This window comes from Rhizobium sp. Root482 (assembly GCF_001426565.1).
In the GTDB taxonomy this organism is placed as follows: Bacteria; Pseudomonadota; Alphaproteobacteria; order Rhizobiales; family Rhizobiaceae; genus Pararhizobium.
In genome coordinates, this window is the sequence record NZ_LMFA01000012.1 from 340,749 (window position 1) to 395,286 (window position 54,538).

General features: G+C 63.8%; 59 protein-coding genes. 21 read left to right on the forward strand and 38 right to left on the reverse strand.

The genetic code is table 11. From position 1 onward, the window contains the following. Positions 1-114: 114 nt before the first annotated feature. The 11 genes from ASD31_RS09600 to ASD31_RS09650 form a co-directional block, all read right to left on the reverse strand. Positions 115-1,509, reverse strand: a complete 1,395-nt coding sequence (locus ASD31_RS09600; protein ID WP_056332239.1) for an ATP-binding protein — start codon at positions 1,507-1,509, stop codon at positions 115-117. Between the two features lie 113 nt (positions 1,510-1,622). Next, positions 1,623-2,309: a response regulator transcription factor gene (locus ASD31_RS09605; RefSeq protein ID WP_056332241.1), complete on the reverse strand. Its 687-nt coding sequence runs from the start codon at positions 2,307-2,309 to the stop codon at positions 1,623-1,625. A 127-nt stretch (positions 2,310-2,436) separates the two neighbouring features. Beyond that, positions 2,437-2,688: a hypothetical protein gene (locus ASD31_RS09610; RefSeq protein WP_056332243.1), complete on the reverse strand. Its 252-nt coding sequence runs from the start codon at positions 2,686-2,688 to the stop codon at positions 2,437-2,439. Beyond that, positions 2,621-3,142 carry a head-tail connector protein gene (locus ASD31_RS09615; protein ID WP_082520494.1) on the reverse strand — a complete coding sequence of 174 codons (522 nt, stop codon included), beginning with the start codon at positions 3,140-3,142 and terminating at the stop codon, positions 2,621-2,623. Before ASD31_RS09615 ends, ASD31_RS09610 begins: the two co-directional genes overlap by 68 nt. Before the next feature lie 132 nt (positions 3,143-3,274). Further along, positions 3,275-4,525, reverse strand: coding sequence for a phage major capsid protein (locus tag ASD31_RS09620; protein ID WP_056333163.1), 1,251 nt, complete (start codon positions 4,523-4,525; stop codon positions 3,275-3,277). Between the two features lie 34 nt (positions 4,526-4,559). Further along, positions 4,560-5,117 (reverse strand): HK97 family phage prohead protease, encoded by a 558-nt coding sequence (locus ASD31_RS09625; RefSeq protein WP_156392575.1) that lies wholly within the window; start codon positions 5,115-5,117, stop codon positions 4,560-4,562. A gap of 199 nt (positions 5,118-5,316) precedes the next feature. Further along, positions 5,317-5,649, reverse strand: a complete 333-nt coding sequence (locus ASD31_RS09630) for a DUF6107 family protein (protein WP_056332245.1) — start codon at positions 5,647-5,649, stop codon at positions 5,317-5,319. A 229-nt stretch (positions 5,650-5,878) separates the two neighbouring features. After that, on the reverse strand, positions 5,879-6,187 hold the full coding sequence (locus tag ASD31_RS09635; RefSeq protein WP_056332246.1) for a type II toxin-antitoxin system RelE/ParE family toxin: 309 nt from the start codon (positions 6,185-6,187) through the stop codon (positions 5,879-5,881). After that, positions 6,187-6,447: a CopG family ribbon-helix-helix protein gene (locus ASD31_RS09640; protein WP_056332248.1), complete on the reverse strand. Its 261-nt coding sequence runs from the start codon at positions 6,445-6,447 to the stop codon at positions 6,187-6,189. Before ASD31_RS09640 ends, ASD31_RS09635 begins: the two co-directional genes overlap by 1 nt. 55 nt (positions 6,448-6,502) lie before the next feature. Continuing rightward, positions 6,503-7,654 carry a phage portal protein gene (locus tag ASD31_RS09645; RefSeq protein ID WP_056332250.1) on the reverse strand — a complete coding sequence of 384 codons (1,152 nt, stop codon included), beginning with the start codon at positions 7,652-7,654 and terminating at the stop codon, positions 6,503-6,505. 178 nt (positions 7,655-7,832) lie between these two features. After that, positions 7,833-8,483, reverse strand: a complete 651-nt coding sequence (locus ASD31_RS09650; RefSeq protein ID WP_056332252.1) for a hypothetical protein — start codon at positions 8,481-8,483, stop codon at positions 7,833-7,835. A 163-nt stretch (positions 8,484-8,646) separates the two neighbouring features. On the opposite strand from ASD31_RS09650, the gene ASD31_RS25905 reads away from it, so the two are divergent. Beyond that, on the forward strand, positions 8,647-8,796 hold the full coding sequence (locus tag ASD31_RS25905) for a hypothetical protein (RefSeq protein ID WP_156392576.1): 150 nt from the start codon (positions 8,647-8,649) through the stop codon (positions 8,794-8,796). A gap of 314 nt (positions 8,797-9,110) precedes the next feature. Here the strand turns inward: ASD31_RS25905 and ASD31_RS09655 are convergent, their stop codons facing one another. Both ASD31_RS09655 and ASD31_RS09660 read right to left on the reverse strand, forming a co-directional pair. Continuing rightward, complete coding sequence (locus ASD31_RS09655) at positions 9,111-10,676, reverse strand: DNA-packaging protein (protein WP_244483800.1); 1,566 nt, start codon at positions 10,674-10,676, stop codon at positions 9,111-9,113. A 22-nt stretch (positions 10,677-10,698) separates the two neighbouring features. Then, positions 10,699-11,466, reverse strand: coding sequence for a hypothetical protein (locus ASD31_RS09660; protein WP_156392577.1), 768 nt, complete (start codon positions 11,464-11,466; stop codon positions 10,699-10,701). 100 nt (positions 11,467-11,566) lie between these two features. On the opposite strand from ASD31_RS09660, the gene ASD31_RS09665 reads away from it, so the two are divergent. Next, entirely contained in the window at positions 11,567-11,917 is a 351-nt protein-coding gene (locus ASD31_RS09665; RefSeq protein WP_056332257.1) for an MmcQ/YjbR family DNA-binding protein, read from the forward strand. Between the two features lie 12 nt (positions 11,918-11,929). On the opposite strand, the gene ASD31_RS09670 is transcribed toward ASD31_RS09665, so the two are convergent. After that, on the reverse strand, positions 11,930-12,397 hold the full coding sequence (locus ASD31_RS09670; protein ID WP_056332259.1) for a YcgN family cysteine cluster protein: 468 nt from the start codon (positions 12,395-12,397) through the stop codon (positions 11,930-11,932). A gap of 147 nt (positions 12,398-12,544) precedes the next feature. Between ASD31_RS09670 and ASD31_RS09675 the strand changes: the two genes are divergently transcribed. From ASD31_RS09675 to ASD31_RS09685, 3 genes are all read left to right on the forward strand, one after another. After that, on the forward strand, positions 12,545-14,770 hold the full coding sequence (locus ASD31_RS09675; RefSeq protein WP_056332260.1) for a transglycosylase domain-containing protein: 2,226 nt from the start codon (positions 12,545-12,547) through the stop codon (positions 14,768-14,770). 362 nt (positions 14,771-15,132) lie between these two features. Further along, positions 15,133-15,720, forward strand: a complete 588-nt coding sequence (locus tag ASD31_RS09680; RefSeq protein ID WP_056332262.1) for a DUF1214 domain-containing protein — start codon at positions 15,133-15,135, stop codon at positions 15,718-15,720. Further along, complete coding sequence (locus tag ASD31_RS09685; protein ID WP_056332265.1) at positions 15,713-16,258, forward strand: hypothetical protein; 546 nt, start codon at positions 15,713-15,715, stop codon at positions 16,256-16,258. The genes ASD31_RS09680 and ASD31_RS09685 overlap by 8 nt, the downstream gene beginning before the upstream one ends. Positions 16,259-16,466: 208 nt before the next feature. Here the strand turns inward: ASD31_RS09685 and ASD31_RS09690 are convergent, their stop codons facing one another. Further along, positions 16,467-16,649, reverse strand: coding sequence for a hypothetical protein (locus ASD31_RS09690; protein WP_082520495.1), 183 nt, complete (start codon positions 16,647-16,649; stop codon positions 16,467-16,469). A gap of 385 nt (positions 16,650-17,034) precedes the next feature. After that, the gene (locus ASD31_RS09695; RefSeq protein ID WP_056332267.1) at positions 17,035-17,313 is read right to left on the reverse strand and encodes a hypothetical protein; all 279 of its coding nucleotides are present in this window, start codon (positions 17,311-17,313) and stop codon (positions 17,035-17,037) included. A gap of 302 nt (positions 17,314-17,615) precedes the next feature. Here ASD31_RS09695 and ASD31_RS09700 point away from each other — a divergent pair, with 302 nt between their 5' ends. The 3 genes from ASD31_RS09700 (at position 17,616) to ASD31_RS09710 (ending at position 20,154) form a co-directional block, all read left to right on the forward strand. Beyond that, positions 17,616-18,371, forward strand: a complete 756-nt coding sequence (locus ASD31_RS09700) for an SH3 domain-containing protein (RefSeq protein ID WP_056332269.1) — start codon at positions 17,616-17,618, stop codon at positions 18,369-18,371. 120 nt (positions 18,372-18,491) lie between these two features. Continuing rightward, positions 18,492-18,782 carry a hypothetical protein gene (locus ASD31_RS09705; RefSeq protein ID WP_056332270.1) on the forward strand — a complete coding sequence of 97 codons (291 nt, stop codon included), beginning with the start codon at positions 18,492-18,494 and terminating at the stop codon, positions 18,780-18,782. A 217-nt stretch (positions 18,783-18,999) separates the two neighbouring features. Beyond that, complete coding sequence (locus ASD31_RS09710) at positions 19,000-20,154, forward strand: DUF2336 domain-containing protein (protein WP_056332272.1); 1,155 nt, start codon at positions 19,000-19,002, stop codon at positions 20,152-20,154. 110 nt (positions 20,155-20,264) lie between these two features. On the opposite strand, the gene ASD31_RS09715 is transcribed toward ASD31_RS09710, so the two are convergent. The 4 genes from ASD31_RS09715 to ASD31_RS09730 form a co-directional block, all read right to left on the reverse strand. Continuing rightward, positions 20,265-20,603 (reverse strand): DUF1491 family protein, encoded by a 339-nt coding sequence (locus ASD31_RS09715; protein WP_056332274.1) that lies wholly within the window; start codon positions 20,601-20,603, stop codon positions 20,265-20,267. A 117-nt stretch (positions 20,604-20,720) separates the two neighbouring features. Beyond that, positions 20,721-22,169, reverse strand: coding sequence for a methyl-accepting chemotaxis protein (locus ASD31_RS09720; protein ID WP_056332276.1), 1,449 nt, complete (start codon positions 22,167-22,169; stop codon positions 20,721-20,723). A 155-nt stretch (positions 22,170-22,324) separates the two neighbouring features. Next, positions 22,325-23,284 (reverse strand): peptidoglycan-binding protein, encoded by a 960-nt coding sequence (locus ASD31_RS09725; protein WP_056333173.1) that lies wholly within the window; start codon positions 23,282-23,284, stop codon positions 22,325-22,327. Further along, complete coding sequence (locus ASD31_RS09730) at positions 23,256-24,848, reverse strand: sensor histidine kinase (RefSeq protein ID WP_056332277.1); 1,593 nt, start codon at positions 24,846-24,848, stop codon at positions 23,256-23,258. Before ASD31_RS09730 ends, ASD31_RS09725 begins: the two co-directional genes overlap by 29 nt. Before the next feature lie 585 nt (positions 24,849-25,433). Here ASD31_RS09730 and ASD31_RS09735 point away from each other — a divergent pair. Further along, complete coding sequence (locus ASD31_RS09735) at positions 25,434-25,889, forward strand: DUF5330 domain-containing protein (RefSeq protein ID WP_056332279.1); 456 nt, start codon at positions 25,434-25,436, stop codon at positions 25,887-25,889. 115 nt (positions 25,890-26,004) lie between these two features. Further along, entirely contained in the window at positions 26,005-26,427 is a 423-nt protein-coding gene (locus ASD31_RS09740) for a SufE family protein (RefSeq protein WP_056333176.1), read from the forward strand. Here ASD31_RS09740 and ASD31_RS09745 read toward each other — a convergent pair. From ASD31_RS09745 to ASD31_RS09790, 10 genes are all read right to left on the reverse strand, one after another. After that, on the reverse strand, positions 26,393-27,262 hold the full coding sequence (locus ASD31_RS09745) for a DUF6456 domain-containing protein (RefSeq protein WP_056332281.1): 870 nt from the start codon (positions 27,260-27,262) through the stop codon (positions 26,393-26,395). The two genes, ASD31_RS09740 and ASD31_RS09745, sit on opposite strands and share 35 nt — an antisense overlap. Continuing rightward, positions 27,255-27,728 carry a helix-turn-helix domain-containing protein gene (locus ASD31_RS26750; protein ID WP_244483802.1) on the reverse strand — a complete coding sequence of 158 codons (474 nt, stop codon included), beginning with the start codon at positions 27,726-27,728 and terminating at the stop codon, positions 27,255-27,257. The genes ASD31_RS09745 and ASD31_RS26750 overlap by 8 nt, the downstream gene beginning before the upstream one ends. A gap of 231 nt (positions 27,729-27,959) precedes the next feature. Next, entirely contained in the window at positions 27,960-28,391 is a 432-nt protein-coding gene (locus ASD31_RS09755; RefSeq protein ID WP_056332282.1) for a MucR family transcriptional regulator, read from the reverse strand. A gap of 442 nt (positions 28,392-28,833) precedes the next feature. Continuing rightward, positions 28,834-29,193, reverse strand: a complete 360-nt coding sequence (gene mnhG, locus ASD31_RS09760; RefSeq protein ID WP_056332284.1) for a monovalent cation/H(+) antiporter subunit G — start codon at positions 29,191-29,193, stop codon at positions 28,834-28,836. Beyond that, complete coding sequence (locus tag ASD31_RS09765) at positions 29,193-29,564, reverse strand: cation:proton antiporter (RefSeq protein WP_056332287.1); 372 nt, start codon at positions 29,562-29,564, stop codon at positions 29,193-29,195. Before ASD31_RS09765 ends, mnhG begins: the two co-directional genes overlap by 1 nt. Beyond that, the gene (locus tag ASD31_RS09770) at positions 29,561-30,037 is read right to left on the reverse strand and encodes a Na+/H+ antiporter subunit E (protein ID WP_056332289.1); all 477 of its coding nucleotides are present in this window, start codon (positions 30,035-30,037) and stop codon (positions 29,561-29,563) included. The genes ASD31_RS09765 and ASD31_RS09770 overlap by 4 nt, the downstream gene beginning before the upstream one ends. Further along, positions 30,034-31,626, reverse strand: coding sequence for a Na+/H+ antiporter subunit D (locus ASD31_RS09775; RefSeq protein ID WP_056332292.1), 1,593 nt, complete (start codon positions 31,624-31,626; stop codon positions 30,034-30,036). Before ASD31_RS09775 ends, ASD31_RS09770 begins: the two co-directional genes overlap by 4 nt. A gap of 3 nt (positions 31,627-31,629) precedes the next feature. After that, a complete protein-coding gene (locus ASD31_RS09780) occupies positions 31,630-32,007 on the reverse strand; it encodes a Na+/H+ antiporter subunit C (RefSeq protein WP_056332294.1) in 378 nt (125 codons plus the stop codon). Beyond that, positions 32,007-32,426, reverse strand: a complete 420-nt coding sequence (locus tag ASD31_RS09785; protein WP_056332296.1) for a Na(+)/H(+) antiporter subunit B — start codon at positions 32,424-32,426, stop codon at positions 32,007-32,009. Before ASD31_RS09785 ends, ASD31_RS09780 begins: the two co-directional genes overlap by 1 nt. Beyond that, positions 32,423-34,807, reverse strand: coding sequence for a putative monovalent cation/H+ antiporter subunit A (locus ASD31_RS09790; protein WP_056332297.1), 2,385 nt, complete (start codon positions 34,805-34,807; stop codon positions 32,423-32,425). Before ASD31_RS09790 ends, ASD31_RS09785 begins: the two co-directional genes overlap by 4 nt. Before the next feature lie 301 nt (positions 34,808-35,108). Between ASD31_RS09790 and msrB the strand changes: the two genes are divergently transcribed. Then, positions 35,109-35,552 carry a peptide-methionine (R)-S-oxide reductase MsrB gene (msrB, locus tag ASD31_RS09795; protein ID WP_056332300.1) on the forward strand — a complete coding sequence of 148 codons (444 nt, stop codon included), beginning with the start codon at positions 35,109-35,111 and terminating at the stop codon, positions 35,550-35,552. A 56-nt stretch (positions 35,553-35,608) separates the two neighbouring features. On the opposite strand, the gene ASD31_RS09800 is transcribed toward msrB, so the two are convergent. The 3 genes from ASD31_RS09800 to ASD31_RS09810 form a co-directional block, all read right to left on the reverse strand. After that, positions 35,609-35,839, reverse strand: a complete 231-nt coding sequence (locus ASD31_RS09800; RefSeq protein ID WP_056332302.1) for a hypothetical protein — start codon at positions 35,837-35,839, stop codon at positions 35,609-35,611. A gap of 216 nt (positions 35,840-36,055) precedes the next feature. Beyond that, on the reverse strand, positions 36,056-36,706 hold the full coding sequence (gene trhA / locus ASD31_RS09805) for a PAQR family membrane homeostasis protein TrhA (RefSeq protein WP_056332304.1): 651 nt from the start codon (positions 36,704-36,706) through the stop codon (positions 36,056-36,058). 207 nt (positions 36,707-36,913) lie between these two features. After that, entirely contained in the window at positions 36,914-37,336 is a 423-nt protein-coding gene (locus ASD31_RS09810; RefSeq protein ID WP_056332306.1) for a universal stress protein, read from the reverse strand. A 321-nt stretch (positions 37,337-37,657) separates the two neighbouring features. Between ASD31_RS09810 and ASD31_RS09815 the strand changes: the two genes are divergently transcribed. After that, on the forward strand, positions 37,658-38,521 hold the full coding sequence (locus tag ASD31_RS09815) for a VOC family protein (protein ID WP_056332308.1): 864 nt from the start codon (positions 37,658-37,660) through the stop codon (positions 38,519-38,521). A 24-nt stretch (positions 38,522-38,545) separates the two neighbouring features. Here ASD31_RS09815 and ASD31_RS09820 read toward each other — a convergent pair whose 3' ends face one another. After that, positions 38,546-39,787 carry a metallochaperone AztD gene (locus tag ASD31_RS09820; protein WP_056332310.1) on the reverse strand — a complete coding sequence of 414 codons (1,242 nt, stop codon included), beginning with the start codon at positions 39,785-39,787 and terminating at the stop codon, positions 38,546-38,548. 211 nt (positions 39,788-39,998) lie between these two features. After that, positions 39,999-40,370 carry a winged helix-turn-helix transcriptional regulator gene (locus tag ASD31_RS09825; protein WP_082520497.1) on the reverse strand — a complete coding sequence of 124 codons (372 nt, stop codon included), beginning with the start codon at positions 40,368-40,370 and terminating at the stop codon, positions 39,999-40,001. Between the two features lie 134 nt (positions 40,371-40,504). Between ASD31_RS09825 and gstA the strand changes: the two genes are divergently transcribed. From gstA to ASD31_RS09840, 3 genes are read left to right on the forward strand one after another with little or no spacing between them, the layout of a single operon-like run. Continuing rightward, a complete protein-coding gene (gene gstA, locus ASD31_RS09830) occupies positions 40,505-41,119 on the forward strand; it encodes a glutathione transferase GstA (protein WP_056332313.1) in 615 nt (204 codons plus the stop codon). Beyond that, positions 41,116-41,508: a nuclear transport factor 2 family protein gene (locus tag ASD31_RS09835; RefSeq protein WP_056332316.1), complete on the forward strand. Its 393-nt coding sequence runs from the start codon at positions 41,116-41,118 to the stop codon at positions 41,506-41,508. The genes gstA and ASD31_RS09835 overlap by 4 nt, the downstream gene beginning before the upstream one ends. A gap of 12 nt (positions 41,509-41,520) precedes the next feature. After that, entirely contained in the window at positions 41,521-41,736 is a 216-nt protein-coding gene (locus ASD31_RS09840) for a tautomerase family protein (protein WP_056332318.1), read from the forward strand. Positions 41,737-41,855: 119 nt separating this feature from the next. On the opposite strand, the gene ASD31_RS09845 is transcribed toward ASD31_RS09840, so the two are convergent. Further along, positions 41,856-43,778 carry a methyl-accepting chemotaxis protein gene (locus ASD31_RS09845; protein ID WP_056332319.1) on the reverse strand — a complete coding sequence of 641 codons (1,923 nt, stop codon included), beginning with the start codon at positions 43,776-43,778 and terminating at the stop codon, positions 41,856-41,858. A gap of 285 nt (positions 43,779-44,063) precedes the next feature. Here ASD31_RS09845 and ASD31_RS09850 point away from each other — a divergent pair, with 285 nt between their 5' ends. The 5 genes from ASD31_RS09850 (at position 44,064) to ASD31_RS09870 (ending at position 52,206) form a co-directional block, all read left to right on the forward strand. After that, positions 44,064-46,157 (forward strand): S9 family peptidase, encoded by a 2,094-nt coding sequence (locus tag ASD31_RS09850; RefSeq protein ID WP_056332322.1) that lies wholly within the window; start codon positions 44,064-44,066, stop codon positions 46,155-46,157. Positions 46,158-46,160: 3 nt separating this feature from the next. Continuing rightward, the gene (locus tag ASD31_RS09855) at positions 46,161-46,655 is read left to right on the forward strand and encodes a hypothetical protein (protein WP_056332324.1); all 495 of its coding nucleotides are present in this window, start codon (positions 46,161-46,163) and stop codon (positions 46,653-46,655) included. A 401-nt stretch (positions 46,656-47,056) separates the two neighbouring features. Then, positions 47,057-47,512, forward strand: coding sequence for a hypothetical protein (locus ASD31_RS09860; RefSeq protein WP_056332326.1), 456 nt, complete (start codon positions 47,057-47,059; stop codon positions 47,510-47,512). A 241-nt stretch (positions 47,513-47,753) separates the two neighbouring features. Next, the gene (locus ASD31_RS09865) at positions 47,754-49,250 is read left to right on the forward strand and encodes a protein adenylyltransferase SelO (protein ID WP_056332327.1); all 1,497 of its coding nucleotides are present in this window, start codon (positions 47,754-47,756) and stop codon (positions 49,248-49,250) included. A gap of 610 nt (positions 49,251-49,860) precedes the next feature. Next, positions 49,861-52,206 (forward strand): glucose/quinate/shikimate family membrane-bound PQQ-dependent dehydrogenase, encoded by a 2,346-nt coding sequence (locus ASD31_RS09870; RefSeq protein WP_056332329.1) that lies wholly within the window; start codon positions 49,861-49,863, stop codon positions 52,204-52,206. Between the two features lie 69 nt (positions 52,207-52,275). Here the strand turns inward: ASD31_RS09870 and bla are convergent, their stop codons facing one another. Next, entirely contained in the window at positions 52,276-53,160 is an 885-nt protein-coding gene (bla, locus tag ASD31_RS09875) for a class A beta-lactamase (protein ID WP_056332331.1), read from the reverse strand. 373 nt (positions 53,161-53,533) lie between these two features. Between bla and ASD31_RS09880 the strand changes: the two genes are divergently transcribed. Beyond that, positions 53,534-54,037, forward strand: coding sequence for a GNAT family N-acetyltransferase (locus ASD31_RS09880; protein ID WP_056332333.1), 504 nt, complete (start codon positions 53,534-53,536; stop codon positions 54,035-54,037). An 84-nt stretch (positions 54,038-54,121) separates the two neighbouring features. Here the strand turns inward: ASD31_RS09880 and ASD31_RS09885 are convergent, their stop codons facing one another. Next, positions 54,122-54,460, reverse strand: a complete 339-nt coding sequence (locus tag ASD31_RS09885; protein ID WP_056332335.1) for a type II toxin-antitoxin system HicB family antitoxin — start codon at positions 54,458-54,460, stop codon at positions 54,122-54,124. Between the last annotated feature and the right edge of the window lie 78 nt (positions 54,461-54,538).

The window sequence follows — 54,538 nt, forward strand, 5'->3', positions numbered from 1 at the left end:
TATCTTTTTACACTCCCGACAGGGGCAGGCAATACCGCAGTGCAAAAAGCCGGGCCGGCCGGCGATTTAGCCCGCGACCCTGTCAAAAAAGTCACGCTCGCCGAAGCGTTCCCATCAAGAGACAGCCGGCAGCAGGATCATTGCCGTCAATCCGCCCCGCGCATTGCGCGACAGTTCGAGCAAGCCCTGATATTCGCCGGCGATCTCGCTGACGATCGAAAGACCGAGCCCGGTGCCGGGCTTGCTTTCATCGAGCCGCCTGCCCCGCTTGACGGCAACGGCGATCTGCTCCGGCTCCAACCCCGGCCCGTCGTCGTCCACCTCGATCATGATCCAGTTGCGTCGCCCGGGATCCCTGCCCTGCATGCCCTCGGGGGCCACATGAGCGGTGACGTGAACCTCGTTTCTCGCATAGCGGGCCGCATTGTCGAGGAGGTTGCCGATCGTCTCCTCGACATCCTGCTGTTCCATGGCGAGAACCAGGCCGGGCGGCGATACGGTCAGGAGGAAAGTCTTGTCCGGATGCAGCCGGCGCATCACCCGCACCAGCCGCTCGAGCACCGGCTCCACTTCGGCGCGCGCCAGCACCGATTCGCGCTGGGCGGCAATGCGGGCCCGGTTGAGATAGGATTGCACCTGCATCTGCATCGCATCGGCCTGCGCCTTGACCAGGTCACCATGCGGCGCTTCCAGAACCCGTGCCTCATTGATCAGGACGGCGATCGGCGTCTTCAGCGAATGGGCGAGGTTGCCGACCTGCATGCGCGCCCGCTCGATGATCCGGCGGTTGCTGTCGATCAACGCGTTGACCTCGCTCGCCAGCGGCTGGATTTCGCGGGGAAATTCGCCGTCCAGCCGTTCGCTTTCGCCGCCGCGGATCTTTTCCAGCGACCGCCGCGCCTGGTCGAGGGGCCTGAGACCAAACAGGATGGCCAGCGCATTCATGCCGAGCCCGCCAAAACCGAAGATCGCCAGTGCCAGGTAGAGGTTGCGGTTGAAGTCGTTGATATCGGCCTCCAGTACGTCGCGGTTACCCGCAACCCGGAAGCGGGCCGTGTGCCCCTGGATGTCGAGCACCACCTCCGTTTCGGCGACTTCCACCTCGTTGTTGAAGGAATCGACCGTCGTGTAGAAGCGCTCGTAGCGAATGTCGAAGGGAACTTCGTCAATGCTGACGATCGGCAGCTTGCCGGAGCCGAGAGAGGTCGAGACCAGCGGCGGCGTATCGAATTCGCCGATCGGCTCGACGATCCAGTACCAGCCCGTCTGCGGCTGCGAGAACCGCAGGTCTCCCAGTTGCGGGCTTCCGGCCAGCACCGTCTCGTCATTGACGATAACGGAATTGATGACGTTGTAGAGCTGGGCGCGCAAAAGGTCCTGGAAGCCGCGCTCCGATCCCTGCCGATAGAGCGTCGAGATCACCACGCCGATCACCACCAGCGCCGCCACCGCCCAGATGGTGGAAACCAGAAGAACACGCGCCGTCAGCGATCGCGGGGCGAGTTTCATCCGCGCACCCCGTCAGAGCGCGGATGACCGGCCGCCGCCCAGCCATGGGCCGGCCGCACCGGCATCGATCGCAACATTTGTCCCGTGCCGGCTTCGCCCATGCCCGTCCCCGTTCAGGATTTCGCGTCCTTGTCCGCCGTGCCCGGCGCCTGCATGCGATATCCGAGCCCGCGCACGGTTTCGATCAGGTCGTTGCCGATCTTCTTGCGCAGCCGTCCGACAAAAACCTCGATCGTATTGGAATCGCGGTCGAAGTCCTGGTCGTACATATGCTCGACCAGTTCGGTGCGCGACACGACCTGGCCCATATGGTGCATCAGGTAGGAAAGCAGCCGGAATTCGTGGGAGGTCAATTTGAGCGGCACGCCGTCGACCATGGCCTTCGACCCCTTGGTATCGAGCCTGACAGGCCCGCAGACGATCTCGGAACTGGCATGACCGGCGGCGCGGCGGATGAGCGCGCGAATGCGCGCCAGCACTTCCTCGACATGGAAAGGTTTCGTCACATAATCGTCGGCGCCGGCGTCGATACCCGCCACCTTGTCGCTCCAGCGATCGCGCGCGGTCAGAATCAGCACCGGCATCACCTTGCCCGCCCCGCGCCATTTTTCGAGCACGGTCACCCCATCGATCACCGGCAGACCGATGTCCAGGATCACCGCGTCATAAGGTTCGCCCTCGCCGAGATAATGGCCTTCCTCGCCGTCGAAAGCCTGGTCGACGACATAACCTGCTTCCTTCAGCGTGTCCGTGAGCTGGCGGTTGAGATTGACATCGTCTTCGACGACCAGAATGCGCATCGGCAACCCTTCTTCCTTCGGCAGGATCCGTCCAGCCGGACAGACCGTCACGCGTCCGCGTGAGACTCATTGCATAGCCTATTCGGCCCGCACAAAGAACAGTTTCGCTCGGAATGTTGGCGGGCCGTCACATCGGCACCCGCACCGTCACCTTCTTGGGGCGGCCGCCATTGCCGGGAATGAGCACGGTCACGACGCATTTGCCGTCGGCAGTCGGCTGCGCCGAAAGCAGTTCGCCCCCGGTCTTGGCCACCACCTGGGCGGCGGCGGCACCACAGTCACCGTCGATGTTGACAACCAGTGATGGCACATCAATCACCGGCGGCGAGAATCCGGAGAGACCCGCTGCAAGCGTTGCTATGATCAAGGGTGAGGACATAAACGCACTTTCGACGTGGGAGGCAATGTCGTTTTAATAGACGATACAGTCTGAATGGCAAATGAATGTCTTCCCGCGTCATGGCCGCCGCCGCCGCCAGTGGCCTGAACGGCAGGATCAGCCGCGCCGGGCGCGCCTGCCCGTCGAGCACGAAACCGCTCGCATCCACATCCTCAGGCGTTCCGTCCTCGGCATAGACCGTCACCGCCTCGATCGCCTGCACCGGTCCCTTGGAAATCAGGATCGCCCGCGAACATGGCCAGTCGTCGAGATAGAGCCTGAAACGGCGGGTCAGCAGCGCCAGCCCCGTCTCCCGCTCCAGGTACTCGCGCACGCAGCGGATCAGGTCCGTCACCAGCGCGTCCTCGGCACTGTGGTCGATGCGCAGATGCGCCTTCGCCTCGGCAAGCGTCAGCGGCTCGCCGGTGGGCGGCGTCAGTTCGGTGATGGTCATGGAGATCTCCGTCGAATGGCTAGATATGGGCGGACGCGGAGGGAGGGAGCCCGCGTCCGCCCTCGTGCAGGCGGCAGGGAGAACCGCCGGCACGAACTCGACTCCCTTGAGAGAGGGCTGTCGGGGCCGTTTTCAAGATGCCGAAAATTTGATCAGCTTGATAGCCTCGAAATTTTGCACCCCGCCGCCCACCCGCTTGGTGGTGTAAAACAGCACATAGGGCTTGGCGGAATAGGGATCGCGCAGCACCCGCACCCCGGTTCGGTCGACGACCAGATAGCCGGCGGCGAAATTTCCGAACGCGATCGCCATGCTGTTTGCGGCAATATCCGGCATGTCCTCGGCCTCGGCGATCGGAAAGCCCATCAGCGACGCCTGCTGCCCGGCAACCGCCGGCGGCCGCCAGAGATAATTGCCGTCGGCATCCTTGAACTTGCGGATCTCGGCCTGCGTCTTGCGGTTCATCACGAAGCTTGCCGCCTGCCGGTGCCCGGCCTTCAGCGCATAGATCGCGTCGATCAGCGTGTCGGAAGGCCCGCTCGCCTTGAAGGCGCCACTGGCACCCGTGGCGATATAGCCGATATTGCCCCAGCTCCAGGCGCTTTCAGCCACATTGGTGTAGCTCAAAAATCCCTTCGGCTTGTTGGTCCCGTCGCCGGAAACAAAGGCCGTGCCTTCCTGCTCGCCAAAGGCGATGTCCACTTCGGACGCGATCCAGTTCTCGATATCGACCGCCGCATCGTCAAGCAGTGCCGCCGTTGCCGCCGGCATGGCATAGAGTTCCATGGTCGGGAAGGAAAGTTCGGCCAGCTGTGGCGTCGTCGTCTGCGGCCGCGCCGCCGTCTCCGCCACCCAGCCGGTCGCCATGCCCGAAAGCGCAAACGGCTTCTTCAGCACCGCACCGGAAACTTGGCGCACGCTCGCCATGGCCCGGATCGGCGAAACCACCGAAAGGCGCCGGCCGATCTCGCTGTCCGTCTCGTTCGGTACCAGATAGCCGCCATCGCTGGAGGAGCCGATCGAAAAGGCCTTGGCCTCCAGTTCGCGCAACGCCTGTTCGTCGCCCTTGCGGATATAGGCCTCGAAGGCGGCCTTGTGCTCCACCGTCTCCAGGCTCGCCTCGTCGCTTTTTCCCAGCGCCGGCCGCGCCTTCTTCAGCGCCATCTGGTCGATCAGCCGCTTCTGCTCGTCCATGGCGCGCGAGATGCGGTCCATCTTGTCGCGGGTCACCACGTCCGCCGTCAGCTTGCTCTCAAGCTCGCCCAGCCGCCGGTTATTGGTTTCCTTGAACGCCTCGAAGGCGCCCATGAAATCCTCGAAGGCGGCGGTCATCGTCTCCGGCACCGTCTTGATTTCGGGTGCCACGCTGTTCATGTCGGTCATCGGCATGTCCTTGTTTTCAGGGTTTTCAGAGTTGTCAGAGCTTCATCATCCGGGCCGCCCGCCGCATGCTGCGCACGAGCTCCGTTTCCTTGTCGCGGAAGAACCGCGCATGCTTGACGTTCGAAACCCGCGCCGATGGCAGCATCGGAAAGGTGACGATCGAGATTTCCCACAGATCGGCCTCGAGGATCCGGCGCACGCCGGTCTTGCCGTCGGTCCTTGCCTTGACGGTCTGGAAACCGATCGACAGCCCGTCGAGCGCACCGGCCTTCATCAGCATGTGCACCTCCCGGGCGCGCGCCACGCCGGGCGAAAGCAGGCCCTCGACATAGAGCCCGCGCGCATCCTCGCGAATGGTCTTCCAGGCCCCCAGAGGCTCGCCCGGATCATGCTGGAACAGCATGCGCACGCCGCCGGCACCGCGCCGCGCCAGCGATTGGGCAAAGGCGCCGGGCGCGATCGCATCCTTGCCGAGATCGACCTCGCCGAAGACGCTGGCATAGCCCGAAAACCGACCCTCCCCGGTCACGCCCGAAAGCGTCAGATTGGCAAACTTCTTCGTCCGCCAGACAGGCAAGCCGTCAGTCGTCATGGTGGTGCTCCAAATTGAGGGGGTAGGCAGTAGGCGGTAGGCAGTAGGCGGTAGGCGGTAGGGAGTAGTGAGTAGTGAGTAGTGAGTAGAAGCAGGTAATGAGGATCGTTGCGGCAACAGCGGCAACAGCGGTCGATATCCACGAGCAGCTGGTCACGCGACAATTGCTCCGCCACGGACCCTTGCTACGGCCTACTGCCTACTGCCTACTCACTCCGCTCTTCCCCCGCCCATACCGCTCCGCCACCCGCACCATCGCACCCAGCACCCACCAGGCCGAAAGGCTGGCGGCGGCGGAACCGGTCAGCATCACTTCGGCGCCGGAAAGGCTGCCGCCGATGCCGAGCCTCGCGACGATCCAGAGGCCTGCCGGCCCGCCGAAGATCAGCCCGCAAATCAGGCCGGTGAAGAAGCGCGAACCCGCCTCCCGCCTGCCCCTGGGCAGCATGTAGACAAGCGATACGGCGGCACCCGCAGCCGAGCCGATGCCCTTGACGGCCCAGAGGCCGGGGTCATTGCCAAAATCAGCCATTTGTTAAGCCCTTGATGCTATTGTGGGATTTGATAAAGCCTGGCGCACCCGCAGCCGTCTCGCGCAGGGTCAGGCAGCGCCTCACGCAAGGTCAGGCACCGGGATTCCTCGAATCTTTTGAATCGCTTGCAGGGCGGCGTTCAGAGATTGAATCGGTCAGTTGAAGTTTTCGGTCAATGCCGGGGCGACCACATCGGGATCGCGCGCCAACCCATTGAAAAGATGATGATCAGTCTTCGAAACTCTGATCGTCGCTCTCGCTGACGCCACGGGGACTTTGCCGTCCATGCCGAATGGCGATGACGATAATCGTGCCGTCCCGCTCGATATAGTCGATGTGGTAGGGTGCCGACACATAGCGGCGTACACCCGGCGCCATCGCGATCGCCTGGCCGGCCTGGGGATAGTCACTGATGAGCTGCGCGGCCTTCCTGATCTGTTGGGCCGTCGCCCTTGCGGCTCTGCGGTCGAAACGACCCAGATAGGTTTGCTCTGATCTCAGATAGGCAAGCGCCCGTTCGGAAAAGCGCACCTTCATCAGGCAGCATCGTCTCTGGCGAGGCGCTCCAGTTCGGTGAGGACGTCCTCGAGATCATGGAGCCTGCCGTGTTTGGCATCCTCCAGCCCTTCGGCAATTTCCAATATCTCCGCGCCTTCATTGAGAAGATAATACCGCAGCGCCCTGACCATCACCCAGCTTCGGGTCCGGTCCGCCGTCGCGGCAATCTTTTCTATATCCGCCAGGACATCGACCGGCAGGCGCAGGGCGATCGGATCGGATAGAGTGACCTTGGTCATGCTGGGGCTCCTTTGTCATACGCCGTATAACAAAATACCATAATATCCGGCTTCCTCAATAGCCCACCGCCTGCCGCTTCTCCTCGTCGGTCAGGAAATCCGCGTCCTTGATGCGCGCCCAGATTTCGCTGCGCTCGCCGGAGAGGCCGCTCACCTGGTCGAGGTCCGGCACCAGTTTCAGCGCCTCGCCGAACCGGATCGAGAGCCAGGCCGAAAGCGAGGCGGCGGTGCGCGAGACCAGCGGCAGCACGGTCAGTCTATAGAGCGCCCGGTTGGCCTCCTGGTAATTGGCATAGGTATTGTCGCCGGGAATGCCGATCAGCATCGGCGGCACGCCGAAGGCAAGTGCCACATCGCGCGCGGCGCCGTTCTTCGCCTCGACGAAATCCATGTCTCTCGGCGAGAGCCCCATCGCCTTCCAGTCGAGCCCGCCCTCGAGAAGCAGCGGCCGCCCCGCCCGCATCGGCCCGGAATAGCCCTCGTCGAGCTCGGTCTTCAGCCGGTCGTACTGATCGGCGGAAAGATTGCCGCCCTCCTTCGGCTGGTAGACCAGCGCGCCCGAAGGCCGGGCCGAATTGTCGAGCAGCGCCTTGTTCCAGGTCGCCGCCGCATTGGAAAGATCGAGCGCCGTCTGCGCGGCCGCCAGCGGCGGAAAGCCGAGATGATCGTCGAGCGGGTGAAACAGCCGCAGATGCAGAAGCCCCTCCTCGCCCGCCGAAATCCGCCGCGCATGGTTGCCCACCCGGTATTCATAGGCCGCCGGCCAGCCGTCGCGTCCCTCGAGAATGCGGATACGATCGGGCCTCAGCAGATGCAGTTCGCGCGTCTCGCCGCCGATCTCCGCCGCGTCGACATAGGCATTGCCGGAAAGCAGCAGATGGCCGTAGAGCGTTTCCAGGAAATCCTGCCCCGCCATGCGTCCGTTCGGCCGCGCCATAAGCGCAAGCACCGGATGCTCGCTTCTCTCCTCGCTGCCCTGATAGGCGAGCAGCGGCACGGCGGCGGCCGTTTCCGAAATCAGCCGCACCGCCCGGTGCGCCACCGGGTTGCGCATGAACCCTTCCCGCGAAAGGGCGGCATAGGAGCGGCTGGTCCAGTGCGCGCGGCCCTCCTGCGCAATGGCGACGAAACCCTGCGCCGTCTTGGTCTCGCGCGAAATCTGGCTTTCCCCCGGGCGGCGCCACGGCAGGCGAAACGGATGTCTCATGATATCCTCGCAGGCACCGTCAGGTGCGGTCTGAAACGGAATAGCCGACCGTCTCGCCGAAACGCGAGTTCGGAGCTTGTGTTTGTCCCTTCTCCCGCTTGCGGGGAGAAGGTGGCCGACAGGCCGGATGAGGCAATCTGAGGCCACAATATTCCCGGCATCGTTCGGCATGCCGCGCTCAGGCAACGGACCGATCGGCCTTTGCCTGAAGATCGCCGGCAAGCCGCAAGGCCGCCAGATAGAGCCGGCCATGGCCCGCCACCTTGGCGGCCCGGTCGCGGCCGTTGATGATCCGCCGCGCCCCCAGCCAGTCTTCCCGCAATCCGCAAAAGGAGCCTGCCAGCTTGCGGCCGGTAAAACTTCCCTTCTTCATCCCGACGACGAGAATCTCGGCCGCCACCGCAAGCTCCATCGCCCGCTCCGGATGCGCCACAAGGTCGATGCCGGTAATCTCGGCCATCCTTGCGTAATTGGCCCTGTGGGTCAGTTGCACCAGCCCGCGCCCCAGCCAGGACTTGCCGTCGGCATCGCGCCGCCAATAGGGGGTCGAGACCCACGGCAGCCTGCCGCGCCGGAAGGCGGCGTCCAGAATGGCGATCGCCCGGTCGTCGCTCGAAGCAAATGTCTCGCGCACCGGCTGCATCGTCGCGCCGGTCTCGTGATGCGCCGTCGCCAGCATGTAGGCGAGCCAGCGGGGATCGCCGGCCGGCAGCCTTGCCTCCCAGAGGTCGAGAAGCGCCGTCATGCCCTCCACCTGGTGCTGCCTCAAGAGGCCGCTGAAAAGCGTTTGCCGCACACCGCGAAAGAGGATTGCCCGGTCGATCGTCATTGCCGTTTCCTCCGCGCCGGAAGACCCCAAAAAAAATATCGAACTCTAATCGATTTAACGAATTTCAATCGTTTAACCCGCTTAACGCGCTGATTTACTTTGGCTTTAAGATGTGACACCTAGCCGCTGCGATATGACATCGCCCTTGATGAGGAGGATCGAGATGCAGACCGATAACAAGATCCAGACCGGGACCGACCGTTCGACCATACCCCAGCCCCTGCTCGACCGGATCGAACAGGAATGGCAGCAGATGCGCCTTCAGGCCGCCAGCGCGCCGAAGCGGCCAAACAGCCAGGACATCGCCAACTGATTTATCCGCGCGTCGGAACCTTTCTCGTCCGCCAGCGTTTATGACGGTCTTGAAGATTGCACGGAGGATTGCATGCCCAACCCGCAGATATCCCAGACCCTGTTCGAGCGGTTCGAAAGCGAATGGCGCCAGATCCGCGAAAGCGCGCCCGAAGCCCCGAAACCGTCCCTGACCACGCCGCGCAAATGAGCGGCCTGCTCCCTTCTCCCCTCGGGGAGAAGGTGGCCCGAAGGGCCGGATGAGGGGGCGGCCGGCGTCGAAACCGCCGCGCACTCGCAACCACCCGCCCACAACCACCCGCTCGAAAAACGCCGTCAGATTCCCCGCACCCTCGGCTCGCCGCCGCCGTCCAGCATCAGCGCCGTCAGCGCCCAGACCAGCGCGTCCAGCCGGTCCGGCGAACGGCCGGACGACAGGCCGTCCGGCCCAAAATCGCACATCTGGTCCTCGAGCGCCGGAAACGATCCGGCATGTACCACCCGGCCCTGCTCGTAGAGCGCTGCCACCGGTTCGGCGCGCAGCCATTTGCCGCGCGATGCCCTGACCGAAGTTATCGGCAATTGCGCGTCTATGCCCTTCAGCACCGCCGAAACCATGTCGCCGCCCTGGTTGACCTCGGCGACGATGCGGTCAGCGTCGAAGCGGCGGTAGGCCCTGACCACCGCGCTTGCCCATCCCGCCGGGCTTGCGCCCTCCACCGAGCAATCGGCCAGAACGACGCCGCGCCCCATCCGGTCGAGCCCGGCGACGATGATGCCGCAACAGGACTGGCCACCGGAGCCGGAGGGCGGGTCCACCGCCACGGCAATGCGGCCGAGCGGCCCGGCATCGCGCAGTTTCAGCCCCTCGATCGCAGCGCGCGACCACAGCGCGTCGTCGCGATCCTCGATCATCTCGCCGTCCAGTTCCTGCCGCCCCAGCCGCGTGCCGCCATAGCGCTGCGCCATCTGGTCGAGGAAACCCGGCGAGAGATTGCCGGCATTGTCACCGGTGCGGATCCGCCGCACCACCGTGCCGGGATCGGCGATCAGCGCCTTCAGCACCGGCACCGGCCGCGGCGTCGTCGTCACCAGCGCCCGCGGCGCCTCGCCGAGCCGCAGCGCAAACTGCAGCATGTCGAACGTCTCCTGCCCATGTTTCCACTTCGCGAGTTCGTCGCACCAGGCATAGTCGAATTGCGGCCCGCGCAGGCTTTCCGGATCTTCCGAGGAAAATATCTGCGCCACCGTGCCGTTCGGCCAGACCAGCCTTCGGCGCGAGGCCTCGAAAACCGGCCGGTTGAACCGGGCAATCCGGCAGATGCCGGAAACGCCGTCGATCATTACCTCGCGCGCATCGCCCAGCGTTTCAGCCACCAGCGCGATCCTCAGTCCCGGCCGCGCGCCTTTGCCCGCAGCCAGTTCCTGCACCCACTCGGCCCCGGCCCGTGTCTTGCCGGAACCGCGCCCGCCCATCAGCAGCCACACCCGCCAGTCGCCTTCCGGCGGCCTTTGTTCGAGGCGGCGCGTATTGCTCCAGGTACCAAGGAGGCGGGACAGCCTTGCAGCGCCGTCCTTCCTGATTGCTTCAGCATCACCGGATGGTACGCTTGCGTCTTGATGTCGACCAACGAGGCCGGCCCCCTCTGCGCCGATAACCGATCCTGATACCTGGGGGGCCCGATTGCCCGCTGAGACGTTTGGCGACGTACCGCTTTCGCAGCCCTGAACCGGAACTTCGCTGCCTTTATCAAAATCCTCCATGGTAGAGGTCGATACCCGATCATCTCCGTGCAGACTGGCCCCGACTTGCTTCAGCAAGAGTTGAGTCTTGCTGTGCGCATCGAGCAGCCAGTCCATTTCCGTGTCGCGAAACGCTTCGATCTCGCCCTTCGCTTCCATCAAAGTCCTCGCCCGGGTCCGCTCACGACGGTCCGCTGGATTGGGCGTCGCCGACGGTTCGCTCGGCAAAAGAACACTCCGCCTCGGCGTTTTCGGCAGCAGTCTCTCTCGCTCGCTGTTGTTCGCGCTCACGGGCAATATCCTGTGCTCGGCTTTCAATTCGATCATTGAATTCCGCCTGAAGTTTTTCGTAAGCCACCTCGTCGAAGTCCTGCTCGGCCAGCACCTGCCGGTCATGGGCAATCGTCCTTTGCAGGCCATCGATCTTTTCCAGCGTGCGCACGATCACCGACATCGCCTCGATGCTGGCCTTGGCATCGGCCTGGATCGCCTTGCGGTCGATCTCCTCTTCTACCAGCGCCATCTTCTCCTCGGCCGCCTTGCGCAGCCGCTGGAACTGCTGCATCTGCTCGCGCAATTCCCTGGTCATTTCGTTCAGCATGTCCTGCAGACTGTCGAGCGGCGAGAAAACCTCCGCCTTGGTGTCGAGGATCACGCGCCGGGCCATATCCTCCAGCGCCCCATCCTCGTCAGACGACCGCTCGCCATAAACCGCCGCCTTCGGCCACAGGCCAAACAGCGCCGGGTCGAAATCCAGATCAGACATGACAAAATCCTTAAAAATTCCGGCGCAGAAAGGCAGGATACGCGTTAAAACGCGGCATCCTCCCTCTTCTCCCCATCGGGGAGAAGGTGGCGCAACGCGCCGGATGAGGGGGCCGAAGGCCATCGCAAACACTCCGGCTCCCGCCAAAGCATCCCGCTTCACCCACTTTTCCGACTGTGCCATAACCCTACCAAAGGACCGTGACGCCGTCAAGGATTATTTTCCTATATCAGGATAATTTTCTCTCCATTGCGCAAATCACGCCCCGTGTTACACTTTCGTGATGAGAACCGAGGACCTGGAAAGGCGGGCGCTCAGCCTGCCGGGCGCCATTGAAAGCGCCCATTTCGGCAAGCGCGATTTCCGCGTCGGCAAGCGCATCTTCATGTCGCTGCCCGAGGCCGGCCGCGCCGTCTTCAAGTTCACGCCCGACCAGCAGAAGATGCTGATCGAAAACGAGCCCTGCATCTGCGCCGCCGTGCCCGGCGGCTGGGGTGAAAAGGGCTGGACCTCGATCTATTTCTGCGATGCCGACGAGGATATCATCGACAACCTGATGGAAACCGCCTGGCGCAATGTCGCGCCGAAAACGTTTGCCAGGACACAGGGACAGCCGCCGGCATCCGCGCCCTGACCCCTCGCCTGCCTACCGCTGTTCCTCGCCGCCCACGAAGAGCGGCCAGGTCACCAGGTAATCCTCGAAATCCTCGACGTCGATCTCGTCCTCGCTGACCGTGCGCCCGCGTGCCGAAATGCCGGCCGCATGCACGGTTTCGGGATCGCCCGAGACCAGCGGATGCCACCAGTAGAGATCATGCTTGTCGCGCACCAGCCGGTAGCCGCAGGTCGGCGGCAGCCAGCTCAGCGTCGCCACCTCGCCCGGCGTCAGCTGAATGCAGTCCGGCACCGTCGCCTGCCGGTTCGGATAGTCCTTGCAGCGGCATGTATCGCCGTCCAAGAGCGTGCAGCCGATATTGGTCCAGGCGATCTCGCCGGTGTCCCAGTCTTCCAGCTTGTTGAGACAGCAGAGCCCGCAGCCGTCGCAGAGGCTCTCCCACTCGACGCTGCTCATCTCGGCCAGCGATTTGGTTTTCCAGAAGGGCTGCTCGCCCATGGGCCGGTTCTTCCATCTGTTGGATTTATGCGACAAGTCTACAGGAGATTGCCGGTTTTTTAAGGCTCCTTAGCCATATCGGCGTAGAATGGAAACCCGCGCCATGCAAATATCGGCGGGCGCAGCAAGCTGTCAGGACGAGGCCAAGTGCAGGAACCCAACCAGGACGATATCCGGCCAGAGGCCGAGAACGCCCCGAGGAAGCGCCATATCCTGCTGCGTATCGACAGCTGGATCGACTCGACCGTCTGGAATGCCGGGTTCCGCCTGGGGGTCTGGTGGGAGGACATCACCATCTTTTCCCGCCGCTTTTCCGTGCGTGGCTGGAAGAAGGCGCTGTTCGAAGTGCTCGGCGAGGCGATGACCTGGGGCACGGCCGGCTCCGTGCTGCTTCTGGCGCTGGCGCTGCCGGCCTTCGAGGAAACCAAGGGCAATTGGCGGGCACAGGGCGATTTCGCCGTCACCTTTCTCGATCGCTACGGCAACGAGATCGGCCATCGCGGCATCATCCATGAAGATTCCGTGCCGATCGACGAATTGCCCGATACGCTGATCAAGGCGGTGCTTGCCACCGAGGACCGCCGCTTCTTCGATCACTACGGCATCGATTTCCTCGGCCTGTCGCGGGCGATGACCGAGAATGCCCGCGCCGGCGGCGTCGTCCAGGGCGGCTCGACGCTTACCCAGCAGCTGGCCAAGAACCTGTTCCTGTCGAACGAGCGCACCATCGAGCGCAAGATCAAGGAGGCTTTTCTCGCCGTCTGGCTGGAAAGCAACCTGTCGAAGAAGGAAATCCTGCGCCTCTATCTCGATCGCGCCTATATGGGCGGCGGCACGTTCGGGGCGGCCGCCGCATCGCAGTTCTATTTCGGCAAGGACATCACCGATATCAACCTGGCCGAAAGCGCCATGCTCGCCGGCCTGTTCAAGGCGCCGGCGCGCTATGCGCCGCATGTCAATCTGCCGGCCGCCCGCGCCCGCGCCAACGAGGTCCTGACCAATCTCGTCCAGGGCGGAATGATGACTGAAGGCCAGGTGATCGCCGCCCGCCTCAACCCCGCCACCGTGGTCGACAGGGCAGAGGTCCGCTCGCCCGATTATTTCCTCGACTGGGCCTTCGAGGAGGTCCAGCGCCTCGCCGCTCCCTTCGCCCAGCATTCCCTGGTGGTGCGCACAACCATCGACACGGGCCTGCAGCAGGCGGCCGAGGAATCCATCGAATCCAGCCTTCGCCAATATGGCGAGAGCTACCAGGTCAAGCAGGGCGCCATGGTGATGGTCGAAAACGGCGGCGCGGTGCGTGCCATGGTCGGCGGCCGGGATTATGGCGAAAGCCAGTTCAACCGCGCCACCAGGGCGCTGCGCCAGCCGGGCTCCTCCTTCAAGGTCTATACCTATACGGCGGCCATGGAAAAGGGCTTTACGCCAAGCTCCGTCATCAGCGACGCGCCGATCACCTGGCGCGGCTGGTCGCCGCAGAATTACGCCCGCAGCTATTCCGGCCGGGTGACCATGCTGACCGCCATCGCCAAGTCGATCAACACCGTGCCGGTGCGGCTTGCCAAGGACGAGCTCGGCACCGAGATCATCGCCGAAACGGCAAAGAAAATGGGCATCGAAACCCCCATCCGCACCGACAAGACCATGCCGCTCGGCACCTCCGAGGTCACCGTGCTGGACCAGGCGACGGCCTATGCGGTCTTCCCGGCCGGCGGCATGCAGTCGCGCCGCCACGGTATCAGCCAGATCCTCAACTACGACGGCGATATCCTCTATGATTTCAACCGCGATGCGCCGCCGGCGAAACGCGTCGTCAGCGAGAAGGCCAATGCCAGCATGAACCAGATGCTGACGCAGATTCCGGTGATCGGCACCGCCCGGCGCGCCGCGCTCGACAACGGCATCGTCACCGGCGGCAAGACCGGCACCACCCAGGCCTATCGCGATGCCTGGTTCGTCGGCTTCACCGGCGATTACACCACCGCCGTCTGGTTCGGCAACGACGACTATACCTCCACCAACAACATGACCGGCGGCTCGCTGCCGGCCATGACCTTCAAGCGGCTGATGGACTATGCCGAGCAGGGCATCGAGCACCGCGCGATCCCCGGCATCGAAAACCCGCTGCCGGGCCCGAACGCGAAGAAGAACAAGGAAGTCGCCGCGGGTCAGGCCGGCGAAAATGCGCTGCCGCCGCTCGTGCGCCCCCGCTCGCTGTCGCCCGAGGTCACCCGCCTCCTGAAGGCAATCGGCGAAAGCTTCACGACCGCGCCTGCCCTGAAACTGCCGGCCGTCCTGCCCGGCAAGCTCGCCGAGATCGACCCGCGCCCCACCGGCGAAATCATCAAGGGAGGCCGCAATGGCGGGCTCTGACGCTTGTTTTTCTCCCGGGCCGGCAGACATGCCGATAAGGCGCCTCTCGCCCCGTCACCCCCCTCTGTCCCTCCGGGACATCTCCCCCTCAAGGGGGGAGATTATCATATCGCTCACGGGCCGCCTTACCGAAGATAGCGAAGGCCGTCTCGCCGAAAATGGGATGATTTTGCGATTGATGGGGTCACCGGCCTCTCGGTCAATCTCCCCCCTTGAGGGGGAGATGTCTCGGAGGGACAGAGGGAGGGCTCTAGGCGAGAGGCATCTAATTGCGGGGTCTCCGGGCGAAAGGTCTCCTTACGAAAAGCATCTCCATTCGCCCATCCCCTCCCCGAATTCCCCTGAAAATCCCCGGTAGCCCATTGTTCCGCATCCCGCTTCTCGTTGCCCTTGCCTTGTCCGTCGCCTTCGGCGTCGGCATCGTCGCCAGCGTTTCGGCGCTGAAGGCGACCGTCGGCTTCGGGGCGATCGCGCTTGGCCCCTGGGTCGCCTTTCCCGAGGCGCAGACGGAAAACACCGACCCCTATGCCAAGGCGCATCGCGCCCGGGCCGGCAAGCTGCTCTATGGCGGCGCCGAGGGCCTGGAGTTCACCGCCGCCAAGGACACGGCCGGCGCCAGGCTCACCTCGCTTTGTTCCTACGATATCACCGGCCTGACGCCGCCCGCCCGTTTCTGGACGCTCCGCGCCGCCGGAGCCGACGGCCAGCCGATCGGCGCCGGGCCCGAACTGCCGGATGCCTTCAATGCCTGGACGGTGCTGCGCGAGGCGGACAGTTCCTTCGTCATTCATGTCTCGCCGCGGGCAAAGCCGGGCAATTGGCTGGCCATCCGCCCCGAAGGCGCGTTCAAGCTGGTGCTGACCCTGCTCGACACGCCCACGGCCGGGTCCTCCGGCCTGATCGATCTTGCCATGCCGAGGATCGTCCGGACGGGGTGCGGCAATGCGTAGCGTGATCTATGCGGTCCTGCTGGGGCTTGTCGGCGCCGCCCTGCTGCATATCGTCATCATTCTCGCCCTGCCGCAGTTCACCGGCAAGGATGCCTATAGCCGGGTGCTCGGCCTCTACGAGATGGACAGTTTCTTCCCGCTGTCCAGCCAGCCCGGCCCGACCGGGCTTGCCAACGAGGATCCGTTCCTGCGCGTCGCCGTCTGCGGCTTTTCCGTCACCGCCAGCCCGATGCGCTTCGTCGCCCGCGGCGACGTGCCGTTCTGGTCGCTGTCGGTCTTCGATGCCAATTCCAACGAGGTCTTCAGCATGAACGACCATACGGCGGTCAATGGCAATCTCGATCTGGTGGCGGCCACGCCGCTCCAGCTTATCGACCTGCGCAAGACGCCGCCGGAAAGCCTTGCCCAGTCCATCCTCGTCGAAATGCCGCAGGAGGAGGGCTATGCGGTGCTGCGGGCGCTGGCGCCGATGGACAGTTTCGAGGAGACAGTGCGCAATTTCCTGGCCGGGGCGGTCTGCGAGCCGTTCAGCCGATAGGCGTCATGGTCCGACGGTGATGGTGCCGGGAAGGCAAGCGTCAAAAGGATATGAGAAATCGGGAGGACATGCGAAAATCAGGAAAATCGTCCGTTTTGGCCGGAACGAGGCCAGAGTGGCGGGCAAGGACGGCGTCAGGCCGGTTGCCGCAGGCAGAGGGCGCTGGCGGGCGCGCGTCTGCCGAATGCCGGTCGATGCGATCGGCAGCCTAGTGTTTCTTGGACTTGCTGCGGAGCGGTGTTGCCGGGTTTCCGCCCGGATGGTCATCCAGCCGCTCGTAGCGGATGCCGGTAAACATAAGGATCACCGCATCGCCGTGAACGGCTGGCTGCGTGCCGGTTTTCGGCGGTGCCCGCACGAGGCGGTCCTCTATTCGAATGACGTCTGCCATGCTCGTCTCCAAAAATTGGTTGAGACGGATGAACGAGGTACCGATTTCACCCTGCCCGCTTGCGGGCTGGCGCGTTTCCTGCCTTTCGGCTGGAACATCTGCGCCCTTCTCTCTGCTCCTTTTCCCCGGAAATCCGGGCGTCATGCCATGTCTGCAATTTACCACAGGCCAGCGGCGAACCACCCACCCGTCCCTGAATTGAGCCATAGGATAGTTAATAGCTCCTTAATCGTCAAAACCCCAATCCTGGCGATGGAAATCCTCTACGCTTCGTGACGGGGGCCTCCGGTGATTTGCCCGGGCCACCCCGGACATATCCATCTTTTTTTTTGCAATCCGTATGACGCGATGCGAAACCGAGCGCCGTTCCGGGTGGAACAGGCAATCAGCGGCGCGCAAGCAGGCCGAAGACGAAGGAAATTCCAGCGATGGCCATCAGCGTCGAGACCGGCTCCTCGCGAATGCGCTCACGAAGGCGCTCCGTCAGCACTTCCGCTTCCGATGTCACCACGGCCTTGGCACCGCTGCCAATCGCCGAAACGGATTCGCTCAACCGAGAGATTTCAGCCCGCAACTCGCTGATCTGGTTATCAAGATCGGCGCGGGCGGCGCTCGCTTCGATATCGGCTTGGTTCGGCACGGCTGAGAATTTCTTTTCGACCATTGTCTGGGCTCCTTTTACAATGTCCCTCTCAACGCATCAGCCTGTTTTTGGTTCCCGCTCCCGTCCGTCGCTCGCCGCCTTTGCGCTGGCTTTTTCATATGCATGCCCGCTGATGGAACGAACGCGCCAGCTTTCGCGTTGTGGCCGATCAGCGGCAGTTATCCGCATTCGTGTCATCTCAGAAATGACACAAAAACAATTTCCTAGTGTGGTCGAGACCCTGATGCCGCGACAATGGCATCTCGCAAACGGGATGAAAGATGATGACGATATATAGTAGAAAAGTTTTTAGGCAGGCCCTGATGGCCATGGCCGCCGCAGTGGCATTTCTCATGCCGGCGGCAGCTGCCAATGCGGCGGAAGGATATTCAACCGCCAATGTCAATATGCGCTCCGGTCCCAGCACCCGCTATCCGGCCGTCACGGTCATTCCGGCCGGCACGCCGGTGGAAATCCATGGCTGCCTGTCGGATGTCTTCTGGTGCGACGTCTCCTTCTACAATGGCCGAGGCTGGGTTTCCGGCAATTACGTCCAGGTCGATTACCGCCAGGAGCGGGTCCTGATCGAGCCGGATTACTACGGCGGGCTCGGCATTCCCACCGTTACCTTCGAGATCGGCCGTTACTGGGACAACCATTATCGCGGCCGCAACTTCTACCGCGACCGCGACCGCTACCGGGGCGACAATTACTACCGCCGCGACAATAACGATCGCGACCGCAACCGCGTCGAGGACCGCCGTCCGCGCCGCGATCAGGTGGAGCGCCATCGCGACCGCAACAAGGAACGGGTGATCCGCCGCGACCGTGACAATGACGGGCGCATCGATCGCGATGACCGTCGTGACCGCCAGCGCATCGAGCGACGCGACCGCAACGACGACCGGCGAATCGAGCGGCGGGACCGTAGCGATGATCGACGCATGGAGCGGCGCGAACGCAACGACGATCGGCGTAATAACAGGCAGGAGCACCGCAGTGAAAGGCGGGACGATAACAACAGGGGCAAGAGCCAGTTGAAACCGCGCTGTGCTCCCGGCGATGCTTGCAATCGCTGACCGGAACCTTTGAAATCCGAACGGGCGGCCATGCCGCCCGTTTTCTCATCCGCGGACCGGATCGAGGGCAGGTAGAACAAAACAAACGCATGCGTTGTTTCGCCTGGACGGGAAAGCAGCATGTTCCACACCCCCTTGTCGTTGTCGCTCATGGAATATCGCCGCGCGCAATGCGCGGGCATCGTTCTGCCCGACCTGCGGCTGATCGTGGAAAAACTTCATCGGACCGGCTGGAGCCGCGAGGAAATCCTGGTCGCGATCGGCGACGCCGCCGACCGGCAGCTCTGCGACATCACCGACGACTGCCCGACGCGTTTCATCGACAATCCCGCTCCGGCCCACACCGCCCGCCGCGAGCCGGCGCGGCTGCCGCGAAAAGTGCCATCGTCCGATCTGCCGGTCGAAGGGTAAACCGAATATTAACCACGTCAGGCTAGGCTCCTCCCATCATCCGGCTGCAATCGCAAGGTCGGCATCCGCTGCATCGGCGTCAATGTTTTCAGCGCGCTAGCGTCACGATATTGAGGCCGCCCGCGCAACAGCCGGCGATGTGCCTCTTTGAGATTTCAGCCCGGTGGCGATGTCCCGTCGGAGGCCGTTCGCACGGCTGTCCGAAAATGGGACAAAGATGTTTTGCGTATGGGCGGGTAGTGGCGTGGCGGACCGATTTCGTGAGTTGGAAAGGCCGCAGGCAGGGCGGTTGAAGGACGTGGTCCTGATGGCGACCGTGACCGGTTTCGAAGGCCTGCGCCATCCCCGCAAGAACGACCTGACGCAATTTTCCGAACTGTTCGCACCGCTGTTTTCCGCCTCCAGCGACGAGGCCCGCCGACAGGCTGCGGCAGCGCTCTCGCAATGCCGCCACGTGCCGCAATCCGTCGCCCTCGAGATCGGCAATGCGCCGATTTCCATCGCCGCGATCTTCCTGACCCGCTCCACCTCGATCGACGACCAGACGCTGCTGCAGATCATCCGCGCCCAGGGCCCTGCCCATGCCAATGCGATTGCCCGACGCGACAATCTCTCCGTCCATCTGGTCGATGCCCTGGTGGAGCGCCGCCAGACATCCGCCGCCCCGGTGAAGCCCGTGGAGGCCGCCTCGCCGCCTCCGCTTTCGCCGGCGCTTCCCTGGGCGCAATTCGTGCCGGAGGCCCATTCCTCGACGGCCCCGCCGACCGCTCCGGCCCCCGAAATCGTAGCGGCTTCGGCAACCCAAAGGGCAGCGACGCTGCAGCGCGAGGAAAAACTGCGTGACGACCTGAAGCGCCTTGCCCGCGCCGCGCCATCCGTTTCGGCAATTTCGATCCCCGCCATTGAGCCGCTATCGCCCCTCAACGAGGCGCTGCTCGTTCGCTTTGCCCGCTCCGCCGAGGCCAATCTCTTCGCCGCGAGCCTTGCCGCCGCCCTGACCGCGCCGGTCGAGCTTGGCGAGCGGATCCTGCTCGACATATCCGGCCGGCAGATGGCCACCGCCCTTGTCGGGCTTGGCATGGGGCCTGACGACAACCGCTTCGTGCTGACCTGCTTCTATCCGCATCTGGCCGAGCACCAGGCCGGCGCCACCCGCGCCGATGCCCTGCTTGCCGGTGTCACGCGGGAGGAAGCCATGGCCCAGATCGCCGCCTGGCTCGCCGCCGAACGGAAAAATGCCGACGCCGGGCACCAGCCCTATCTGGCGCCGATCCGCGCCGCCGATCCGCGCCAGCCCGCCGCCCGGCAGGAAAGCGGCCGGGGCACGGCCGAGGTCCAGAAGAAACGCGGTTTCTTCGGCCGCAGCCGCTGAGACACTTGCCAGGCGCACGCTTGCGCTCGGTCAATTCGAATCGAATGACCTGCCGTTTGCCGGGCCTGCGGATTTACCGCATGCCGAAGGATCATGATGTGCCGTCGGCACTATGAGCCGGCAACATCGAACAGGTCGCCGCGCGCCTCCACCTCGATCTCCACCACCCAGCAATCCGGGTCGAAGCGGATTTCGCGCGCCAGCGCCTGATCGACAGCCTCGGCTTCCACCGCCTCCAGCCGCACCTCGAACAGCCGCCCGGGCATGGCGTCTTCGAGAAAACTCTGTGGTGCCGGGCCATAAAGGCTTTCCATGCCGAGGCGCGAACGCTGGCGGATAAAGATCGCCCCCGCCTCCTCCGCCCCCCTGCGCAGCACAGCCGCATACCCCCCCTGCGCAAAGACGCGGCGGATCAGGGCGGAAACGAAAATATCGGATTTGAGGCGCATGCCGCTGGATACACCGGGCGGTGGCGGGGCGCAAATCATGGAGCATGCCCCATCCTTATGACGTGGCCTGCGGCCTCATCCCCACAAACGCGAGCAACGCTGCAAGCCCCAAAAAACCTACACCCGGATCGCCAGCCGCAACCCGCCCCAGTGGCGGCCGTGGACGAAGATGGGGGTGGAAATGTCCTTCATCAGCACGAAATTGCCGGCCCCCATATCGCGGCGGTAGGTCTGGACCAGGAAGGGCTTGGTGCCCCGTCCGGCGGCAAGGCCGACGCGGTCGTTGAACATGCGGCGGTTGCGGCAATTGGCGGTGTTCCATTCGGGATCGCCGGGACGCTGCGGATGGGAGAATTTGCGGTTGTGGGTCGGCAGATAGCCGTTCTCGTCGACCGCCGCGCAAAAGGCGACGCGCTCGTCAGCGGCCGCCACGGGCTCCAGGATGACCGGCAGCACGCGGTCGGTGAATTCGGTGAAGCGGGTCATGACCTGCACCGGATCGCTGCCCGGGATCGGCCGGTATTGCCGGTCGAACAGCGCGTCCATGCCGATGGCCCCGGCGGCGACGCTGTTCTCGAACAGGTCCGAAATCTCGCGCGCCAGGTCGCAGACCTTGCGGATATAGGGACTGTCCGGCGTTTCGAGGCCGGCACTCGCCGTTACCTGGATGATCTTCTCGGACACGGTGACGACCGCATCGACCCGTGCCGAGGCCTTTTGCAGCGCGCCGCTGGAGGTGTGGATTTCGCCGGCGATATCGGTCAGTTGCTCGGCAAAGGCGGCATATTGGCGATCGACCGCGTCGGTCGTGCCGGCGATCGTCGAGGCGCTGTCGAGGATGGTCGACATCACCTCTTCCATGCTGGCGAAGGAGCCCTGGATGTCGCCGGCCTTGCTCTTCACGCCCTCGGCCGACGAGGAGGCCTCGGCACCCGCCACCGTCAGGCGTTCGATGCGGCTGCGCAATTCGCCCAGCGTCTTCTGGATCGAGACCGTGGTCTGCGAGGTCTGCAGGGAGAGCGCCCGCACCTCGGCGGCGACGACAGCAAAGCCCTTGCCCGCCTCACCGGCCCGCGCCGCCTCGATGGCCGCGTTCAATGCAAGCAGATTGGTCTGGCGGGCAATCGCGCCGATCTCGCCGGCAAAGCGGTCGACATCGGCAAGAGCGCCGGAAAAGGCCGAGATTTCGCTGCCGATCTCGCGCGTCGTCGAGACCATATGGTCGATTTCCATCAGCGAACCCTGCAGGCGCTCGCCCTGCTCGCCGAGCACGCTACGGGCCCTGGTGGCCGAGGCATCGGTTTCGTGCAGCGAGCGCGCCACCTCGCCATTGGCGGCGGCGATCGCCCGGGCCGTCTCGGTCACGCTGGAAAAAACGCTCGCATGGCGGGCGGAAAGGGCCGCGGCATCCTGGATGGCGCCGGCGATATCGACAAGGTCGACCCCGAGGCCTGAAGCCTCGCGCGCCAGTTCGGCCACCACCTGCTTGAGGCCGTCGGCCTCGCCGGCCTCGTCGTCGCTGCCGGGTCCCAATCCCGGTTCGGGCATGCGCAAAGCCGTGGCCATCGTCGAAACCGCCTCCTGATCCGCAAAAGCTTACGGCAAACAGGGTTAACGAAACGCAAACGCGAAATTTCCTCCGATTGCAAGCAGAGATGGCAGCCATGGATGATCGGAGAGTGGACGGATGGGAGGCCGGCCGGAGGAAGGACGGCGCACTTTCAGAGCGCGCCGATTTCCCTCATCTTGTTCAACACCTTGTCGCTCGGCTGGCCGGTTTCGGGGAGCCGGTAGTGCTTTTCGAAATGGCGGATGGCAAGCCGCGTCTGCTCGCCCGCCACGCCATCGACGGAGACGTCGGCATAGGCGAGATTGGAGAGCCCCTTCTGGATCTTCATGACCAGTTCGCTGGACGCGGGAATATCGACCTTGGGGATGAATTGCGGATCGATCTCGGCATTGCGGATCGCCGCCGCCACCGGATCAAGCTCGCCCTTGCCGGCGGCCGCTGTCTCGTAGGGCCGCTCCACCGGCCTTGCGGCGGGGCGCGTTCCGGTGTTTTGCGCCTGCAACAGCGCCAGCAGCGCCGGGCTCGCAAGCCCGGTTTCCCGGCGGCCTGTCCGGCTTTCGAATTGCCGGATCGCCGCTGTCGTTTTCGGCCCCGCCTTGCCATCTGCCGGCCCGTCATAGAGCCCGCGGCGGGAAAGCGCCTGCTGCACGGCGGCAACCAGGTCCTCGCCTTCGGGCAGTCGTGCCGGGCTTTCAGCGGCGGCCGCCTGCGGTGCCGGCCGCTCCAGCGGTTGCTCCGCCACCGCGTCCCGCACCTGTTCCCTCACCGGCCGATCGATGCTGGCCGTCTGGGTTTCGCCCTCGCGCTGGATGACGAAGGTCGTCACTTTTTTCGGCTCGATCCGGCCGAGCCCGGCAGCGAGATCGGCGCCGGGATGGGTCATGGGCAGGCGCGTGCGCAGGAAAGGCGACGGATGTTCGCCCGGCTGGTACCACATGGCATTGCCGGCAACGAAGCTGAAGACGACGATAAAGGCAGCCGAGCCGCCGACCGCAGCCGGATGGCGCGAGGCAAGGCGACCGACCAGCGACAGGCCGCGCATGGCAAGCCCCGGACCACGGCTCGCCTTCCGCTTCTTCTTCTCAGGCTGTTTTCGCTTGCGAGCCGTCATGCCCTGCGCTCCCATGTCCTGCGTCGGCATCCGCGCGGCTCATCTGCGGTTCTGCCCGACCCGTCATTTCCTCCCGTTTACGCTCCTTCAGGCGCGGCGGGAACTCCACCATTCTCTGTTCCACCGTTTCCTCTTCGTCGGCGCGGCGGATGCCGGAGCCGTCGAGCGCCACCGAAACGGTGATGACCGTGCCCTCGCCGGGACGGCTGCGCATGTCGAAGCGGCCGCCATGCAGCGCCACCAGCCCCTTCACCAGCGACAGTCCGAGCCCGGTTCCCTCGTATTTGCGGGTATAGTCGTTTTCGATCTGCACGAAGGGCAGGCCGAGCGATTGCAGCTTGTCCTCGGCGATGCCGATACCGGTGTCGCTGACGATCAACCGCAGCGCATCACCTTCGATTTCCGCGTCGATGGTGACGAGGCCGCCGCGATCGGTGAACTTGATGGCATTGCCGACGAGATTGATGAGGATCTGCTGGATGGCGCGCTGGTCTGCATTGACCTCTTCGACATCGCGCATGATCCGGCTGACCAGTTGCACGCCCTTTTCGCGCGCCTGCAGGCTCAGCATCGCCTCGCAGGCCTTGACGGTATCGGCCACCCGGAACGGTTCCGGCACCAGTTCGTAGCGCCCCGCCTCGATCTTGCTCATGTCGAGCATGGTGTTGACCACCGAGAGGAGATGGACGCCGGACTGGTTGATGAGAGCGACATATTCGCGCTGGCGGTCGTTTTCGAGCTTGCCGAAATATTCGCCGGACAGGATATCGGAAAAACCGAGAATGGCATTGAGCGGCGTGCGCAGCTCATGGCTGACGGCCGCGAGGAAGCGGGTCTTGGCCTCGTTGGCGGATTCGGCGAGCCGCGTCTTGTGCGCCGCCTCGGCGCGCAGCCGGGCTTCCTCGGAAATGTCGCGGGACTGGACGAGAATGGCGCCAAGCTGGCCGGTCTCGCCCACCGCCTCAGCCTTGCGAAGCGCCGTCATTTCGCAGCGCATATGCACGAACTGCTCGCCCTCGCCAAAGACGCTCGACCGCTCGAGCCGGATGTCGATGGTCGCCTGGCCGTCGCCCTGCCTCAGGGCATCGATGGCGGTGAGGAAGGGAATGCGATCGGACACGTGGATCTGCTCGATGAAGCCGCGGCCCATCGGATCGCGCATCCATTCGAGATGCGCCAGCGCATCGCGGCCGTGGACGGCGGTGACCGATCCCAGCGCATCGTGAAGGGTGACGAGGCCGGCAAAGCAATCATAGAGTGCTGTGCCGTCATCGGCGGTCGCGGGTGCGGCGGCAGGGTCGGGACGTGCTGCGCGGCGGCCGCGCATATGGGCAATGCCGCCGGCGGCGGCCACGAGCGCGCAGGCCCCGACCAGCGCCGCACCGACGGGAAGCGCCAGCGACACCGGCAGGACAGTCGACAAGGCCAGCGGCAGCGTGGGAAAGGCAATCAGCGTGGCGGCGGCAATCGTGCGGACGACGGCGAGTTCACGGTTCAACTCCGGCTCGCCGGCCACCGGACGGGGCAGCCAGAGGCGCGTGGCATCATCGACGCGGGACGCCATCCTGCCAGCAATGTTACGCAATACGCTCAACGACCAACCCTGTATGTTCGTTCTTTTCAGGAGCCCGTCATGGTCTCCGTTCTTTGGGAGAAGCGACCGCCGGAAGGCCTCCTTAAGGGGCTCGCTCACGCGCTCTCTTCACCCTTCGAATTTCGCACCGGCGGCTTAATGAAAGGATAAATCTAGGCCCCGCAAAGCCGGCGGAAAGGCCGGAAAATCCCATTACGGGACGAATCGCGGCTCGTTCCTCTTTCGTGGTTAATGGGACGTAAGCAACGGATTTCAGATGGTTTTTACTGGGACATTAACCTCTGTGGCAGGATCGCCGGCGGCAAAACCTTGGCTTTGCAGGCCTGCCCGGACGGGGGCTCCGCCATGATGCTTAACGGGGTTCGTTAAAATGCGCTACAAATGCATTTCAAATGCCGATAGATTCAATTTTACGAAAAGACGGTGCAAATCCGAACTGTTTTGGCAAAGGCATGTTCTCAAACCCCGCCTAAGGTGTGATCAAAGGCGCCAAGGAAGATCAATCCGGCAGAGACGGAGACAGGATTGAGCGCCGGATCGAAGGATGGGCAAGACATGTGGTTTCTGATCAAGGGAACATTCTGGTTTTCGCTGGTGCTGGTGCTCCTGCCGTTTCTCGATGCGTCGAGCAGCGCCACGCTTGAAAACGGCCCGAAGGTCGATGTCGGCGACACGGTGTCGGCGGCGAGCGAGGCCTTCGGCTATATCAGCGCGCTCTGCGTGGAGAAGCCGGATGTCTGCATCAAGGGAACCGAGACCTTCGTGGCGCTCGGTCACCGGGCCCGCGAAGGCGCCCGCGTCGCCTATCTCTTTCTCGATGAGCAGTTTGCCGCCCCGAGCGATGCGGTGACCACCGGCACCGTCGTCGCCGCACCTGTTGCCCAGGCCGAAGCGGCCGAGGCCCCGGTCGTCGAGGCCGCCGCAACCGAGACTTCCGAAATGCTGCCGTTCATCAAGAACCCGCCGGTGCCGGAAAAGCGCATCGACCCGAAGACCGCCCTGGCGAACTGACCGCCTGCCCCATCCCTTCGCCGATGGCGACATGAAACCGCTTCACAGGTTCCGCCATCGCGCCTATATGAACGGCATGGACCAGACGAACACATCACCGATCACCCCGCCGCCGATTACCCCGCTTGCCGAGATCATCGACAATTGCGCCTATCTGGACGACTGGCAGGACCGGATGAGCTATGTGATCGAGCTTGGCCGCAAGCTGCCGGACATGCCGGAAGACAAGCGCACATCTGAGAACAAGGTGCAGGGCTGCGCCAGCCAGGTCTGGCTGGTCACCCATGTCGACAGAAGGCCGGACGACCCAATCCTCACTTTCGAGGGCGAATCGGACGCGCATATCGTGCGCGGGCTCGTTGCCATCGTGCTGTCGATCTTCTCGGGAAAATCCGCTTCCGACATCCTCCAAACGGATGCGCTTGATCTGTTCGACCGGATGGGGCTGATCGAATATCTGACGGCCCAGCGCGCCAACGGGCTGCGTTCCATGGTGAAGCGCATCAAGGACGAGGCTGCCCGCCAGCTGGCGGCCTGACACTCGCGGCGATATCGCCTGCTTGCGGGCGATAATCCGCATCCCCCCAGGCATGGCTTTTTCTCCGCCCGGTAGTCGGCGGCGCATAATGCCGCGACAGCGCCATCAAGGCGGCGCGCAGCATCAGTTTGGCCGAACGCGCCGGCCATTGCCTTTCCCGCTCGACGATTTCCAGCCCCTTCTGGAAGCAGCAGACATCGAGCGCGACGCCGCAAAGTTCCGGCCCCAGCGCCTCCATCGCCTTTCCCACCCTGAACCGCGCCGAAAGGGCGGCGTCGCAGAGATCGGCCGTACCGCCCGCCGTGCCCTTCGTTTTCGCGGAAAGGCGGGGCTCATAGGCCATGGTCAGGCGCGGCTGCAATTGCGCCCGGGTGAAATCCGCATGCAGTCGTTCGCCGGCGGCCAGCGCTTCCGGCGGCAAAAAAGCATCACCCGATTTCTCCTTCAGCCGGGCGATGGCGCCGAGCGGTGATTCCAGCGCATTGACCCGCACGTGACGGCGCCCGCCCTCGACATCCATCACCCGGCTTTCCATGGCGCGGTGCTGGTCCTGAAACGCCTCATCCGAACCGACAAGGGCGCGGCGCAGGAAGGCGGGCGCTTCCGCCGACGCCGCCACCTTTCCCTGGTCGACAATGACAAGTCCGCGCGCACGGGCCGCATCGAAAGCGGCACGGCTGAACCGGCGTGGCTCGCCCTCGCCTTCAACCCCAACCATCACCCTGTCCGCCATGGCCTCGAACCCCATGCCGGCACGGCCGGCCAGAGAGCGGACGAGACGGATGAGTTCCCTGGTTTCAGCGGTCCGATCGGCCCGGTGTTTCGCCTCACTCATGCTCGCGTCCTCCGGCAGCGCCGAAGACCGAGGTGACGACGCGCTCGACGCAGCCGACGAAATCGTCATAGGCGGGATTGTCGCGGCGGTCCTCGACGACATGGCAGGCATGGCTGACGGTGGTGCGGTCGCGGCCGAAGGACAAGCCGATATCGGTCATCGAAATCTGCAGCACGACATGGCAGACATACATGGAGATCTGGCGGACATGGCAGCTGGAGCGGCGGCGGTCGCGGCGCATCTGCACGCGCTCGCCCACCAGCATTACCATTTCCGCCGTCAGCTGGCGCACGACCCGGCAGCGCAGATGCGCCGAAACCGGCAGCAAGGGCCCCCAGGGCTCGGCGACCCTGCCCTTGCGCAAACGCGGCGCAGGCAGAACAGACTTGATCTCGAGCGGAAGCCGGGCAAGCGGCGAAGGCGTTCGGCGGATCGCGGGAAAGGCGGCTGGACTGGACTGATGCATGATTTCACTCCTTTGATAGGAATTAATTCATACACCCTAGTGCGAAGGCGGGGATAAGAAAAGGGTCCGTCAGGCACGACACGCCTGTTTTCGTGCGGCTTTCCGGGATCATCAACAGAAATATAGGTATATTTTCCTCTGCCACATCTCCCATATTGGAGACGGATGGAGGAACGAGCCGGCGGCGGTTATGGCGACCGGCCTGTTCTCTTTGTCTATCGGCAGTCCGTCTTACTTGGCGCGGCGCTTGCGGCGCTGGCCGAGACCCATTTCCTTGGCAAGGCGGGAGCGGGCTTCGGCATAGGCCGGGGCCACCATCGGGTAATCGGCCGGCAGGTCCCATTTGTCCCGATAGTCTTCCGGCGACAGCGTGTGATGGGTCATCAGGTGGCGCTTCAGCGACTTGAAGGTACCACCGCATTCCAGACAGGTGATCTGGTCGTCCTGGACGGACTTGCGCACCGAGACGGCGGGCTTCGGCTTTTCGACGGCAACGGGGACCGGCGCCGGACTGTTGGTATTGTTGAGTGCGGCGTGCACGTCGCCGATCAGGGTGGCGAGTTCGGCCACCGGCACGACGTGATTGCTGACATAGGCGGCGACGATCTCTGCGGTAAGTTCAACCAGAAGATCAGGGCCCGAGCCGAGCGGTAGATCCGTCATTCTTTCATTCTCCTATCGGAATTCCATCGAACATATCCGCGGCACCGGGCCGCGGCACAACTATTACCTGTCCAGAAAATGCCCGATGGCGGCGCGACCCGGATTCGGGCGGCATCTCAGCCTGAAGACACCGCCGAGCCTTATCGCCACAATACTGCGTCTTTTCATGGGAGCGGAAACCGTTACCAAAGCGCCGGGCGGGCCGGAACTTCAAAGCAACGATCAATATTCACAACCCAAGCTGGAATTTCAGGACGAAGTAATATGCCAAAGGACACTTTGCTTTGCATTCGATTAACACCGACAGATCAAAAGTCCAATAATATTTTGTGCGATACTTGCATGTTTCATCTTCAAATATGCGTAATCGCCCCGTTGCCACGGCAGCGGCGGACCGGCGGGGACCAGGAATACGATATCGGAAGTAAATCCGCCTGCCCGTCTAGTCGTCGCGGTCGTCGATCGAGCCGTGCAGCTGGTCGACGACGGACAGTTTCGTCAGGCGATGGCCTGCCCGGTGGGCGGCCTTGGCGAGCAGATGGGCGGAGATCGGCGCCGTCAACAGGAAGAAGACGAAACCGGCGATGGCGCGAAACAGGATGGCCGCCTCCATCGCATGCAGGCCGGCGGCAAACAGCAAGAGGCCGGAGCCGATCGTGCCGGCCTTCGAGGCGGCATGCATGCGGGTATAGAGATCGGGAAAGCGCAAGAGGCCGACGGCGGCGAGCAGGCTGAAGACCGAGCCGGCGACGAGCAGGAAGGCGACGCAGAGCGTTATTACGGTAGCGGCAGGCCCGGCCATCAGCGGGTCCTCCCGGATTTGCGGCGCGCCTTTGACTTGCGCCGGCCGGACGCTGGGGCATCGTCGCGGGCGAGCGCCTGTGCCCTTTCCGAAGACAGTCCGCGCGCCAGAATGAAGCGGGCAAAGGCCACGGTGGCGAGAAAGCCGACGAGACCGAGCGCAATGGCGATGTCGATATAGAGGTTGAAGCCGGTGCGGATGGCCATGACCGCAATGAAGCCGATGGCGATAGCAACGAGCATGTCGAGCCCAAGCACCCGGTCCGGCAGGGTCGGGCCGCGCAGGATGCGCAGGATCGTGGTGAGCAGCGCAAGCGACAGCACGACGAGCGCGAACTGGGTGGAAAAGGCAAGGACCGCTTCGGCGTTCATGACGGGAAGGCCTCCTTGATGCGGCGCTCGAACCCGGTCGAGATCGCCCGCCTTTCGCCGGCGGGGTCGCGGCAGTCCAGCGCATGGACATAGAGCGTCCGGCGATCCTTCGAGACATCGACCGAAAGCGTGCCCGGCGTCAGCGTGATGAGATTGGCAAGAAGCGTGATCTCGAAATCGCGGGTAACGGTGAGCGGATAGGCGAAGATGCCCGGCCGCAGCCGCATTTTCGGCCGTAGCACCAGGATCGCGACCTTGATCGCCGAGAGTGCCAGTTCCTTGGCAAACAGGCCGGCAAGAAGAAGCAGCTTGAGCGGGCGCACCCGATGCAATGTCGGCGACATCTGCCGGCGGATCAGAAGGAGCGACAGGGTGCCGGCCAGGAAGCCGAGCAGGAGATTGGCGGGCGTGAAGCTGCCGGTCACCGCCGCCCAGACCAAAGTCAGCACCAGATTGGAGATGATGAAGATCATTGGAGGCTCCCCGGCGCAAAGACGCTGTCGAGATAGGCCGTGGGCGTGGTGAGCGCCAAGGCGGCCTGCCGTGCAAGGGCGAGCAGGGTTTCCGGAAAGAGCCCGATCAGCAGGCTGAGTGCGGTCAGGACGACAAGCGGCGCAACGATGGTGATCGGAAGGCGCCTCACCGGCAAGCCGGAGACCGGAAGACCCGCCTGCCCGGCCCCGGCCGTCCGTTCGTCCCTCGGCCGCCAGTAGGACAGGAGGAACAGCCGGCCGGTGGCGATCATCGTCAGGAAGCCGGTGAGAAGCAGTGCGCCCGCCAGCCAGACCGCGCCGGCGTCGAGCGCCGCCTTGACCAGCATGACCTTCGGCCAGAAACCGGAAAAGGGCGGCAGGCCGGAGACCGAGAAGAACAGCGCCAGCGTCAGGAAGGCAAGAGCCGCATGGTCGCGGTAGAGCCCGGACGGGACGGCCAGCGAAAACCCGGCGCCGAGGCGGGCGGCCAGGCCGATGGCGAGATAGAGCGCCGTCATCACCAGCATGGAATGGAGCGCATAGAAGAGCGTGCCGGCAATAGCGTCCGGCCCGCCGATGGCAATGCCGGCGAGCATGGAGCCGATGCCGGAAATGACGAGATAGCCGAGCAGCCGGCGGCTATCGGTCTGGGCGAGCGCGCCGAGCCCGCCGGTCAGCATGGTAAGGATGGCGACAAGGGCCAGAACCGGACCGAGGATTTCACGCTCGACCGGGAAGAGCAGGATGGAGACGCGGATCAGCGCATAGATTCCGACCTTGGTGAGCAGGCCGGCAAACAGCGCGGACACGACGATGCGCGGCGTGTGATAGGAGGCCGGCAGCCAGAAATTCACCGGAAAGGCTGCGGCCTTCATCGAAAAGGCGAGGAGATAGAGGGCCGTCAGCGTCATCAGCGGCGCAGTGTCGCGAAGGCCCGGCGCCTTGCGGGCGATATCGGCCATGTTGAGCGTGCCGAAGATGCCGTAGAGATAGCCTGTGGCGACCAGGAAAAGCGTGGTGGCGACGAGATTGAGGAAGCCGTATTTCACCGCCCCGTCGATCTGTGCGCTCCGCGAGCCCAGCACCAGCAGCCCGAAGGACGAGATCAGAAGCACCTCGAACCAGACATAGAGGTTGAAGATGTCACCGGTGAGAAAGGCGCCGCTCGCGCCGGCCATCAGCAGCATCAGGAAGGGATAGAAGCCGTAGCGCCGGCCACTGGCATCGATATCGGCCATCGCAGCCACGGCGCCGGCAAGCGCCACCACGGCCGCCGCCAGCGCAAACAGCGCGCCGGTCAGATCGACCGTGAAGGCAATGCCGAAGGGCGGCAGCCAGCGCCCCATGACCATGGTGACCGGGCCGCCCTGAGAGACATGCCAGAGAAGCATCGCATCGAGGCAGACGAGCACGGTCAAAGCGGCGATGGCGATCAGCGGCTGCAGCATGCCGCGGTGGCGCACCATCATCAGCACGGCGCCGATGCCGATGCACCAGGCGACGGGCGCAATCACCAGCCAGTCGAGCGCGGTGACGGGCGCCAGAACCAGGGCCTCGGACAGGACGGGGGAGGAAGCGGAAACGGCCATCGATCAATATCCAGAGGGCGGCGGCCCGCCGTCTTCGGGCTCCGCCACCCGCATCCGGTCGGTATTGTCGGCACCGAGCGTGCCATAGGCGCGCCAGGCGAGAACCAGGAGGAAGGCGAAGAAGGAGAAGGAAATGACGATCGCGGTCAGGATCAGCGCCTGCGGCAGCGGATTGGCCGTCGGGCCTGCCGGCACGTCGAGACCGGCGGCGATGACCGGCGGCACTTCGCGCAGGATGCGGCCATTGGTAAACAGCAGGAGGTTGACGGCATTGCCGAGGATGGCGACGCCGAGCAGCATGCGGATGATGGATTTAGACAGCATCAGATAGACGGAGACCGTCAGGAACAGGCCGGTCAAAAGGGCAAAGACGGGCTCCATCAGCTATCCTCCCTTTCTTCGAGCGAGAGCGCGATGGAGGTGACGGCGCCGACGACGACCAGATAGACGCCGATATCGAAGCTCATGACAGTGGAGAGCGGGATTTCGACGCCCAGCACCACCGGCGTGATCCAGAGCCCGGTCATGAAGGGCACATGGAAGATTGCGGAGAGAAAGCCGGAGAGCGTTGACAGCAGCAGCCCGGCCCCGGCGATCGCCAGCGGATGGAAGACGATCGCGCGGCGTACCGTCTCGACCCCGAAGGCGATGCCGTAGATCGACAGCGCGGCGACGGCAATCAGGCCGCCGATGAAGCCGCCGCCCGGCTCGTTATGTCCGCGCAGAAGCACGAAGATCGAAAACAGCACCATGAGGCTGACGATCGGGGGGGCGGCGGTGCGAAGGATCAGCGATTTCATCGACGCGCCTCCACCGTGCCGGCCGTGTCGTCGTGCTCCGCGTCCGGATCATTGTCGGCGATGCGCCGCTGCGAACCGCCGAGGCGCACCAGCGACAGGATCGCCAGCCCGGCGATCATCACCACGGCGATCTCGCCCAGCGTGTCCGTGCCGCGGAAATCGACGATGATGACGTTCACGACATTGGCGCCATGGGCGATGGTCTTGGAATATTGATTGAAGAATTCGGTCAGCACCCCGTCGAAGGGCGCCTGCGTGACCTTGAGGAGAAGCAGCGTGGCGCCCAGCCCGCAGGCGAGCGCGATTGCGGCATCCGGCAGGGTCTCGCGGAACGGCCGGTGGTCGGTCGGCGACAGCCGCAGCCGCGTCATCACCAGCGCCAGGATGACCACGGTCAGCGTTTCGATCATGAACTGGGTGAAGGAAAGATCCGGCGCGCCATAGAGCAGGAAGATCACCGCAACCGAAAAGCCCTGGATGCCGAGCGAGACGATGGCCGTCAGTCGGTCGGCGGCGAGCAGCACGGCAAACAGCCCGATCACGGCGATGGCGATCACGGCAAGCTCGTGAAGGGGAATGTCGGCGGGGAAGATCGGCGGCCGGGGCAATTCGCCGAACAGGAAGAGCGGCACCAGCAAGACGATGGCGATCATCGCGAAGGTGACGGTCATATAGGTATCGAGCCGGCCGTTCTGCAGCCGCCGGGTGAGCGAAAAGGACAGGCGCACCAGCCCGCCGACCGCCTGGTCGAAGCCGCGGTCCGGCCCCCAGCCGAGCCATGCCAGCAGGGCGGCAAGGGCGCAGCGCAGGCGCGTCAGCATGAGATAGGCGAGGATGCCAAGCACGGCCGTGAGCGCCGAAAGGGCGAGCGGCAGGCCGAGATGCGGCATGAGCGACAGGGAAACCATGCGCGCCTCCCCCGCGATGGCCGAGGCCATGGGCGATGAGACAAGCCGATGGAGCGTCGTCGAACCAAGCGCGGCGACAAGGCCGGCCAGCGCCAGGAGGCCGGGACCGAGATAAAGCAGGGCCGGCGCCTCATGCGGCTTTTTCGGGGTGTTCACGGATTTACCGATGAATGGCGAGAGCGCCACGGCAAAGGCAACCGCAAACATCAGCGCATTGGAGAGGACGGCAAGGACCGCGAGGATGATCGAGCGCGGATCGAGTGAGGACAGCGCCGCATAGACCTCTTCCTTGGCAATGAAACCGACAAAGGGCGCCATGCCGCCCATGGAGAAGGCCGCGACAAGGGCGATGCCGAAGGTCAGCGGCATGGCCCGGCGCAACCCGCCGAGTTGCGTGACATCGCGCGTCCCGGTCTCGTGGTCGATGATGCCGGCGACCATGAACAGGGCGCCCTTGAACAGCGAATGGGCGACGAGATAAAGCACCGCCGCCTCGATCGCATGCGGCATACCGATGCCGGTCAAAAGCACCAGAAGGCCGAGCGAGGACATGGTGGTATAGGCGAGCATCAGTTTCAGGTCGGTCTGGCGCACGGAAAGAAGCGCGCCGGCAACAAGCGTCAACCCGCCGAAGAGCGGCAGGAGGGTCTGCCAGGCGGCGGTATCGCCCAGCACCGGATTGAGCCGCATCAGGAGATAGACACCGGCCTTCACCATGGTGGCGGAATGGAGATAGGCCGAGACCGGGGTCGGCGCCTCCATGGCATTGGGCAGCCAGAAATGGAACGGAAACTGCGCCGATTTGGTAAAGGCGCCGACGAGCACCAGGAGGAGCGCCGCCAGATAGAAGGGGCTTGCCTTCACCTGCGGGCCGAGATCGGCAAGCAGCGAAAACTGCGTGGTGCCGGAGATGGTCCACAGCAGGATCAGCCCGGCAAGCAGGAACAGGCCGCCGCCGCCGGTGACCAGCAGCGCCTGGAAGGCGGCGCGCCGGGCCGCCTCGCGGTGATGATCGAAGCCGATCAGAAGGAAGGAGGTGATCGAGGTGAGTTCCCAGAAGACGAACAGCATCAGGAAGCCGTCGGCCGCGACCAGCCCCAGCATCGAGCCCATGAACATCAGAAGGAAGGACAGGAAGCGGCCCTGGTGCGGGTGGCCCCTGAGGTAGCCGCCGGCATAGAGCACGATCAGCGCCCCGATCCCGGAAATCAGCAGCAGAAAGGTCAGCGACAGGCCGTCGATCAGAAAGGAAAAGCGGACATCGAAGGACGGCACCCAATCGTAACCGCCGCTGACCACCCCGCCGGCGGCGATTTCGGCCGCAAATCCGGCGAAATGCAGGAATAAGACAGCCGGGACGAGCGCCAGCACCAGGGCTGCCCTATGCCCGAGAATCCGGGTGAGCAGCGGCGCCGCAAGGGCGCCCAGAAAGGGCAGGCAAAGAGCCAGCAATGTCAGGCCGGCGGCATTCATCGGCTGGCATGATCCTTATCGAGGACGGATGCCCGGAGCGGGCGCGAGAAACCGGGATAAGCCAAGCGATGCACAAACTCAAGTTTGACACGGGATTATACAGGCCGGACTGCCGTGAAGGCGGATCCATCAGGAGATTCACAGCCGGGGATGCGCGTGGCGGGGCCGCGCCCCGGAATTGCCGAAACGGCGAAGGCTTCCTATATCTCGCCAGAGACCCCTATCCGGCCAGAATCCCTATCTTGCCAGAATCCCTATCCTACCAGGCATCCCTATCCTACCAGGCATCAAGGAGAAACCGATGAACGACACGCGCATTTTGAAGAGCCCGGCCGCCTTGAACCACCCGGCCGGGCTGAAGGTGACGAAGACGGATGCGGAATGGCGCGAACAGCTGACGCCGGACCAGTATCGCATCACCCGCCAGCACGGCACCGAGCGCGCCTTTTCAAGCCCCGACTTCGAGCTTGGCAAGAAGGGCGTCTATCGCTGCATCTGCTGCAACCGGCCGCTTTACGATTCGGCTGCGAAATTCGATTCCGGCACCGGCTGGCCGAGCTTCTTCGAGCCGATCTCAGCGGATGCCGTTACCCAGCATCACGATGTTTCCTATGGCATGAGCCGGACGGAAATCCGTTGCGCCGATTGCGACGCGCATCTGGGCCATGTTTTCCCCGACGGCCCGCCGCCGACCGGCCTGCGCTTCTGCATGAACGGCGTCGCGCTGGTTTTCGACCCGGCATGACCAGCCTCAGGCGGGACGCGCGTTGCGCCCTGCCAGTCCGCCGGCAGGCCCGCAGTCTATGGCGTCGGTGCTCCGCCGAAAATTTGAGTGAATAGCGCGGACAGGACGATCCCGAGCACGGCGAGCGCGATCAGCGGCACGAAAATGAAGACGAGGATCAACGACCAGCTGCGGCCCGAGACCTCCTCCTCGTCGGCACTCCACAACGCCATGTCGCCGGCATCGGCCTGGCCCGATCGGCCGCGAGCGGCGGCGTTGTGGTTGGCGTGGTCCCGGATCTTCGCCATTCTGCCCCTTTCCTGTCTCGCGCGCCCTGTCACGGCGACAAAGTGCCACGGCGACCAATTGCGCGCGCGCACATTCGTCATTACGCATATAGCATCAATGGGGGTGCGCAGATATCCCTTTATCCCGATCTTTTACGGCTCGGAGACGAAAGAGTTTCGGTCCGCCTGCACCCTATCCGGCCAGCCATGCGCGACCGGCATCGGTCGGAGGAGCGCTCAGGCGCTGATGCAGGTGAGGACGGCCGAATAATGGACGGCGGCGGCGGCAACGACGAAGCCGTGCCAGATGGCATTCTGGAACCGCAGCTTTTCCCAGACATGGAAGATCACGCCGCAGGAATAGATGATACCGCCGACCAGGATGAGGATGAGCGTCGTCTCCGTTAGCTGCGACAGAAGCGGCCCGGCGGCGAAAACGCCGCTCCAACCCATGGCGAGGTAGAGCAGGATCGCCACCCTATCGAAGCGGCCGGGAAAGACGCATTTGATCAGGATGCCGACAAGGGCGATCGCCCAGATGCCGATCAGCATGCCGAACAGGAAGGGATCATCCCAGCCGCGCTGCAGGAAGGGCGTATAGGTGGCGGCGATCAGCACGAAGATCGACGAATGATCGAAGCGGCGCAGGAACCATTTGGTGTTCGACACCGGATAGAGATTGTAGAGAAAGGAAATCGACAGGGTGGCCACCAGCCCGGCGCCGTAGATCACGGCGGCGACCAGCTGGCCGGAACTGCTCCAGAGCGTCGCATAGAAGATCATCGCCGTGACGCCGATCAGCGCGAAGGCCAGACCGACACCGTGAACGACGCCATCGGCAATCAGTTCAGAGCGGTCGTAGTTCCATTTGATGCCCTTGATTTCCACGCAAGCCTCTTCATTTCGTCTTCATAAATCCGTCGGCGCTCTTCGCCCATGCCAGTGCTGGTGACAGCCGTCCATGGCAAGGTCATGGCGGGAGCGCCGATCATGGCAATTTGCCACAGACCGGCGCTTCGAAACAGGCCGAGGCCATCAAAATTTGAAACAGCGCGTCATCCGCGCCGGCATGGCGAGGCGCGCGATTGCCTTCTCCTATCGGTCGATCAACACCGCGCAGCCGCAATGGCTGGCGACGCGGCTGGCGGTCGAGCCGAGGAAATAATCGATCAGCCCTGGCCGGTGCGAAGCGATGATCACCAGATCGGCGCCCACTTCCGCGGCAAAGGCGTTGATGGTCCCCGCAGCACCGCCGACGCGGATTTCGACACGGCCGTTGACGGCATGTTTTTCCTTCAGGCCGGTCAGGGTCTCCACAGCGTTCTTGCGCGAGGCTTCGATCAGTTCCAGCGGAAAATCGATGATCATATAGCCCTGCGCATAGGCGTTCATGTCTTCCACGACATTGAGAAGGATGATCTCGCCGCCGTCGTCGAGCAGCGTCAAGGCGCGCTCGAGAGTCTTTTCGCCATGTTCGAGCTGGTCCATGGCAATCGGCACGATGATTTTCTTGTACATGGCACTCTCCTTGGTCCGGCGCGCCTTGCATCACGGGTTCTGTCCGGGCCGGCAGCCCGTTGTTTTCAAAGACTTGCCGGCCAGCGCGTCCTCATTAATATGGTACCGCAGGCGGCGGCGAGCAAGCCGCCATTCGGTCGCAGGCGATGCTTGCCGGCATCGGCAATAGGGGCACCGTCAACAAGGGCACTGTCAACAGGGGCAGAACGGTACATCCACACTCTGCCGTCTTCCGGCCACCGGCGGACGGCCCCATATTGCAGGAACAGACCCGAAATCCCCTGACGGCCCGATTGCCGGGCCAAACCGGAAGGAAATGCCATGACAAGCCTCGCCGCAGACCACGCCACCCGCATGCCGGTCCATGTCGACCACGTGCATCTGGCGGTGCGCGACCTGCCGATGGTTTCGGCCTTCTACCGCGACATGATCGGCCTCGGATCGATCGAGAAGAGCGAAAGCGGCGAGGTGCTCGGCGTTGCCGGACAGCCGCTTTTGACGCTTTTGAGCGAAAAGGATGCCGTAATCGCACCGCGCAATGCGCCCGGCCTGTTCCACACCGCCTTCCTCTTGCCGGACCGCACCGAACTCGGCCGGTTCCTCGTCCATGCGGCCGGCCAGAATGTGCCGCTGCAAGGGGCCTCCGACCACCTGGTCAGCGAGGCGCTCTATCTCGACGATCCGGAGGGCAACGGCATCGAGATCTATCGCGACCGCCGGCGCGACGAATGGGACTATCTCGACGATGGCACGGTGAAGATGGCGACGCATGGGCTCGACCCCCAGGCGCTCTATGACGAGACCCCGAAGGACAAATGGGAGGGCATGGCGCCCGGGACGACGATCGGCCATGTGCATCTGAAAGTGTCCGAGGTCGCGCAGGCGGAAGCCTTCTTCCGCGATGCGCTGGGGCTCGACCTGATGGCCACCTATCCCGGCGCCGGCTTCTTCGCCTCGGGCCGCTATCACCACCATGTCGCCGCCAATATCTGGAATTCGCGCGGTGCACCAAAACGCGCGGCCGGCATGACCGGGCTTGCCGAATACAGCCTGCGTTTCAACGACCCTGCCCTGCTGCAGACTACCCTCGCCCAGCTGGACAGGCTGGAAATCCCGGTTTCCCGCGACGGCAACAGCGCCTCGCTGACGGACCCCTGGGGCATGCGGCTGAAACTGGCGGCGTAGGCTTTCCCCGCCGCCAGTCCACAATCAGTGGGTCTTGCCGGAGCCGCCGACCGCAACAATCGCGAAGGGCTGGCCTTCGACGGCAACGGTCCGGGTCTCCTCCAGGGTCTCGCTGTCGATCATGCGCACGAGGCCATGGCGGGGATCGGTGATGGCGATCTCGGCGCCGGCGACCGCGAGATGTGGGCGCGGGTCCCGCCAATGACCGTCCTTGCTATAGGGCTCGGTGACGGTGACTGAGCGGGTAATGCTGCCGCTGACGATATCGAGGACATGCAATTTCCCATCCTCGGTGAGGATATAGGCATTGCGCAGTTTGGCCGGGTCGAGCGCGAAATCCACGCGCCGGGTGGGCAGATCGACGAGGCGGTAGGGCGTGGCGCTGTCGGGATCGATCAGCACCAGCCTGTCCTCGCCGTAATTGCCGAGAAAGACCTGCATCGCCTTTCCACCGAGCAGGGTCGAAACCTTGCCCTCCGGCAGGCTCTCGTCATAGGCGAGCATGTCCAGCTTCGGCCCGTCGAGACCGCCCGGCCGGGCGATGAGAACCCCCTCCTTGCAACCGAAGGCGACAAGCCGCGCGGACGTTGCCTCGCCGTGCAGGTCGGTGCAGGCAACGGCCTCGCCGATCTGCTTGCCCGTGCGCTCGACCACCCGCAGGCCGAAGCGCGGCGGCAGGTCGCCCGGCTTGACCGTGGCCTCCATGTTGGGGACGGAAACGAGGACATGCCGGCCCATCGGCACCGCCACCCCATGATGCGGCGCGGTCGTATCGATGCTGGTGCCGCCCCCTCCTTCCAGCAGATCGCCTTCCAGCAGGTCGCTTTCGAGCAAGAGATCCGCCTTGCCGCCGCGATCGTAAAAGACGGCGACGTCATCGCCATGGGTGACGACATGGCCGGGCTTCTGCCCCCGGATAAGGCCCGGCAGGAGTTCCGGCTCGGCGATCTCGATATCGCGATGCTCGCCGTGATCCGACAGGGCGACGCCGGTGGAGATGATCTCTACCCTGTCCTTCTCGCCCTGGATGGCGAATACGGTTTTCCCGCTGTCGCTCAAGGAAAGCGCCGCATGGCCGGCCAGATCGAAACGCCCGAGTTCGGCACCGGTTCTGGCGTCCAGCGCCCGGACGACCGGCAAAGTATGATCCGCCACGAACAGGCGCCATGTTTCGCCATGGTCTTCGGCCAGCGCCGGCGCGACGGCAAGCGCCATGAAAGTCGCCAGGACGGCGGCCTTTCCCGTTATATTGCAAGGGCTCTGCATGAAGGTCTCCAGTGATTTAATGTAATAACGTTACATGCGTATCGTTATAAAGTTACACCAATCCTGTCCAGACGGAAAACGTCAGGCATGAGAGTTTTCCCGCGTCGGCTCGCCGTGCGGTTTCCGCGGACGAGCGAGCCGGCGCAGGCGAACCTGCCGACGGCGCCTACCCGCTACAGATCACGGCGGGCGCGCGTGGAAAGGCCACGGGTTATGTAAGTTGCGCCGTGTCATCGCTCATCCGGCGTTGTTTCAGCTTGTGGCCGATCGCAACAATGGCGTTGATGGCGGGGACAAGCTCACTCCCAAGCGCCGTCAGGCTGTATTCCACCGTCGGCGGTGTCGTCGGCACGATGGTGCGGTCGATCACGCCCTTGGCCTCAAGGTCCTTCAGCCGGGCGCTAAGCACCTTGGCGGTGATGGCCGGAATATCGATCCTCAGCTCGCTGAAACGACGGGCGCCGCCGCTCAGGCACCAGATGACATTCGGCGTCCAGGCGCCGCCGAGCAACTGCATGCACTCGCCCACCGGGCAGGTCGGCGGCAGCGCGCCCGCCCGGTTCTTCCTGATCTTCAAGGCCATAGCGAGAACTTTCCGGTTACCGCGGGGAAACTTGAAACATCGGTAACACAAGGTAATCTGGTATACAAAGGTTATCTCGCTCATTTAGGTTCCGGCTGCCTGCAAGGGCAGACCAACAGCAAAGGAACCAGACCATGAAGCTCTATTACGTCCCCGGCGCCTGCTCGCTCTCGCCGCATATCAGCCTGCGCGAGGCGGGCGCGGATTTCGCGATCGAGAAGATCGACATTTCGACCCACCGCACCGAAAGCGGCGAGGATTTCCGCGCCATCAACCCCAAGGCCCGCGTGCCGGCCCTGGTGCTGGAGGACGGCGAAGTGGTGACCGAAGGCGCCGCCATCGTTCAATATATCGCCGATCGCTTTCCCGCAGCCGGCCTTGCGCCGGACAACGGCACGCTTGCCCGCACGCGCCTGCAGGAACATCTCAACTTCATTGCCTCCGAACTGCACAAAAGCTTTGCGCCCCTGTTCAATCCCACCGCTTCCGACGAGGCGAAGACGACGGCAAAGACCCTCGTTGCCGACAAGCTCGACCATGTCGAAAGCCTGTTGTCCGACAGCCGGGCCTATCTGCTCGGCAGCCAATTCTCGGTGGCCGATGCCTATCTCTTCACCGTGACGAACTGGACCGGGCCGACCGGCATCGGACTCGATCGCTGGCCGCATCTGGCCGCCTATGCGAAGCGAATCGGAGAACGGCCGGCCGTGCAGGCGGCGATGCAGGCGGAAGGGCTGGTTGCGGCATGAGCGGGATAGCGCGCACCGACCAGGACTTTGCGGCGGTCATCGATGTCATCGCCCGCTATTTCGACGGGCTCCACCACAGCGACACCTCGATTCTGAAAACCGTCTTCCATCCGAAGGCGCTCTACGCGACCGCCACCGAAGGCTCCCTTCTGGAGCTTGACATGGAGCGCTATTTCCCGATCGTCGACAAGCGCCCCTCGCCGGCCAGCCGGGGCGAGGCCAGGGCCGACCGGATCATCTCCATCGAATTCGCCGGGCCGGTCACGGCTTTTGCCCGGGTGGAATGCGCGATCGGCGAAAAGTCCTTCACCGATTTCCTGTCACTGATCCGTGTCGACGGCCGCTGGCAGATCATCGCCAAGGTCTTTCATTATGACATGGCAGCCTGAAGAGGAGACGACATGCCCTATGTGAACATCAAGATCACCCGCGAAAACGCCACCGCCGAACAGAAGGCCGCCCTCATCAAGGGCGTCACCGATCTTCTGGTCACCGTGCTCGACAAGGACCCCGCCACCACATTCGTCGTCATCGACGAGGTGGCACTGGAAGACTGGGGCGTCGGCGGCCTGCCCGTTGAGGAATATCGCCGGCAAAAACGGACGCGACCGGACTGACGAAGGGTTCCATCGTCAGTTGACAGCGAGTTTCGGCGAGGGCCTCGCCTGATCGGCACATGCGCAAGGAGAGGAAGCACGCATCCTCCCCTTGCCTATCGTTTATCAAAGCCGCTTGTTCAGGCCGCGTAGCGGGTGCGTTCCTGCTGGCGCTGCACCTGCGCTGCACGGCCTGCCTCTTCCAGCTTGAAGCGTTGAAGCAGGGCCTGGAGCTGGCGGCTTTCCTCGGCGAGCGTCTCGCTGGATGCCGTCGTTTCCTCGACCATCGCGGCGTTCTTCTGCGTCATCTGGTCCATATGGTTGACCGAGGTGTTGATCTCGGCAAGCGCCGTCGATTGCTCGCGCGCCGCCGTCGCGATGCTTTCGACGTGATCGTTGACGCGCAGGACAAGCTGCTCGATCTCGACCAGCGCATCGCCCGTTGCCCGCACCAGCGAGACGCCGCCTTCGACCTCCACCGCCGAGGCGCTGATCAGCGACTTGATCTCCTTGGCCGCATTGGCGGAGCGTTGCGCCAGTTCGCGCACTTCCTGGGCCACCACTGCAAAACCGCGGCCCGCCTCGCCGGCCCGCGCCGCCTCGACGCCGGCATTGAGCGCCAGAAGATTGGTCTGGAAGGCGATCTCGTCGATCACCCCGATGATCTGGCCGATGCGGCTGGACGAGCCCTCGATCCGGCTCATGGCGCTGACGGCGCTGCGGACGATCTCGCCCGACTTGCCGGCGCTTTCCTTGGTTTCCCGCACCATGTCGCGAGCCTCGTTGGCGCGCGAGGCGGAGGTGCGCACCGTCGCGGTGATCTCGTCGAGGGCGGCGGCGGTTTCTTCCAGGGCTGCGGCCTGCTGCTCGGTGCGCTTCGACAGGTCGTTGGCGGCCGAACTCAGCTCGGAGGAGCTGTCCTTGATGGTGCCGGCGGCACCGCGCACATTCTGCATGGTCGAGCGCAGCGTCAGCATGGTTGCGTTGACATTCTGCTGCAGTTCGGCAAAGGCGCCCTGGAACTGCCCCTCCATGCTCTGCGACAGGTCGGCATCGGCAAGGGCGGCGATGACGCGACGCACCTCGGCAATGGCGTGGTCGATACTGCCGACCAGCTCGTTGACGCTGCCGGCGAACCGGTTGAGGTCGTCGTTCTGGTAGTCCTTGCCGATGCGGCCGGTGAAATCGCCGGCAACGGCGGCAGCGACGACGGCGCTGATGCTCGACTGGAGATCGCTGCTCAGGGCATGAAGGGCGGCTTCCTGGGCCTTCATGTCGCGCATGGCAAGCGCGTTGCGGCGGAAGACCTCGACCGCGCGGCCCATTTCGCCGATCTCGTCCCGGCGCGACGCATCCGTGCCGGCGCCTTCGAGATTGCCCTCGGCAAGCTGGCTCATGACGGCCGTCAGTTCGCGGACCGGCGTGGAGATGCCGCGCCGGGCGACGATCAGGCTGATGGCAGCGCCAGAGACGATGCAGGCCGCTGCGGCGGCAAGCGCGATGACCAGGGCTACCCATGCCGACTGGATCGCCTCTGCGCGGGCAGCGGCAAGCGTCTCGCCCGAATAGGTGCTGTATTCCTTGACGGCGCTGGTGACGGTCTTTTGGGCGTCAAGCGCCCGGTCGAGCCCACCCTTGATCAATGCTGCGTCCCCGCCACTGTTTTCGGCGATATCGACCATGGCGCGGATTTCGTCGAAATAGGTCTCGAGCGTCGCGCGGATCGACTTCAGCTGGGCAAGTTCGGTCGCATCGGCGGCCGCTTCGATCTTCGGCAGGCGGCCCAGCATTTCGGCGGCGCGCTTCTCGGCCTCGGCGCGGAAATCCGCAGCCTTTTCGGGTTCTGCGGCAAGCTGGTAGGTCATGCGGCTGATGGCGATGATATCGACGCGCAGGTCCATGGCCTCGCGGGCGACCTCCTCCTTCGTGCCGACCGAAACCATGGCCGTCTTCAGTGCAGAAATGCCTTTCGCGCCCACCAGGGCGATCGCCAGCGACGACAGGCCCATGACAAAGACCACGAGACTGATCTTCTGGAGGATGGAGAGATTGCGAAACGTCATGACGGAACTCCGGCGGCCGATGGCTGCAAGCTGATGGGATGGAGGGCAAGGCTTGATGCCTTCGGCAGGCACGCAGGAGAAACATCGCGTCACGACGCACTTAGCGCCACCTGCACTAATGCGACGTTAAAGCCGCCTCCCCAGAATTGTGCCGACGCCGGAGACAATCGCCGGACGGGATCGCCGTTCTCGCCCTTTGCGGCGCGCGCCCTGCTTTTTCCTTGAACCTTGCCTCCCCGGCCTCTATCTGCGGTATTCGTTCCCATGCCTTTCCCGGAGATTTCCTTGTCGATTTTCAACAGCCTGCCGCCCGCGCCCGTCGCTTCGAAGAAGCCGGTGACCGATATCCGCCACGGCATTACCCGGACGGACGATTATGCCTGGCTGAGGGCTGACAATTGGCAGGCGATGTTCAAGGACCCCGCCATCCTCGACCCGGAAATCCGCAAGCATCTGGAGGCCGAGAACGCCTATATGAAGGCGGCCATGGCCGACACGGAAGCGCTGCAGAAACTGCTGTTCGCCGAAATGAAGGGGCGCATCAAGGAGGATGATTCCTCCGTACCGATGAAGGACGGGCCCTTTGCCTATGGCACATCCTTCGTCACCGGCGGCGAGCAGCCGCGCTATTTTCGCGAGCCCCGCGACGGCGGCGAGCGGAAAATGCTGCTCGACGGCGACAAGGAGGCCGAAGGCAAGCCCTATTTCCAGCTGGCCGGCATCGACCATTCCAGCGACCATGCGCGCGGCCTCTGGGGTTATGACGACAAGGGCTCGGAATATTACACGCTTCGCGTGCGCGACCTTGCGACCGGCGAAGATCTGGCCGACCGGATCGAGAATACCGGCGGCGGCGGCGCCTGGGCGCCGGACGGCAAGAGCTTCTTCTACACCGTGCTCGACGACAATCACCGCCCCTCGAAGATCTTCCATCACCTGATCGGCACGCCGCAGGGCGAGGACCGGCTGGTCTATGAGGAGACGGACCCCGGCTTCTTCATGGGCGTCGGCGCCTCGATGCTCGACGATGTCATCTATATCGACATTCACGACCACGAGACGAGCGAATACCGGCTGCTTTCCACCGACGACCTGACGGCGGAGCCGCGGATCGTTGCGGCGCGCCAGGCCGGGCTCGAATATTCGATGACCGAGGGAGGCGACGTCTTTTACATCCTCACCAATGCCGATGGCGCCAAGGACTTCAAGATCTGCGAGGCGCCGGTTACGGCACCCGGCCGCGAGAACTGGACGGATGTGGTGGCGCATACGCCCGGCCGCCTCATCCTCTCGCATATGGCGTTTGCCCGCCATCTCGTCTGGTTGGAGCGGGAAAACGGCCTGCCGCAGATCAAGATACGCGACCGCAAGAGCGGCGAGGAACATGCCATCGCCTTTGCCGAGGAGGCCTATTCGCTCGGTCTTTCGGGCGCCGGCGAATACGACACCGACGTCATCCGCTTTTCCTATTCCTCGATGACGACGCCGAGCCAGCTTTACGACTATGATATGGTCACCCGCGAGCGCCGGCTCCTGAAGACGCAGGAAGTGCCCTCTGGCCACAAGGCGGAGGATTACGTCACCCGCCGCGTGCTTGCGCCCTCGCATGACGGGGTGGAGGTTCCCGTCACGCTGCTCTATCGCAAGGACACGCCGCTCGACGGCTCGGCGCCCTGCCTTCTCTATGGCTACGGCGCCTATGGCATTGCCATCCCCGCCTCGTTCAACACCAATTGCCTGTCGCTTGCCGACCGCGGCTTCGTCTATGCCATCGCCCATGTGCGCGGCGGCAAGGACAAGGGCTTCCAGTGGTACGAAGACGGCAAGATGGAGAACAAGGCCAATACATTCAAGGACTTCATCGCCGCTGCCGACTATCTGAATCAACAGAAGTTCACGTCCTACGCGAAGATCGTCGCCGAAGGCGGCTCGGCCGGCGGCATGCTGATGGGCGCGATCGCCAACATGGCGCCGGAGAAATTCGGCGGCATCATCGCCGCCGTCCCCTTCGTCGACGTCTTGAACACCATGCTCGACGACACGCTGCCGCTCACCCCGCCGGAATGGCCCGAATGGGGCAATCCGATCGACTCACGGCAAGCCTATGAGCGCATGGCCGCCTATTCCCCTTACGACAATGTCGGCGAAAAACCCTATCCGGCGATCCTGGCGCTCGCCGGCCTCACCGATCCGCGCGTCACCTATTGGGAACCGGCCAAATGGGTGGCCAAGCTGCGCGAAAAAACCACCGGCTCGGAGCCGATCCTGATGAAGACCAACATGGACGCCGGCCACGGCGGCGCCTCGGGCCGCTTCCAGCGGCTGGAGGAAATCGCATTTGAATATGCGTTTGCGATCAAGGTGGCGGGGAAGATGTAGGCGGTGGATACTGACCCGACGGTTTATGGGGACGAGTCTTTTGAGTTCAGAGAATGGGTTACGCCGTTCTCCGACTTAGATGTGCTTGTTGCCGAGGTCGGTTACGCACCGGACAGCCTGCTACCTGACGCGGCTGAAAAACTTCGCCCCCTGTCTCTTTTCAAAGAGAGCGGACGGAATGCACTGACTATTCGCCTGTGCGATAACGGTAAAGATAGCGATGTTGTCTACAAGGTTTGTTTCGAAACCGCCCACGCATTCCGGATCATGGACGAAATCGGCCTCATGGAGCTCTGGCAGCAGACCAAGAAATTGGGTGGCCGGCCGGCAAGAACCAGCTTCCAGGTTCGCAATCACCTCTGGTGTAGGGAAAGCCCTATGTCATTCTTTCAAACGGATGGTTGGGCCTATGTTATTGCGTCGATCGGCGACTGCGTCGAAATCGTCTCACCAAGGCCTCCCGTAATTTCTCGGGAGGACACCGGCATGATCGGTTGAGGAGCTTGCTGACGATTACACCAGGAAAGTCGTCAAGCGCCAGCTTGCCGGCATCGATGACAAAGGCGACAAGACGGCTGCCGAAAGCGCCTAGCGCCGGATAGCAAGAATTGGGGAGGCTCTACCCTCCTCCGTCGGCGACGCCGACATCTCCCCCTCAAGGGGGGAGATGAGCCGCGGGCTTTGAGGCCGCCTTACCGGAAGCTGTAGGGGGGAAAGAACAATCTCCCCCCTTGAGGGGGAGATGTCCCGAAGGGACAGAGGGGGGTAAAACCTCTCCGGGCTCCATCCGCGCCATGGCCCTGCTGCGCACAACACCGCAATGCGTGCGGCATGTCGCCCGGCAAGCTCCATGCATGCCTCGCCCCCTAATTCTTCCCGCAACCTGAGGGAGAATCGGCATGAAAATCGGTGACGGCATCAGCAGTTATTATCGCGCGCAGAACGGCAGCCAGCCGTCGGGCGGCGCGGCTTCCCATCTACCGGTGAATGCCGGTGGCGGCGGCCAGCGCAGTCAGGCGCCGACAGTTTCGATCGGCGCTTCCGCTTCGTCATCCTCCTTGTCTTCGGCTTTGTGGCTGTCGATGGCCGACAGGCTCGAATCCGATTCCGGCTCGCTGAGCGGGGAGCCAAAGACAAAAGGCGCCGCCGACGAATTCATGGAATGGTCGACGATGACGCTTGCCGAAAAGATCCGCGCGCAATTACTGGGCGGCAAGGGCCTGACGGAAGAGGAGCTTGCGCATATGGACGCCGACCAGCGCGCCGCCATCGAGGCCGAGATCAAGGAAGCCATCAAGCGCCAACTCACCGGCGTCGATGACAAAGGCAACAAGACAGCCGCAGACAGCGTCTAGCGCCGGATAGCATAGAGATCGAGGAGGCTTCACCCCCCTCTGTCGGCGACGCCGACATCTCCCCCTCAAGGGGGGAGATGAGCCGTACGCTTTGTGCCTGCCTAATCGAAGACAGCAAGGGGAAAAAATGATCTCCCCCCTTGAGGGGGAGATGTCACGAAGTGACAGAGGGGGGTGAAGTCTCCGCGAATGCCGGATTGGCGCCCTTGCCGCTACCACATCGCGCGCTTACCTTTCATCCATGACCTTATCCAGACGCGAAAACGCCGCCCCCATCCCCTTCGACAACAGCTATGCCCGGTTGCCGGGGCATTTTCATGCGCGCGCCGATCCGACGCCGGTGGCCGAACCCTGGCTGATCAAGTTCAATCGGGGGCTGGCGGAAGAACTCGGGCTCGATGGCGCGGTGCTGGAAAAAGACGCGGCGGCGATCTTTTCCGGCAACAGGATTCCCGAAGGCGCCGAGCCCCTCGGCATGGCCTATGCCGGGCACCAGTTCGGCCAGTTCGTGCCGCTGCTCGGCGACGGGCGGGCGATCCTGCTGGGCGAGGTGATCGACAGGGTCGGCAGGCGCCGCGACATCCAGTTGAAGGGCGCCGGCAAGACGCCCTATTCGCGGCGCGGCGACGGGCGGGCGGCGCTCGGGCCTGTGCTGCGCGAATATATCGTCAGCGAGGCGATGCATGCGCTCGGCATTCCCGCGACGCGGGCGCTGGCCGCCGTTGTCACCGGCGAGCCGGTCTATCGCGAGGAGGTGCTGCCGGGGGCGGTTCTCACCCGCGTTGCCGCCAGCCATATCCGCGTCGGCACCTTCCAGTTTTTGGCGGCGCGCGGCGACACGGATGGGGTGAGGACGCTGGCGGACTATGTGATCGACCGGCACTATCCACATCTCAAGGGAAGCTCCCGCCCCTATGCGGACCTCCTGGAAGCGGTGATCGGCGCGCAGGCGCAGCTGATCGCCGGCTGGCTGCATGTCGGCTTCATCCATGGGGTGATGAACACCGACAATTGCGCTGTTTCTGGCGAAACCATCGATTTCGGCCCTTGCGCCTTTCTCGATGCCTATGATCCCACAAAGGTGTTTTCCTCCATCGACCGCGGCGGACGCTATGCCTATGCCAGCCAGCCGGCGATCGGCCAGTGGAACATGGCGCGGCTGGCCGAGACGCTCTTGCCGCTGCTCGATCCGGAGCCTTCCGAGGCGGTCAATATTGCCAACGACCTGATCGCCGGTTTCGGTCCACGCTTCCAGGCGCACTGGCTTGACGGCATGCGCCGCAAGATCGGGCTCGAGACCAGCGAGGACGGCGATCTCGATCTCGTCCAGGCGCTGCTCAGCGCCATGCATTCCGGTGGTGCGGATTATACGCTGACTTTCCGCAGGCTCTGCGATGCGGCGGAGGTCGAGACGGGGGACGCGGCGCTCAGTGGGCTGTTTGCCGATCCGGCGGCCCTTCACGGCTGGCTTTCGAACTGGCGGGCGCGATGCGAGCGCGAGCCCCCAACCGGGAACCAGCGGGCCAAGGCGATGCGCTGCGTCAACCCGGCCTTCATTCCCCGCAACCACCGCATCGAGCAGGCGATCCTCGCCGCCCGCATGGACGGCGATTTCTCGCTGTTCGAGGCGCTTGTGGAGGCGCTGGCGAACCCCTATCAGGACCAGCCGAAATTCGCACCGCTGGCTCAGCCGCCGCAGCCGGAGGAAGAGGTGTTGCAGACGTTTTGCGGGACCTGAGGCGCGGGCTGGCGTAGGCTATGCCGTTTGCGGTGGCACCGACAAGGCGGTCGGCGAGACCTGCCTGTTGGGCGCCCCTCATCCGCCCTGTCGGGCACCTTCTCCCCGCATGCGGGGAGAAGGGATATGCCGCACCCCTTGTCGTGATGATGAACTCTGTCGTCCCCTCTCCCCGCTTGCGGGGAGAGGGTTAGGGTGAGGGGCAGGTGCTCGGTCATGCCCTGACGATCATGGTCGGTCCATATTCGTTTCGCGACGGACCACGACCGTCGAAGAGATCGAGATTCTTTTCGTCCACAACCGTTTTCGGGCAGATTGCGGTCTCACGATACGGCAGGCCCCTCATGCGCATGGCCTCGGATCGTGCCATCTCGACGCGGATGAGCTTCCCTTCTTCCAGTCAATATATCGTAATGCGATATTTTTTCAGTTTGGGCTGTCCAGTTCGGATTATGGCCATTGAAAGGCAGGACGGCCGCCTTAGTTGTTCCTGGGGAAGGACATGAACCGGCGGCTTGGCTCGGCCTTTCCAAAGTATTTCGTTTGCGCTGCTGGCGCGCGGGCACTGGCGGCCTGTTCTACCCTATCTCTCCACCACAGGAGACTATCCATGCTTCTCTTCCTGACAGCCCTCGTCTTCGCCCTGATCGGCCTTGCGCTCGGCGGCGGCGGGCTCTGGCTCATCGTGCTCGGCGGCAGCTGGTACTATCTTCTGGCGGGCCTCGGCTTCCTTGTTACCGCCTATCTCCTGTGGCGCCGCCGCGCGGCGGCGCTTGGCGTCTATGCCGCCGTGATCCTCGGCACGCTCGTCTGGGCGATCTGGGAGGTCGGCTTCGACTGGTGGCAGCTCGGCCCGCGCGGCGGCGTCATCATCATCCTGGGGCTCTGGCTCCTGCTGCCGGCCATCCGCCGCCGGCTCGGCTTCACCAGCCCGACCGGGCAGGATTACAAGGCGGGCGCGCTGCCGCTCGGGCTTGCCGTCCTCGCCTCGATCCTTGTTGCCGGCTATTCGATGACGCAGGATCCGCTCGATCTTTCGGGAGAACTTCCGGCCGCCGCTTCGGCCGCAGCCCCCGATCTCGGCGGCAATGTTCCGGAAGGCGACTGGCACCAGTATGGCCGCACCGGCTATGGTCAGCGTTACTCGCCGCTGGCGCAGATCACCACCGAGAATGTGAAAAATCTCGAAGTCGCCTGGCAGTACCAGACCGGCGACGTGAAGCTGCCGGAGGATGTCGGCGAGACCACCTACCAGGTGACGCCGCTGAAGGTGCGCGACACGCTCTATCTGTGCACGCCGCACAATTGGGCGATCGCGCTCGATGCCGCAACCGGCAAGGAAAAATGGAAGTTCGACAGTAATTCCGGCATGAATCCGGACCGGCAGCACCAGACCTGCCGCGGCGTCGCCTATTATGCCGATCCGGCCGCCACGGTCGGCAGCCCCTGCGCCGAACGGGTCTACCTGCCGACCTCGGATGCGCGGCTGATCGCGCTCGATGCCGCAACCGGCCTTGTCTGCCCCGGCTTTGCCGACAAGGGCACGCTGCGCCTTGAGCAGGGCATGAAATACAATCCGGACGGCTATTACTATTCCACCTCGCCGCCGGCCATCGTCGCCGGCAAGATCATCGTCGGCGGCGCCGTCAACGACAATTATTCGACGCAGTCGCAATCCGGCGTCATCCGCGCCTTCGACGTCAACTCCGGCGAACTCGTTTGGAACTGGGATTCGGGCAATCCCGACGTCACCACGCCGCTGCCCGAGGGCGAGACCTATACGACCAATTCGCCCAACAGCTGGTCGGTCTTCAGCTATGACGAGGCGCTCAACCTCGTCTATATCCCGCTCGGCAACCAGGTGCCCGACCAGCTGGGCATGAACCGTAGCGAGGCTGTCGAGAAGTATTCCTCCTCGATCGTCGCGCTCGACATCACCACGGGCCAAGTGCGCTGGGTGCGCCAGACCGTGCATCACGATCTCTGGGACATGGACGTGCCGGCCCAGCCGGTGCTGCTCGACATCACCGCCAAGGACGGCACGGCCATCCCGGCGCTCGTCGGCCCGACCAAGCAGGGCGATATCTACGTGCTCGACCGGCGCACCGGCGAGCCGATCATCCCGATCAAGGAAATCCCCGCCCCGACCGGCGCCATCCCGGAGGATTTCACGGCGCCGACGCAGCCGATCTCCGACCTCACCTTCTCGCCGCCGCCGCTTACGGGCAAGGACATGTGGGGCGTCACCATGTTCGACCAGCTCGCCTGCCGGATCAATTTCAAGCGGCTGAACTATGAGGGCCGCTACACCCCGCCCTCGATCGAAGGCACGCTCGTCTATCCCGGCAATTTCGGTGTGTTCAACTGGGGCTCGGTCGCGGTCGATCCGGAACGGCAGGTGATGTTCGGCATGCCGACCTATCTCGCCTTCACCGCAAAGCTGGTGCCGCGCGACCAGATTCCGCCGAAGGAGCAGTCTCAAAAGGGATCGGAACAGGGCTTGAACCGCAACGAGGGCGCGCCCTACGGCGTCTATATGGGGCCTTTCCTCGGGCCTTTGAAAATCCCCTGCCAGGCACCGCCCTGGGGCTATGTCGCAGGCGCCGACCTCAAGACCGGCGAGATCGCCTACAAGCACAGGAACGGCACCGTCTACGACATGACGCCGCTTCCCCTGCCCTTCAAGGTCGGTGTTCCCGGCATCGGCGGGCCGATGATCACCAAGGGCGGCATCGCCTTCCTCGGGGCCGCGGTCGACAATTACCTGCGCGCCTATAATCTGACGACGGGCGAAAAACTGTGGCAGGCCCGGCTTCCGGCCGGTGGCCAGTCGACGCCGATGACCTATGCCACTGAGGACGGCCAGCAATATGTGCTGATGGTGGCCGGCGGCCACGGCTCGGTCGGCACCAAGCCGGGCGACTACGTCATCGCCTATACGCTGCCCAAGGAATAGGCTTTTCCCACACGAACCGGCGAGCGATCGCCGGTTCGTTCGTACGTCTACCTCCTGCCGCCTGACCCGTCAGGCCATCTCGGCGACCATGCGGCCGATCTCGGCGAAGACCGGGTTGAGCGTTTTCGTCTTTCCCACGCCATCGGCGATATAGACCGAGACGAGGATCGGCCTTTCCTTCGACGGCCAGATAATGGCGACGTCGCCGAGCTCGCCTTTGCCGCTGGTGCCGGTCTTGTCGCCGACCGTCCAGCCGGAGGGCAGACCGGCGCGCAGCCTTTCGTCGCCCGTCTTGTTGGCGACGAGCCAGGCGATCAGCTGCTCGCGCGAGGCGGGTTTGAGGACATCGCCGAGCACCAGCCTGTCGAGCGTCTCGAGCATGGCCTGCGGCGTCGTGGTGTCGCGCGGATCGCCGTTCTTCACCCTGTTCATCTCCGGTTCGTTGCGGTCGAGCCGGGTGACGGGATCGCCGATCGACCGCAGCCAGGCCGTCAGCCCGGCCGGCCCGCCGAAACTTTCGAGCAGCAGGTTGGCGGCGGTATTGTCGCTGAGCGTTATCGCCGCCTCGCAAAGCTCGGCCACGGCCATGCCCTTCTTGCCGGTGTGTTTTTCGGTCACCGGCGAATAGGGAGAGAGATCGGCTTTCCGGTAGGTTATCCGGCGGTCCAGGTCTTCCTCGCCCTTGTCCACCCGTGCCAGCGCGAAGGCGCCGGCCAGCATCTTGAAGGTCGAGCACATGGCGAAACGTTCGTCCATGCGGCAGCCGAAGGAGATATTCGTCCGCTTGTCGAGAACCGAGACGCCGAGCCGGCCGCCGGTGCGCTTTTCCAGCGCGGCAAGCCGTTCGTCTATGCTCTTTTCGGCGGAAAAGGCAGGTCCGGCACGAAAAGCGAGGGACGGCAGAAGCAGGCCGGCGCCAAGGATGAGCGATCGGCGTTTCAGGGTGAACGGCATGGGCATATATCTCCGATGAGAATGAGCTGACGGGATAAGCTATTGATAAGAGATTAGAAAATTGAAAATGCCTGAACAGCGACGGGTTGTCGCCCCGTCATGATCGGTAGGCAGCGAATGTGGCGGCTCTTTGCTGAAAAAGCGGCATCGACCGATCTTGTTTTCGTCACAGGCATTAAGGCCGGCGAGATTCCGGTTGACAAGCGCCCGCAAAAGATCAAATTGCCGGCATGATCAGAACCGCGCACATCACCCGCTGGTATTTTACGCTGCTCCCATAGGTGCGGCTGTCTGATCTCGTTCAACAAGCCGCCGTCAGGCGGCTTTTGTTTTGGACGGCACCTGATGGCGGGAAGCCTTTAAGGAGCCGACAATGCTGCAGACCGCCCACCCGATACCGCATACCGTGATGACCAGGCGCGCACCGATGGTGACGATCCGCGCCGCCAGGCAGGGCGACCTGCCGGACTTGCGCGAAATGATCGCCGAACTTGCCGCCCATCACGGCGATAGCGCCACCGTCGCCCCGGAAAATCTCGAGCGCGACCTGTTCGGCCAGATGCCCTGGATCAGCGCGCTGGTGGCCGAGGCGGGCGGCGAACTGATCGGCTACGCGATCCTGGTGCCGCTCTACCGCGCCCAGCAAGGTGCTCGCGGCATGGAACTGCACCATCTCTATGTGCGCCCGGCCCATCGCAGCACCGGGATCGGCCGCCACCTCATCGGCAAGGCGCGCGAACAGGCCCGCATCGCCGGCGCCACCTATCTCTCGGTCAGCGCCGCCACCGGCAATTTCAAGGCGCACCGCTTCTACGAATCAGAAAACTTCACCGCCGGCCCGGTGACCGGCATGCGCTATCTGCAGATGCTGGGTTGAGGCATTCGAGGCTCTGGCGCCGGCATGAGGCGAAGGGCGCGTCCACCGGGCGCGCCGCGTCTGCACAGCGCGGCATTCGAGCCTTCATGCCGCCTTGGCGGCGGCCCGGGCAAGCACTTCGGCCGCCCATTGATTGAGACTTTTCCCGGAAAGCTCTGCCGCCTTGGCTGCCTTTGCGTGGATGTCGGGATCGACACGGAACATCATCTTGCCCGAATAGGGCTTTTGCGGATCTTTACCGACCTTGGCGCAGCTATCGATATAATCCTCGACGGCTTCGCGGAACGCTGCCTTCAGGCCTGCGACCGTATCGGCATGGAACCCGACGCCATCGGTGATCCCGGCGAGCTTTCCAAAGAAAATCTCATCCGCGTCATCATAATCGACCCGCGCTGAATAACCCTTATGTGACAAGATGTTCATTTTCCCGCTCCAACTTTGCAGAGGCAATTTCAGATCTCGGCAGTGCCTGCGCAAGTATCTCAAACTTCGCCATTTGTT

Bases quoted from the DNA above. Each gene is read 5' to 3' on its own strand.
- ASD31_RS09690 (WP_082520495.1), bottom strand. From the start codon at position 16,649: ATGGCAGACGTCATTCGAATAGAGGACCGCCTCGTGCGGGCACCGCCG.
- ASD31_RS09765 (WP_056332287.1), bottom strand. From the start codon at position 29,564: ATGAACGCCGAAGCGGTCCTTGCCTTTTCCACCCAGTTCGCGCTCGTC.
- ASD31_RS09800 (WP_056332302.1), bottom strand. From the start codon at position 35,839: ATGGCGAAGATCCGGGACCACGCCAACCACAACGCCGCCGCTCGCGGC.
- ASD31_RS09810 (WP_056332306.1), bottom strand. From the start codon at position 37,336: ATGTACAAGAAAATCATCGTGCCGATTGCCATGGACCAGCTCGAACAT.
- ASD31_RS09825 (WP_082520497.1), bottom strand. From the start codon at position 40,370: ATGGCCTTGAAGATCAGGAAGAACCGGGCGGGCGCGCTGCCGCCGACC.
- ASD31_RS09615 (WP_082520494.1), bottom strand. From the start codon at position 3,142: ATGACCATCACCGAACTGACGCCGCCCACCGGCGAGCCGCTGACGCTT.
- ASD31_RS09715 (WP_056332274.1), bottom strand. From the start codon at position 20,603: ATGCGCCTCAAATCCGATATTTTCGTTTCCGCCCTGATCCGCCGCGTC.
- ASD31_RS09775 (WP_056332292.1), bottom strand. From the start codon at position 31,626: ATGGCCGTTTCCGCTTCCTCCCCCGTCCTGTCCGAGGCCCTGGTTCTG.
- ASD31_RS09660 (WP_156392577.1), bottom strand. From the start codon at position 11,466: ATGGCACAGTCGGAAAAGTGGGTGAAGCGGGATGCTTTGGCGGGAGCC.
- ASD31_RS09695 (WP_056332267.1), bottom strand. From the start codon at position 17,313: ATGGTCGAAAAGAAATTCTCAGCCGTGCCGAACCAAGCCGATATCGAA.
- ASD31_RS09645 (WP_056332250.1), bottom strand. From the start codon at position 7,654: ATGAGACATCCGTTTCGCCTGCCGTGGCGCCGCCCGGGGGAAAGCCAG.
- ASD31_RS09820 (WP_056332310.1), bottom strand. From the start codon at position 39,787: ATGCAGAGCCCTTGCAATATAACGGGAAAGGCCGCCGTCCTGGCGACT.
- ASD31_RS09845 (WP_056332319.1), bottom strand. From the start codon at position 43,778: ATGACGTTTCGCAATCTCTCCATCCTCCAGAAGATCAGTCTCGTGGTC.
- ASD31_RS09620 (WP_056333163.1), bottom strand. From the start codon at position 4,525: ATGACCGACATGAACAGCGTGGCACCCGAAATCAAGACGGTGCCGGAG.
- ASD31_RS09670 (WP_056332259.1), bottom strand. From the start codon at position 12,397: ATGGGCGAGCAGCCCTTCTGGAAAACCAAATCGCTGGCCGAGATGAGC.
- ASD31_RS09640 (WP_056332248.1), bottom strand. From the start codon at position 6,447: ATGACCAAGGTCACTCTATCCGATCCGATCGCCCTGCGCCTGCCGGTC.
- ASD31_RS09870 (WP_056332329.1), top strand. From the start codon at position 49,861: ATGCTTCTCTTCCTGACAGCCCTCGTCTTCGCCCTGATCGGCCTTGCG.
- ASD31_RS09650 (WP_056332252.1), bottom strand. From the start codon at position 8,483: ATGACGATCGACCGGGCAATCCTCTTTCGCGGTGTGCGGCAAACGCTT.
- ASD31_RS09745 (WP_056332281.1), bottom strand. From the start codon at position 27,262: ATGAGTGAGGCGAAACACCGGGCCGATCGGACCGCTGAAACCAGGGAA.
- msrB (WP_056332300.1), top strand. From the start codon at position 35,109: ATGAACGACACGCGCATTTTGAAGAGCCCGGCCGCCTTGAACCACCCG.
- ASD31_RS09860 (WP_056332326.1), top strand. From the start codon at position 47,057: ATGAAAATCGGTGACGGCATCAGCAGTTATTATCGCGCGCAGAACGGC.
- mnhG (WP_056332284.1), bottom strand. From the start codon at position 29,193: ATGGCCGGGCCTGCCGCTACCGTAATAACGCTCTGCGTCGCCTTCCTG.
- ASD31_RS26750 (WP_244483802.1), bottom strand. From the start codon at position 27,728: ATGCATCAGTCCAGTCCAGCCGCCTTTCCCGCGATCCGCCGAACGCCT.
- ASD31_RS09790 (WP_056332297.1), bottom strand. From the start codon at position 34,807: ATGAATGCCGCCGGCCTGACATTGCTGGCTCTTTGCCTGCCCTTTCTG.
- ASD31_RS09835 (WP_056332316.1), top strand. From the start codon at position 41,116: ATGAGCGGGATAGCGCGCACCGACCAGGACTTTGCGGCGGTCATCGAT.
- ASD31_RS09880 (WP_056332333.1), top strand. From the start codon at position 53,534: ATGCTGCAGACCGCCCACCCGATACCGCATACCGTGATGACCAGGCGC.
- ASD31_RS09770 (WP_056332289.1), bottom strand. From the start codon at position 30,037: ATGATCTTCATCATCTCCAATCTGGTGCTGACTTTGGTCTGGGCGGCG.
- ASD31_RS09730 (WP_056332277.1), bottom strand. From the start codon at position 24,848: ATGGCGTCCCGCGTCGATGATGCCACGCGCCTCTGGCTGCCCCGTCCG.
- gstA (WP_056332313.1), top strand. From the start codon at position 40,505: ATGAAGCTCTATTACGTCCCCGGCGCCTGCTCGCTCTCGCCGCATATC.
- ASD31_RS25905 (WP_156392576.1), top strand. From the start codon at position 8,647: ATGCAGACCGATAACAAGATCCAGACCGGGACCGACCGTTCGACCATA.
- ASD31_RS09610 (WP_056332243.1), bottom strand. From the start codon at position 2,688: ATGTCCTCACCCTTGATCATAGCAACGCTTGCAGCGGGTCTCTCCGGA.
- ASD31_RS09630 (WP_056332245.1), bottom strand. From the start codon at position 5,649: ATGGCTGATTTTGGCAATGACCCCGGCCTCTGGGCCGTCAAGGGCATC.
- ASD31_RS09815 (WP_056332308.1), top strand. From the start codon at position 37,658: ATGACAAGCCTCGCCGCAGACCACGCCACCCGCATGCCGGTCCATGTC.
- ASD31_RS09605 (WP_056332241.1), bottom strand. From the start codon at position 2,309: ATGCGCATTCTGGTCGTCGAAGACGATGTCAATCTCAACCGCCAGCTC.
- ASD31_RS09735 (WP_056332279.1), top strand. From the start codon at position 25,434: ATGTGGTTTCTGATCAAGGGAACATTCTGGTTTTCGCTGGTGCTGGTG.
- ASD31_RS09665 (WP_056332257.1), top strand. From the start codon at position 11,567: ATGAGAACCGAGGACCTGGAAAGGCGGGCGCTCAGCCTGCCGGGCGCC.
- ASD31_RS09635 (WP_056332246.1), bottom strand. From the start codon at position 6,187: ATGAAGGTGCGCTTTTCCGAACGGGCGCTTGCCTATCTGAGATCAGAG.
- ASD31_RS09885 (WP_056332335.1), bottom strand. From the start codon at position 54,460: ATGAACATCTTGTCACATAAGGGTTATTCAGCGCGGGTCGATTATGAT.
- ASD31_RS09720 (WP_056332276.1), bottom strand. From the start codon at position 22,169: ATGGCCACGGCTTTGCGCATGCCCGAACCGGGATTGGGACCCGGCAGC.
- ASD31_RS09710 (WP_056332272.1), top strand. From the start codon at position 19,000: ATGTTTTGCGTATGGGCGGGTAGTGGCGTGGCGGACCGATTTCGTGAG.
- ASD31_RS09725 (WP_056333173.1), bottom strand. From the start codon at position 23,284: ATGACGGCTCGCAAGCGAAAACAGCCTGAGAAGAAGAAGCGGAAGGCG.
- ASD31_RS09705 (WP_056332270.1), top strand. From the start codon at position 18,492: ATGTTCCACACCCCCTTGTCGTTGTCGCTCATGGAATATCGCCGCGCG.
- ASD31_RS09655 (WP_244483800.1), bottom strand. From the start codon at position 10,676: ATGGAAGCGAAGGGCGAGATCGAAGCGTTTCGCGACACGGAAATGGAC.
- ASD31_RS09625 (WP_156392575.1), bottom strand. From the start codon at position 5,117: ATGACGACTGACGGCTTGCCTGTCTGGCGGACGAAGAAGTTTGCCAAT.
- ASD31_RS09685 (WP_056332265.1), top strand. From the start codon at position 15,713: ATGCGTAGCGTGATCTATGCGGTCCTGCTGGGGCTTGTCGGCGCCGCC.
- ASD31_RS09600 (WP_056332239.1), bottom strand. From the start codon at position 1,509: ATGAAACTCGCCCCGCGATCGCTGACGGCGCGTGTTCTTCTGGTTTCC.
- ASD31_RS09780 (WP_056332294.1), bottom strand. From the start codon at position 32,007: ATGGAGCCCGTCTTTGCCCTTTTGACCGGCCTGTTCCTGACGGTCTCC.
- ASD31_RS09755 (WP_056332282.1), bottom strand. From the start codon at position 28,391: ATGACGGATCTACCGCTCGGCTCGGGCCCTGATCTTCTGGTTGAACTT.
- ASD31_RS09785 (WP_056332296.1), bottom strand. From the start codon at position 32,426: ATGAAATCGCTGATCCTTCGCACCGCCGCCCCCCCGATCGTCAGCCTC.
- ASD31_RS09700 (WP_056332269.1), top strand. From the start codon at position 17,616: ATGGCCATGGCCGCCGCAGTGGCATTTCTCATGCCGGCGGCAGCTGCC.
- bla (WP_056332331.1), bottom strand. From the start codon at position 53,160: ATGCCGTTCACCCTGAAACGCCGATCGCTCATCCTTGGCGCCGGCCTG.
- ASD31_RS09865 (WP_056332327.1), top strand. From the start codon at position 47,754: ATGACCTTATCCAGACGCGAAAACGCCGCCCCCATCCCCTTCGACAAC.
- ASD31_RS09840 (WP_056332318.1), top strand. From the start codon at position 41,521: ATGCCCTATGTGAACATCAAGATCACCCGCGAAAACGCCACCGCCGAA.